The organism is Amycolatopsis circi (genome assembly GCF_003385235.1).
GTDB lineage: Bacteria > Actinomycetota > Actinomycetes > Mycobacteriales > Pseudonocardiaceae > Amycolatopsis > Amycolatopsis circi.
Genome location: NZ_PQIA01000034.1, coordinates 1 through 56805, shown reverse-complemented (window position 1 = coordinate 56805; position 56805 = coordinate 1). Strand labels below are relative to the sequence as shown.

Annotated in this window: 54 protein-coding genes (1 of these 54 only partly in view); 26 read left to right on the top strand and 28 right to left on the bottom strand. The window is 69.5% G+C overall.

Annotated elements, in window-relative coordinates:
• The 5 genes in view from D0D37_RS17450 to D0D37_RS17430 are tightly spaced (each overlapping or abutting the next) and all read right to left on the bottom strand, a layout consistent with a single transcriptional unit that may run on beyond the window.
• Nucleotides 1–106: the 5' end (the start) of a RidA family protein gene (locus D0D37_RS17450; RefSeq protein ID WP_116201604.1), read on the bottom strand. The gene continues 299 nt to the left of window position 1, outside the view; only the first 106 of its 405 coding nucleotides appear in the window; its start codon is at nt 104–106; the stop codon falls past the left edge of the window.
• Nucleotides 103–795, bottom strand: coding sequence for a hypothetical protein (locus tag D0D37_RS17445; protein WP_116201603.1), 693 nt, complete (start codon nt 793–795; stop codon nt 103–105). Before D0D37_RS17445 ends, D0D37_RS17450 begins: the two co-directional genes overlap by 4 nt.
• Nucleotides 792–1781, bottom strand: a complete 990-nt coding sequence (locus D0D37_RS17440) for a membrane dipeptidase (protein WP_116201602.1) — start codon at nt 1779–1781, stop codon at nt 792–794. The genes D0D37_RS17445 and D0D37_RS17440 overlap by 4 nt, the downstream gene beginning before the upstream one ends.
• Nucleotides 1782–3434 carry a hypothetical protein gene (locus D0D37_RS17435; protein WP_116201601.1) on the bottom strand — a complete coding sequence of 551 codons (1653 nt, stop codon included), beginning with the start codon at nt 3432–3434 and terminating at the stop codon, nt 1782–1784. It abuts the gene before it with no gap.
• Nucleotides 3431–4891, bottom strand: a complete 1461-nt coding sequence (locus tag D0D37_RS17430; protein WP_116201600.1) for an aldehyde dehydrogenase family protein — start codon at nt 4889–4891, stop codon at nt 3431–3433. The genes D0D37_RS17435 and D0D37_RS17430 overlap by 4 nt, the downstream gene beginning before the upstream one ends.
• Nucleotides 4892–5003: 112 nt before the next feature.
• Here D0D37_RS17430 and D0D37_RS17425 point away from each other — a divergent pair, with 112 nt between their 5' ends.
• The 7 genes from D0D37_RS17425 to D0D37_RS17400 all read left to right on the top strand — a co-directional run bounded on the left by D0D37_RS17425 (nt 5004) and on the right by D0D37_RS17400 (nt 10982).
• Nucleotides 5004–5882, top strand: a complete 879-nt coding sequence (locus D0D37_RS17425; protein ID WP_116201599.1) for a LysR family transcriptional regulator — start codon at nt 5004–5006, stop codon at nt 5880–5882.
• Nucleotides 5883–5937: 55 nt separating this feature from the next.
• Entirely contained in the window at nt 5938–6792 is an 855-nt protein-coding gene (locus D0D37_RS17420; protein WP_244223552.1) for an RNA polymerase subunit sigma-70, read from the top strand.
• Nucleotides 6793–6860: 68 nt separating this feature from the next.
• Nucleotides 6861–7436, top strand: a complete 576-nt coding sequence (locus D0D37_RS17415; RefSeq protein WP_116201597.1) for a dihydrofolate reductase family protein — start codon at nt 6861–6863, stop codon at nt 7434–7436.
• A 308-nt stretch (nt 7437–7744) separates the two neighbouring features.
• Nucleotides 7745–9013: a cation:proton antiporter gene (locus D0D37_RS17410; protein WP_116201596.1), complete on the top strand. Its 1269-nt coding sequence runs from the start codon at nt 7745–7747 to the stop codon at nt 9011–9013.
• A 181-nt stretch (nt 9014–9194) separates the two neighbouring features.
• Nucleotides 9195–10292, top strand: a complete 1098-nt coding sequence (locus D0D37_RS17405) for a glycosyltransferase family 2 protein (RefSeq protein ID WP_116201595.1) — start codon at nt 9195–9197, stop codon at nt 10290–10292.
• Between the two features lie 24 nt (nt 10293–10316).
• Nucleotides 10317–10478, top strand: a complete 162-nt coding sequence (locus tag D0D37_RS46655; protein WP_162834282.1) for a hypothetical protein — start codon at nt 10317–10319, stop codon at nt 10476–10478.
• A gap of 39 nt (nt 10479–10517) precedes the next feature.
• Nucleotides 10518–10982: a GNAT family N-acetyltransferase gene (locus D0D37_RS17400; RefSeq protein WP_116201594.1), complete on the top strand. Its 465-nt coding sequence runs from the start codon at nt 10518–10520 to the stop codon at nt 10980–10982.
• A gap of 14 nt (nt 10983–10996) precedes the next feature.
• On the opposite strand, the gene D0D37_RS17395 is transcribed toward D0D37_RS17400, so the two are convergent.
• Both D0D37_RS17395 and D0D37_RS17385 read right to left on the bottom strand, forming a co-directional pair.
• Complete coding sequence (locus D0D37_RS17395; RefSeq protein ID WP_208720006.1) at nt 10997–13678, bottom strand: alpha/beta hydrolase; 2682 nt, start codon at nt 13676–13678, stop codon at nt 10997–10999.
• A gap of 200 nt (nt 13679–13878) precedes the next feature.
• The gene (locus tag D0D37_RS17385; protein WP_116201593.1) at nt 13879–14781 is read right to left on the bottom strand and encodes an NmrA/HSCARG family protein; all 903 of its coding nucleotides are present in this window, start codon (nt 14779–14781) and stop codon (nt 13879–13881) included.
• Nucleotides 14782–14876: 95 nt separating this feature from the next.
• Between D0D37_RS17385 and D0D37_RS17380 the strand changes: the two genes are divergently transcribed.
• Complete coding sequence (locus D0D37_RS17380; protein ID WP_116201592.1) at nt 14877–15440, top strand: TetR/AcrR family transcriptional regulator; 564 nt, start codon at nt 14877–14879, stop codon at nt 15438–15440.
• A 15-nt stretch (nt 15441–15455) separates the two neighbouring features.
• Here the strand turns inward: D0D37_RS17380 and D0D37_RS17375 are convergent, their stop codons facing one another.
• Entirely contained in the window at nt 15456–16103 is a 648-nt protein-coding gene (locus D0D37_RS17375; protein ID WP_116201591.1) for a TetR/AcrR family transcriptional regulator C-terminal domain-containing protein, read from the bottom strand.
• A gap of 68 nt (nt 16104–16171) precedes the next feature.
• On the opposite strand from D0D37_RS17375, the gene D0D37_RS17370 reads away from it, so the two are divergent.
• The 3 genes from D0D37_RS17370 to D0D37_RS17360 are packed head-to-tail and all read left to right on the top strand — an operon-like array spanning nt 16172 to nt 18726.
• The gene (locus tag D0D37_RS17370; RefSeq protein WP_116201590.1) at nt 16172–17131 is read left to right on the top strand and encodes a PDR/VanB family oxidoreductase; all 960 of its coding nucleotides are present in this window, start codon (nt 16172–16174) and stop codon (nt 17129–17131) included.
• 11 nt (nt 17132–17142) lie between these two features.
• Entirely contained in the window at nt 17143–17805 is a 663-nt protein-coding gene (locus tag D0D37_RS17365; RefSeq protein WP_116201589.1) for an MSMEG_1061 family FMN-dependent PPOX-type flavoprotein, read from the top strand.
• A gap of 45 nt (nt 17806–17850) precedes the next feature.
• Complete coding sequence (locus D0D37_RS17360; protein ID WP_116201588.1) at nt 17851–18726, top strand: phosphotransferase family protein; 876 nt, start codon at nt 17851–17853, stop codon at nt 18724–18726.
• Here D0D37_RS17360 and D0D37_RS17355 read toward each other — a convergent pair.
• Entirely contained in the window at nt 18715–19665 is a 951-nt protein-coding gene (locus D0D37_RS17355; RefSeq protein ID WP_116201587.1) for an alpha/beta fold hydrolase, read from the bottom strand. The two genes, D0D37_RS17360 and D0D37_RS17355, sit on opposite strands and share 12 nt — an antisense overlap.
• 59 nt (nt 19666–19724) lie before the next feature.
• On the opposite strand from D0D37_RS17355, the gene D0D37_RS17350 reads away from it, so the two are divergent.
• Entirely contained in the window at nt 19725–20309 is a 585-nt protein-coding gene (locus D0D37_RS17350; RefSeq protein WP_162834285.1) for a TetR/AcrR family transcriptional regulator, read from the top strand.
• On the opposite strand, the gene D0D37_RS17345 is transcribed toward D0D37_RS17350, so the two are convergent.
• Complete coding sequence (locus D0D37_RS17345; protein ID WP_208720005.1) at nt 20310–21317, bottom strand: substrate-binding domain-containing protein; 1008 nt, start codon at nt 21315–21317, stop codon at nt 20310–20312.
• A gap of 73 nt (nt 21318–21390) precedes the next feature.
• Here D0D37_RS17345 and D0D37_RS17340 point away from each other — a divergent pair, with 73 nt between their 5' ends.
• Nucleotides 21391–21858, top strand: a complete 468-nt coding sequence (locus D0D37_RS17340) for a MarR family winged helix-turn-helix transcriptional regulator (RefSeq protein ID WP_116201585.1) — start codon at nt 21391–21393, stop codon at nt 21856–21858.
• Between the two features lie 58 nt (nt 21859–21916).
• On the top strand, nt 21917–22777 hold the full coding sequence (locus D0D37_RS17335; RefSeq protein WP_116201584.1) for an alpha/beta fold hydrolase: 861 nt from the start codon (nt 21917–21919) through the stop codon (nt 22775–22777).
• 2 nt (nt 22778–22779) lie between these two features.
• On the opposite strand, the gene D0D37_RS17330 is transcribed toward D0D37_RS17335, so the two are convergent.
• Nucleotides 22780–23220, bottom strand: a complete 441-nt coding sequence (locus tag D0D37_RS17330) for a nuclear transport factor 2 family protein (RefSeq protein WP_116201583.1) — start codon at nt 23218–23220, stop codon at nt 22780–22782.
• 1 nt (nt 23221) lies between these two features.
• Nucleotides 23222–24097 carry a TIGR03619 family F420-dependent LLM class oxidoreductase gene (locus D0D37_RS17325; RefSeq protein ID WP_116201582.1) on the bottom strand — a complete coding sequence of 292 codons (876 nt, stop codon included), beginning with the start codon at nt 24095–24097 and terminating at the stop codon, nt 23222–23224.
• A 142-nt stretch (nt 24098–24239) separates the two neighbouring features.
• Between D0D37_RS17325 and D0D37_RS17320 the strand changes: the two genes are divergently transcribed.
• Nucleotides 24240–25058, top strand: coding sequence for a hypothetical protein (locus D0D37_RS17320; RefSeq protein ID WP_116201581.1), 819 nt, complete (start codon nt 24240–24242; stop codon nt 25056–25058).
• Between the two features lie 210 nt (nt 25059–25268).
• Here D0D37_RS17320 and D0D37_RS17315 read toward each other — a convergent pair whose 3' ends face one another.
• Together D0D37_RS17315 and D0D37_RS17310 are read right to left on the bottom strand one after the other, a co-directional pair.
• A complete protein-coding gene (locus D0D37_RS17315; protein WP_116201580.1) occupies nt 25269–26078 on the bottom strand; it encodes an Fpg/Nei family DNA glycosylase in 810 nt (269 codons plus the stop codon).
• Entirely contained in the window at nt 26078–26551 is a 474-nt protein-coding gene (locus D0D37_RS17310; protein ID WP_116201579.1) for a ribose-5-phosphate isomerase, read from the bottom strand. Before D0D37_RS17310 ends, D0D37_RS17315 begins: the two co-directional genes overlap by 1 nt.
• 44 nt (nt 26552–26595) lie before the next feature.
• On the opposite strand from D0D37_RS17310, the gene D0D37_RS17305 reads away from it, so the two are divergent.
• Entirely contained in the window at nt 26596–27333 is a 738-nt protein-coding gene (locus D0D37_RS17305; protein ID WP_116201578.1) for a 2-phosphosulfolactate phosphatase, read from the top strand.
• Entirely contained in the window at nt 27330–28121 is a 792-nt protein-coding gene (locus D0D37_RS17300; RefSeq protein WP_116201577.1) for an MBL fold metallo-hydrolase, read from the top strand. The genes D0D37_RS17305 and D0D37_RS17300 overlap by 4 nt, the downstream gene beginning before the upstream one ends.
• 149 nt (nt 28122–28270) lie before the next feature.
• Here D0D37_RS17300 and D0D37_RS17295 read toward each other — a convergent pair whose 3' ends face one another.
• Entirely contained in the window at nt 28271–28891 is a 621-nt protein-coding gene (locus D0D37_RS17295; RefSeq protein WP_116201576.1) for a mycothiol-dependent nitroreductase Rv2466c family protein, read from the bottom strand.
• Between the two features lie 177 nt (nt 28892–29068).
• On the opposite strand from D0D37_RS17295, the gene pepN reads away from it, so the two are divergent.
• On the top strand, nt 29069–31636 hold the full coding sequence (gene pepN / locus D0D37_RS17290; protein WP_116201618.1) for an aminopeptidase N: 2568 nt from the start codon (nt 29069–29071) through the stop codon (nt 31634–31636).
• A 595-nt stretch (nt 31637–32231) separates the two neighbouring features.
• On the opposite strand, the gene D0D37_RS17280 is transcribed toward pepN, so the two are convergent.
• From D0D37_RS17280 to D0D37_RS47970, 3 genes are all read right to left on the bottom strand, one after another.
• Nucleotides 32232–32714: a DUF5130 family protein gene (locus D0D37_RS17280; protein WP_116201574.1), complete on the bottom strand. Its 483-nt coding sequence runs from the start codon at nt 32712–32714 to the stop codon at nt 32232–32234.
• Nucleotides 32701–32955: an aa3-type cytochrome oxidase subunit CtaJ gene (ctaJ, locus tag D0D37_RS17275; RefSeq protein WP_037715018.1), complete on the bottom strand. Its 255-nt coding sequence runs from the start codon at nt 32953–32955 to the stop codon at nt 32701–32703. Before ctaJ ends, D0D37_RS17280 begins: the two co-directional genes overlap by 14 nt.
• Before the next feature lie 308 nt (nt 32956–33263).
• Nucleotides 33264–33437 carry a hypothetical protein gene (locus tag D0D37_RS47970; RefSeq protein ID WP_244223550.1) on the bottom strand — a complete coding sequence of 58 codons (174 nt, stop codon included), beginning with the start codon at nt 33435–33437 and terminating at the stop codon, nt 33264–33266.
• 55 nt (nt 33438–33492) lie between these two features.
• Between D0D37_RS47970 and D0D37_RS47965 the strand changes: the two genes are divergently transcribed.
• Nucleotides 33493–33756, top strand: coding sequence for a hypothetical protein (locus tag D0D37_RS47965; RefSeq protein WP_244223549.1), 264 nt, complete (start codon nt 33493–33495; stop codon nt 33754–33756).
• A 119-nt stretch (nt 33757–33875) separates the two neighbouring features.
• Here D0D37_RS47965 and D0D37_RS48640 read toward each other — a convergent pair whose 3' ends face one another.
• On the bottom strand, nt 33876–34328 hold the full coding sequence (locus tag D0D37_RS48640) for an HNH endonuclease (protein ID WP_116201572.1): 453 nt from the start codon (nt 34326–34328) through the stop codon (nt 33876–33878).
• 411 nt (nt 34329–34739) lie between these two features.
• Here D0D37_RS48640 and D0D37_RS17260 point away from each other — a divergent pair, with 411 nt between their 5' ends.
• From D0D37_RS17260 to D0D37_RS17250, 3 genes are read left to right on the top strand one after another with little or no spacing between them, the layout of a single operon-like run.
• On the top strand, nt 34740–35741 hold the full coding sequence (locus D0D37_RS17260) for a mechanosensitive ion channel family protein (protein WP_162834281.1): 1002 nt from the start codon (nt 34740–34742) through the stop codon (nt 35739–35741).
• Nucleotides 35742–35760: 19 nt separating this feature from the next.
• Nucleotides 35761–36156 (top strand): globin, encoded by a 396-nt coding sequence (locus D0D37_RS17255; RefSeq protein ID WP_116201571.1) that lies wholly within the window; start codon nt 35761–35763, stop codon nt 36154–36156.
• On the top strand, nt 36156–37742 hold the full coding sequence (locus tag D0D37_RS17250; protein ID WP_116201570.1) for a glycoside hydrolase family 13 protein: 1587 nt from the start codon (nt 36156–36158) through the stop codon (nt 37740–37742). Before D0D37_RS17255 ends, D0D37_RS17250 begins: the two co-directional genes overlap by 1 nt.
• A gap of 123 nt (nt 37743–37865) precedes the next feature.
• Here the strand turns inward: D0D37_RS17250 and D0D37_RS17245 are convergent, their stop codons facing one another.
• Nucleotides 37866–38054 (bottom strand): hypothetical protein, encoded by a 189-nt coding sequence (locus D0D37_RS17245; RefSeq protein WP_116201569.1) that lies wholly within the window; start codon nt 38052–38054, stop codon nt 37866–37868.
• 388 nt (nt 38055–38442) lie between these two features.
• Between D0D37_RS17245 and D0D37_RS17240 the strand changes: the two genes are divergently transcribed.
• Nucleotides 38443–38646, top strand: coding sequence for a cold-shock protein (locus D0D37_RS17240; RefSeq protein WP_037814060.1), 204 nt, complete (start codon nt 38443–38445; stop codon nt 38644–38646).
• 396 nt (nt 38647–39042) lie between these two features.
• On the top strand, nt 39043–39939 hold the full coding sequence (locus tag D0D37_RS17235; RefSeq protein WP_116201568.1) for an acyl-CoA desaturase: 897 nt from the start codon (nt 39043–39045) through the stop codon (nt 39937–39939).
• Nucleotides 39940–40072: 133 nt separating this feature from the next.
• Here D0D37_RS17235 and D0D37_RS17230 read toward each other — a convergent pair whose 3' ends face one another.
• The 8 genes from D0D37_RS17230 to D0D37_RS17195 all read right to left on the bottom strand — a co-directional run bounded on the left by D0D37_RS17230 (nt 40073) and on the right by D0D37_RS17195 (nt 54505).
• On the bottom strand, nt 40073–40519 hold the full coding sequence (locus tag D0D37_RS17230) for a DUF6292 family protein (protein ID WP_244223547.1): 447 nt from the start codon (nt 40517–40519) through the stop codon (nt 40073–40075).
• Between the two features lie 294 nt (nt 40520–40813).
• Nucleotides 40814–41071 carry a hypothetical protein gene (locus D0D37_RS17225; protein ID WP_116201567.1) on the bottom strand — a complete coding sequence of 86 codons (258 nt, stop codon included), beginning with the start codon at nt 41069–41071 and terminating at the stop codon, nt 40814–40816.
• Between the two features lie 46 nt (nt 41072–41117).
• On the bottom strand, nt 41118–41753 hold the full coding sequence (locus tag D0D37_RS17220; protein WP_116201566.1) for a DUF8010 domain-containing protein: 636 nt from the start codon (nt 41751–41753) through the stop codon (nt 41118–41120).
• Nucleotides 41746–42168, bottom strand: coding sequence for an acyl-CoA thioesterase (locus D0D37_RS17215; RefSeq protein ID WP_116201565.1), 423 nt, complete (start codon nt 42166–42168; stop codon nt 41746–41748). Before D0D37_RS17215 ends, D0D37_RS17220 begins: the two co-directional genes overlap by 8 nt.
• A complete protein-coding gene (locus D0D37_RS17210; RefSeq protein ID WP_116201564.1) occupies nt 42165–47147 on the bottom strand; it encodes an NAD-glutamate dehydrogenase in 4983 nt (1660 codons plus the stop codon). Before D0D37_RS17210 ends, D0D37_RS17215 begins: the two co-directional genes overlap by 4 nt.
• Nucleotides 47148–47997: 850 nt before the next feature.
• Complete coding sequence (locus D0D37_RS17205; RefSeq protein WP_116201563.1) at nt 47998–50688, bottom strand: hypothetical protein; 2691 nt, start codon at nt 50686–50688, stop codon at nt 47998–48000.
• An 18-nt stretch (nt 50689–50706) separates the two neighbouring features.
• Complete coding sequence (ettA, locus tag D0D37_RS17200; protein ID WP_116201562.1) at nt 50707–52383, bottom strand: energy-dependent translational throttle protein EttA; 1677 nt, start codon at nt 52381–52383, stop codon at nt 50707–50709.
• A gap of 103 nt (nt 52384–52486) precedes the next feature.
• A complete protein-coding gene (locus tag D0D37_RS17195) occupies nt 52487–54505 on the bottom strand; it encodes a bifunctional copper resistance protein CopD/cytochrome c oxidase assembly protein (RefSeq protein ID WP_208720004.1) in 2019 nt (672 codons plus the stop codon).
• A gap of 155 nt (nt 54506–54660) precedes the next feature.
• On the opposite strand from D0D37_RS17195, the gene D0D37_RS17190 reads away from it, so the two are divergent.
• Complete coding sequence (locus D0D37_RS17190; RefSeq protein WP_116201615.1) at nt 54661–55701, top strand: LacI family DNA-binding transcriptional regulator; 1041 nt, start codon at nt 54661–54663, stop codon at nt 55699–55701.
• Between the two features lie 189 nt (nt 55702–55890).
• Entirely contained in the window at nt 55891–56322 is a 432-nt protein-coding gene (locus tag D0D37_RS17185) for a peptidase inhibitor family I36 protein (RefSeq protein WP_116201560.1), read from the top strand.
• The last annotated feature ends 483 nt before the right edge of the window (nt 56323–56805 follow it).

Here is a 56805-nt window from a genome sequence, read left to right as displayed (position 1 = left end):
GTGCCGGAACCTGCCCGCACGCCCAGATCACTCCGCCGAACACGGCGGCACCGGCGTAGGGACGCGGTCCGTGTGGATGCGCTACCAGCTCGCGCGACTCTGTCATCGGCCCTCCCGGTGGTCCGGAATCAGGAACCCGCGCGCGATCGAGTACGCGAGTGTCCACAGTGGAGTTTTCACCGATACGCCATGGGCGACCGCCTCGCGATACCGCTTCTTTCGTGCTGCCGCAGTGGAAATCACTTCGCTGGCAGGGATCTCCGACAGCGGACGGATCACCAATCCCGCGACCGGCGGACGTGGCTCGGCTACAGCGGGAAGCCTCAGCAGATCTCCGTCAGGAGTGACAACCGTGCGCTCTCCACCGTCCGAAAGGGACAGTATCCGGCCAGCCCGTTCAGCGATGTCCACAGCGGCCCAATCGAGCACTGGTGCTCCCGCCATGCCAGGGACGGCCAACGTGCCCACCACGGCCGCCGTTTCGCACGCCGGTACGAACGCCTGCAACGGACCGCGTGCGGCCGGATCGTGCGCCACGGCGTAACCGTCGCAATGTTCGAGTCGCAAGCCGACCCGTCCAGCCGGGACGCGGGCCGTCTCGATAGCCAAGGCGTCGAGCCCGACACCCTCGTGGACCTCAGCGGACGCGATGATCTCGGCCAAGTACTCCGACTCGCCGCTGCTCAGCCCCGAAGCCCGCAACGCACGCAGCGCGACCTCGTGGATCTCCCGCACGGAAACCCGGGTACGCACGGTTTCGGCGGCCGAAACACGCTGGGCCCGCGCCGCGGTCATTGCCCGGCTCCGGGGAACACCGTGTCGAACAGCCGGAGCCAGTTGCCGCCCAGCACCTGCGCCACCACGGCCTCCGAAAGGCCCACTTCCAGCAGTCCTTCGGTGAGGACCGGGAAATCGGCCGGTCCACCGAACCAGTTCGGCCACACCGGCCACTGCGGTTCCACCGGCACCGCGGACGCGGGCCGCCACCGGCCGTTGCGCAGCCACGCGACGTAGTCCTGCGACCAGTTGCGCGTGCAGTCGCTGCCGAGCGCGACGTGGTCCGGCCCGATCCGCTCGACCAGTCCCGCGACCATCTCGCAGAACTGCCGCCGCGTCGTCTTCTCGCCGCCGATCACGTTGGGGTACAAGCAACAGCCCAGCACTCCGCCGCGCGCGGCGAGGGCGTCGATGACGTCGTCCGGCTTGTTGCGCGGCGAATCGGCGAACGACAGCGGGTTCGCGTGCGTGATCGCGACCGGCCCGGCCGACGCGTCGATCGCGTCGCGGCTGGTGCGGTTCCCGACGTGCGACAGGTCGACCAGCATTCCGACGCGGTTCATTTCCGCGACGATGAACCGGCCGTACGCGGTGAGCCCGGAATCGTGCTCGTCGTAGCAGGCACCACCGACGAGGTTCTGGATGTTGTAGGTGAGCTGCGCGATGCGGACGCCGAGCCGGTGGAACACCTCGACCATCCGGTAGTCGTCCCCGAACGGCGAGGTGTTCTGGAAGCCGAGCAGCACCGCGAGCCGACCGTCGCGCTTCGCCTTCCGGATGTCGTCGGCGTTCTCGGCGAGGACGACCAGATCGGCGTTGTCCCGCGCGAGTTCGTACCAGTCCGCGACCGCGCGCAGCGTTTCCTGCGGGCCTTCCCAGACCGCACACGTCGCGTTGACGCCGGTGACGCCGCCCGCTTTCAGTTCCTCCAGGACCTTGCGGTCCCAGTTGTTGATCTGCAGTCCGTCGACGACAGTGAGGTCGCCGTGCTCCAGGGGGTCCACTCAGGACTCCTTTCCGGGCTTGCGGGTGAACAGCCAGTCGTCGTCCACACCGGACTCGACGTCGCTCGCCCGGGGCGCGCCCGAGAACAGCGTGACGCGCAACCAGTCGGTCGACTGCGGGCTGTAGTTCTCCATGCCGTAGAGGGCCAGCTGGAACCGCTGCAGGTGCAGCGGAAGGAAATCGTCGGCGAGCAGGTTCGCCCGGACCTCGCCGTAGCGCAGCCCGGCGACGGACTGCACGCGCGCGACAATGCCGCGGTGCCAGGGGAATTCCAGCAGGAACTCCGCCACCGAACGGTCGGCGTCGGCTGCCGCCAGGTCGTGCCGGAGGGGGTGCACGGCGCGGGCGATGTCGATCGGGTGCTCCATCGATTCGCCGGGATCCTGACCGCGTTTGCCGCGCCGCGGTTCTTCGTTGTCCTCCGCGGAGAACCAGAACCGCGCCTGTTCGTTCGGGTCGGTGAAATCGAATTCGCGGGTCCAGGTGTACCGGTCGGCCACGAGGTCGCGGAGTTGTCCGCAGCTCTGGGCGATCTCGACTCGCCGACGTTGGTCGCAGGTCAGCAGGTGCTCGATCTCGGAGTCGAGCGAATCGTCCAGTTCGACCAGGACGGTGTGCAGCACTGCCTGTGCTTCGGCACCGAACTCCGCTGCCCGGTCGTCGAGGTCCCGCCAGAGGAAGCCGCCGGTCGGGAATTCGTTGAGCAGAGAGGCGATTCCGTCGAGCCGTTCGGCCAGCTCAGGGCCGGTCAGGTAGGGCGCGGTCGTCAGGGTGTCGCGTTCGCGGAAGTACCGGCGGGCGCGGTCGAGCAGTTCGCTCGCCCGCCGTACGGAACCAGTATCGGCTTCCGCGTCAAGAGCCCGAGCCAGCGGGAGTTCCCGTGCCGAGCACCAGGCGTCGAGGATGTGCGGATGGTTCACCACGAACGGGACCATGCCGAGTCCGGTCGCGTTGCCCAGGCCGAGGTACCGTCGCCATTCCCCGGAAAGCTTTGCCGCAGAGGGATTTCGCCGCACCGCGCAGTGCTCGACCAGGTCATAGCTGAACTCGCGCAGCAGCCACGCGGCCAGCATCTGCGCGCGGTACGGCACCTGCAGCGGCGGGACTTCGGCAACCCGATCGAAGTCGGCGAGACCGAACTTTCCGTTGCTGTAGAAAGCGGTGCTGCGCAGGATGTAGCACGCGTCGCCCATCGTGGCGCAATCTGGCTGCTCACCAGCAGACAGCTGAGCTGCCACGTAGTCGAAGAACCGCTCGCTCCGGTTGGCGCGGGTCCACACCAGTGTCGCGGCGTCAGCCCGGCCAGCCTCCTGCCGTGGTACTTCACGACGCAGCTCTGCCATCCGCTCGTCCGGAACTGGACCTTCCACCAAAGCAGCCGTGACATCCCACCGCTTCGCGATCACGCGGTCAGTGCGCTCGTTTTCCTGCAGCACAGTGGAAAACACCGTGAAGTGCAGCAGCGTGCCGTCGGCGTCAATCCGGTAGACCGCTTCGCCGTGACCGTTCTCGTCGAACTCCCAGCGAACGGTGGAGACCGTCCAGCGCTCGCGAGCCGCCTGGCGGAGGAACGACCGTGCGAAGCTGTGCCGGGTGTAGCGGGCGGCACCCAGTTCCGCCGGGGCGAGCGCCGTGTCCGCCGGCCGGGTCACGATCGGTCCCGGGGCGCGGACGTCCGCAGGTACGCGGTTTTGGTCCAGGTGAAGAACTCCGCGGCGGATTCGCCGTTCTGCTCGCGGGGCGCGGGGAACGACGAGTCCTTGAGCCCGCCGAACGGAGCGTGCACCTCGGACCCGGTGTTCGGCGCGTTGACCTTCACGATGCCCGCGTCCAGATCGCGCAGGCACTGCCGCACCGCGCGCTCGTCGTCGGTGAACACCGCCGCGGTGAGCCCGAACCGGGTGCCGTTCGCGAGCCGGATCGCCTCGTCCAGGTCGGCGGCGCGCAGCACGGTGGCGACCGGGCCGAAGACCTCCTCCTGGCTGATCGTCAGTTCCGGCGTCCCGGCCAGCAGCGTCGGCGCGACGAACGCACCACCCTGCGGGCAGTCCGCGCGGGCCAGCACAGTCGCGCCCTCGTCCACCGCTTGCTGGATCGCGCCCTCGACCTCTTCCGCCGCACGCGCGGACACCAACGGTCCGATCTCGACTCCCGGTGTCGTCCCCGGCCCGACGACAAGACCCTTGACCCGCGCGGACAGCTCAGCGACCAACCGGTCATAGGCGTCCCCGACCGCGATGATCCGGCGAGCGGCCGTGCACTTCTGCCCGGTGCCGCTCATCGACGCGGTGACCAGCGCCGCTGCCGCCTGAGCCGGGTCGGCGTCCGGCAGGACGATCGCCGCGCTGTGCCCGCCGAGTTCAAGCTGCACCTTCGCCCCGCGCGGCACGACCGCGGCCTGGATCGCCCGGCCGACCGGAACCGACCCGGTGAAGGTCACGCCGGACAGCTCCGGTCGTTCCACCAGCTCCGCGCCGAGCGAACCGGGCGCGAGCAGCAGGTTAAGCACGCCGTCGGGTACCCCGGCCTCGACGAGAATCTCGGCGAACGCCACTGCCAGCGCGACGGTGTCGCTGGCCGGCTTCCACACCACGGCGTTGCCCCACAGCAGCGCGGGCGCCAGCTTCCACGCCGGGATCTGCACCGGGAAGTTCCACGGCGTGATCACGCCGACGACACCGAGCGGACGGCGCACGGTCCGCACGACCTCGTCCGGGTTGCCGGACGGGTAGAGCACGCCGTCGGCACTGCGGGCCCGGCCTGCGTGATAGTGCAGCGTCTCGACCGAAGCGGCCACCTCGCCCCGCGACTCCGCCAGCGTCTTGCCCTGCTCGCGGGTCATCAACGCGGCCACCGATTCGGCGCGCTGGGCGAGCAGTTCCGCGGCCCGCCGCAGCACGAGACCGCGCGCGATGGTGCCCTGGCGGTCCCACTCGGGCTGCGCCGCGACGGCCGCGCGCACCGCCTCGTCGAGCAGCTGCGGACCGGCCGTGCGGTACTCGGCCACGATGCGCGCGGGATCCGCCGGGTCGACACTCTGCGCGACCGGTCCGTCGCCGGGAACCCACCGTCCCGCTACGAAGTGCTGCAACGACAATGCGTGATCCACGGGTGCTCCTCGACGTTCGCGACGGTGCTTGTCTCCCCTGACGCTAAGTCGCGCGGAACACAGAGTGAAGTATCTATTGCCTACTCACTGATAAGGAACCATTATCACCGGCGTGGAACTCCGCCAGCTTCGCTACTTCGTCGCGGTCGCCGAGGAACGCAGCTTCCGCCGCGCGGCCGAACGGCTGCACCTCGCCCAGCCCGCGCTCAGCCAGCAGATCGCGAAGCTGGAGAAAGAGCTGTCCGTGCGGCTGCTCCTGCGGACCACCCGCAGCGTCGAGCTGACCGAACCGGGCCGGGTGCTGCTGGCCGAGGGCCGTCGCGTACTCGCCGACAGCCAGCACGCCCTCACCGCCGTTGCACACGCCGCACGAGGCGAACTCGGACTGTTGCGGATCGGGTTCGTCAGCTCGGCCGCGTTGGAAATCGTGCCCGCCACGGTGCTGGAAATGCGTCGGCAATGGCCGAATGTCCGTTTCGAACTGACTGAGTCCACCACTGACGCGCAAATCGCCGCTCTCGGCGACGGCCAGCTCGACGTCGGCATCGCGCGCGAGGTCGGCAAAGCCGCCGGGCTGACCGTGCACCAGCTGGGCCGGGAACGGCTGATCGTGGCCGTGTCCGAGACACATCCGTTGGCGAACAACGAAACCGTCGAGATGGCGCAGCTGGCCGACGAGCCCTTCCTCGCCTTCCCGCGCACGCGCGTCTCGCGGCTGCATGACCACATCGAGACGCTGTGCCTGCGCGCCGGATTCCGGATGCGGGTGGTCCAGGAGGCCGTCCAGTTCCCCACCATGCTCGGCCTGGTCGCCGCCGACACCGGCATCGCGATCGTGCCGAACGCCTTGCGCGCCTTGCAGTTGCCCGGTCTGCGCTATCTCGCACTCGCCGACGCCGGCGCATTCTCGACCGTCTCGGCGATCTCGCGCACCGATCACGAGAACAATCCGGTGGTCGACCGTTTCCTCAGCGTCGCGCGTGCCGGATGATGACCCGGTGGACTTCGAACCGCACCGCGGCGAACTGACCGCTTACTGCTACCGGATGGTCGGCTCGTTCCACGAGGCCGAGGACCTGGTGCAGGAAACACTGCTGCGCGCGTGGAAGGCCCGCGACCGGTACGACTCGGCGCGCGCTTCGCTCCGGACGTGGCTGTACCGGATCGCGACGAACGTCTGCCTGACCGCGCTGGAAGGCCGGGCCCGACGTCCGCTGCCCTCCGGTCTCGGTGCCGCCAGCGACGATCCGGGCGCGCCGCTGCCACCGGCGACCGACATCCCGTGGCTGCAGCCGTTTCCCGACGCACTCTGCGATGCCGACACCCGCGCCGGACTGCGGCTGGCGTGGGTCGCCGCGACGCAGGTTCTGCCAGCCCGGCAGCGGGCGGTCGTCGTGCTCCGGTCGGTGCTCGAGTTCAGCGCGGCCGAGGTCGCGACGCAGCTGGAGACGACCGTTCCGGCGGTCAACAGCGCGCTGCAACGAGCCCGGGCCGCGCTCGCCGACGCGGGCGAACTGGACGAGATAGCCGAACCTGACGACGCCGAGACCCAGGCCGTGATCGACCGGTACGCGCGAGCCTTCGAGGCCGCCGACGTCGAGGCGCTCGTCCGGCTGCTCACCGACGACGCGATCCTGGAAATGCCGCCGGTCCCGCTCTGGTTCCGCGGCAGCGACGACTACGGCCGGTTCATGCACCGGGTATTCGAGATGCGCGGGGTCGGCTGGAGCGTCCGCGGGCTCACCGCCAACGGGCAGCCCGCGCTCGCCGCCTACACCCCCGACGGACAGCTGCACACCCTGCAGGTCTTCACCGTGACCGGCGGGCGGATCTCGCACAACGTCGTGTTCGCCGATCCGCGGGTTTTCGAGGCGTTCGACCTGCCGTCGAAGATTCTTTAGCCGGGAGCGATGAGTTCAGCCGGGGTCGCCGGTAAGTACTGGCGACACCGATTGAAGGGATCTCCGCCATGAGCGTCATCGTCATCGCCTTCACCACCCTCGACGGCTTCGCCTCCGACCCGGACGGCTCCTCCGGCACTCCCGGCGGCGGCTGGGCTTTCCGGCACGGCCCGGAAGCCGTCGCGGGCGACAAATTCCGGCTCGGGAGCACACTGGACGACGGCGTCCTGCTGCTCGGCCGCACCACCTGGCAGCTGTTCTCGAACATCTGGCCGCACCGCGACGACCCGTTCTCGCAGCGGATGAACGCCGCGGCCAAGCTGGTCGCCACCAGCACTCTGACCGACACCAGCGCGTGGCAGAACTCGTCGGTCCTCGACGGCGACCTGGTCGACACGGTGAAACGGGAAGAGCGCGACGTCGTCGTCATCGGCAGCCTGCGCGTCGTGCACACGCTGATGGCAGCGGACCTGGTCGACGAGTACCGGCTGCTGACCTTCCCCACCATTCTGGGCACCGGCACCCGCCTTTTCCCGGACGGCACCGGGACCGCACATCTGGAGTCCGTATCGGCCGAACGCATCGGCGCGGCGACGCTTTCGCGGTATGTACGCGAAAGTTCAATGGAGGGCTCCGGGCGGTAAGCCGTAACGTCGCTGGCCATGCTGCTCGTTTCGGGCGCGTCCAGCGTCGGCAAAACCACCGCTCGCTCGCACGCGCGGCATCTGCTCGACGACACGTACGAGACCGCCGAACTGAGCACCCGCGGTGCGGCCGGCGATCGCCCTGCGCGGGAGGTCCGTGAGGGGAACCCTGAGGGACTCAGAGTCCCTCAGGGTTCCCCTCACGGACGCAGGCGGGCCGGGAAAGGCGCGCCTCCGCCGGTACACTGTGGAGCGTCAGCGGCCGAAGACGGCTGGGCGTACCCAAAAAGCCGTGGAGCCGACGAACGATGATTCCCGCACTGCTGGTCCTCTCCGCCGCGGTCCTGATGCGCGCGCTCGCGGCCAAACAGCTCGACCGGTGGAACATCGCCGCGCCCGTGCTGATGGTGCTCTGCGGAGTCGCGACCGCGTTGTTCGCAAATCCCGGGAAACTGCTCGACCTCTTCGACACCGAAATCGCGCAGCACGTGGCCGAACTCATTCTCGCGATGCTGCTTTTCGTCGACGCCACCGAGGTCCGCGGCGGACGGCTGTGGGGACACGCGCCCAGCCTCGTCGCGCGGGTCCTGTTCCTGGCGCTGCCGCTGAGCCTCGGGCTGGCCATGCTGGTCGGCTGGGCGTTCTTCCCGGATCTGTCGTGGCCGCTGCTGCTGATCGTCGCGTGCATCGTCATCCCGAGCGATTTCGCCGCTGCCGAACGCGTGGTTCGCGACAAAACTCTGACGCCGCAAGTGCGCAGTGTGCTGAACGTGGAAAGCGGTTACAACGACGGATTGGTCTCGCCGCTGTTCCTGTTCGCGCTCATTCTCGCGCGCAGCGACAATACCGCGAACACCGCCGGAAAAGCGCTCGCGACCGCGTTGCCGTTCGCGCTCAAGGCAGTCGCCGCCGGAGCCGTCATCGGCACGGTGATCGGTTTGCTGCTGTTTCTCGCGGTCCGCTCCGGCTGGACTTCCGGGCAGGGACGGCGCATCGCCATCCTCACGACTCCCCTGCTGACCTACGCCGCCACCGTCGCCATCGACGGCAACGGATTCGTCGCCTGTTTCGTCTGCGGGATCGCCTTCCGCTACGTCTACCGTGCCTTCGCCGCGCGGCACCTCCGCACCTCCGACAGCGCCGCCAGGGAACACTTCGCCCGGCCGTCCGAAGATCTGCAACTGCTCGAAGAGGTCACCGGAATCCTGACGATGACGATGTGGTTCGTCGTCGGCGGGGCCGCGGTCGTCATGGTGTCCTTCGGCGTGCCGTGGCAGCCGGTCGTGTTCTGCCTGCTCGCGCTGACCGTCCTGCGGATCGTCCCGGTGATGCTGTCGCTGACGCGCACCCGGATGCCGTACCGGGACCGGTTCCTCGTCGGCGCCCTCGGCCCGCGCGGCACGACGTCGATCGTGTTCGGCCTGCTGGCGATCAACGGCCTGACCGGCGAGGAAAGCGACCTCGTGCTGACGCTGACCGTGGTGTGCGTCCTCGGCAGCGTGGCACTGCACGGACTGGGGTCGACGCCGCTCATCACTCGGTTGATGACTCCGCAGGCGCACCGACAGCCCGAGTAGTATGCACGCACCGTAACTGGTGCTTGGTTCCGTAATTCCCAGGTATTCCACAGGTTTTGCAGGAAAATCTCCCCCGCGCGGGTGGTCTATGCGCGCTTCCCGTAGCGTTCTGTGACCGCCGACAGAATAAGGGTCAAGCGCGACGCATCACGTCGCCGTTCCGCGCAGAGGACCCCCGCTCATGTCTGCACCCACGCTCGCCGAACCCCGAGCCGGACGGCACCGTTCCGGCAGCGTGCGCGTCGTCGCCGTAATCCCCGCGCACGACGAAGAGGCGCAGATCGCGCACACGGTCGCGGCGCTCCGCGGACAGGACCGGACCGTCGACGAGGTCTTCGTCGTCACCGACAACTGCACCGACCACACCGCCGAAGCCGCTTCGTCCGCCGGAGCCCGAGTCCGACCGTCCACAAACAACACGCGCAAGAAGGCCGGTGCGCTGAACCAGCTGCTCGCCTGGCTCCTGCCGCGACTGGACGAGGACGACGTGATCCTCGTCCAAGACGCGGATTCCACTTTGGACCCGCAGTTCGTGAGCACCGCGCTGCGCCATCTCGACCACGGCTACGGCGGCGTAGGCGGAGTCTTCCGCGGCGGTCCAGGCGGCGGGTTCGTCGGACACCTGCAGCGCAACGAATACGCCCGCTATGCCCGCGACGTGCATCGCCTGCACGGAAAATGCCTGGTACTGACCGGAACCGCCGCGATGTTCCGGGTAAGCACCCTGTTCGAAGTCGCCGCCGCCCGGCTCACCGGAAGCCTGCCCGCAGGCGACGGCAACGGCGGGATCTACGACACGACCGTGCTCACCGAGGACAACGAACTCACTTTCGCCCTGCTGCACCTCGGACACCGGGTGATCTCGCCCAGCGACTGCACGCTGGAAACCGAGGTCATGACGAGCTGGAGTGCACTGTGGACACAACGCTTGCGATGGAAGCGCGGTGCGGTGGAGAACTGCGTCCAATATGGACTCACCCGCGTCACCTGGCGGTATTGGGGCAGGCAACTGCTGACCATCACTGGCGTGCTGGTGAGCGGGATTTACCTGACCGCCCTAGCCGTGGCCCTCGCCCGCGGCGGCCTGCACCTGAACCCGTGGTGGCTGGGCATCTCGTCGATCTTCGTGGTGGAACGAGTGGTGACCGTCCGATACCGCGGCTGGCGGTGGATGTTGCTCGCCGCGTCGATGTACGAGCTGGTGCTTGATTATTTCCTGCAGGCCTGCCACCTCAAGGCGTATGCGGACGCGCTGCTGCGGACCCGCAAGAACTGGTGAACATCGCGACGGAAGAGGAAAATCATGTACCAGAAAATCGGCGCGGCCTCGGCTGCTGGAGTGACCGGCGGGCTCGCGTTCACCGGAGTGAATGCGATGTGGCTGCTGCTGGCGGGGTTTGCTTTGCTGGCAGCGGGAACTGCGTTGATGCGGATCCTGCCGAGGATGCGCAAGAACGAGCTGTGACCGCGCTATCCTGAGCGCTCCCGAACGTCGGAGACGCGCATGGCGAGCGAGATCGATCTGCGCCCCGCGGTGGCCGCGGACAGCGACTTCTGTTTCCAGGTGCACCGGGCCGCGCTAGGCGAGTATGTCGCCGCGATCTGGGGCTGGGACGACGAAATCCAGCGCCGATACCACGACCGCGCCTTCGCTCCCGGCCAGTGGCAAGTGATCACGGTCGACGGAGCGGACGCGGGGTTGCTCGTGATCGAGTACCGGCCGACGGAGATCTGCCTCGGCCGGATCGAACTCGACCCCCGCTACCAGGGCCGAGGAATCGGCGGACGGCTGCTCCGGTGGCTGATCGACGTCGCGGCAGAACGTGGCCAGCCGATAGTGCTCGAAGTCCTCGCGGTCAACACCCGGGCGCACGCGTTCTACCTGCGGCACGGATTCCGGGAAACCGGCCGACATGGCGAAACCGGACGGAAAATCCTCCTGGTCCGAAGCCCGGACCAGGAGGATTGACCGGCTCGTCAACCTCAGCCCGCGTCAGTCACCGTCCCCGTGACGTCCACGTCCGGCCCGGATTCCTTCGGCTCACCGGTCACGTGCACCAGAACGTGCTTGGCCGGTTCGGCCCCGGCGTGCCGCAGGGTCGGGATCGTCAGGTCGCCGCTCGTCTCCCCCGCCGGAATCTGCACCACCACCGTCAACCCGGTCTCCGACAACGGCTGCGTCTTCTCCGGATCGACGCCGTGTTCGATCAGCCACTTCGGGTCGACGTCCGACGTCATCAGTTCCGGCCCGGTCTTCGGCGCCTTCACCTCCCCGAGCACGCTGATCTGCGAATCGGCCACTGTGGACAGTCCGATCGGCCACTTCAGCGCGCCGCCCTCGACCACGGAAACGTCGGACTGGCCGACGCTCAATTTCGGGGCCGGGTCGTCGTTCTCGACGTTCAGCGAGCCCTCCGGTCCTCCGATCACCGTGCCTTGAGTCGCCTTCACCGCGGCCAGCATCCGGTACGGCCAGCTCCACCGGGTGTTCCCGACGACCGTCGCGGGCAGGTCGAGCGTGTGCTGTCCCGGCGCGAGCGTGACCGCTTGATACGTCCACTTCTCCGACATCGGCGAGATCGAATCGGACCGGAAGACCCGGACCGAACCGCCGCCGTCCCCCGTCACCGTGACCGGGATCTGGTACGTCTTCAAGCCGGAATCGCCTTCCTTGACCGTCATCGAGCCGAGGTCGACGCGCGTCAGCGGGGCCGGGTTCGGGTCAGGCAGGCCGGGCCGCCACGCGTATGCGTCCAGCAGCCATGCCTCGCCGCCCGCCTTCTGCGGCGTCAGTTCCAGGCTGGCCATCTCCAGATGCGGCGGTAGCGGGACGCGGACTTCCTGACCCCAGAACGACTTCGTCCGTTCAGTCCCGGCCAGCCCGGCCACGGTCACCGCGCCGAGTTTCGTGCGCGTGCCCCGCGAATCGGTGACCGCGACGTCGAATGATGCGGCTGGGGCGTTCTCCGGCGCGATGATCCGCATGGCCAATGCCCGCGCGCCGCTCGAGGAAACCGGGCGGGGCAACTGGATCGTCGCCGGAGTCCCAGCCGAGCGCACGTGCACGGCGGTCCTCGTCGGGTCGGGCGCGACGTCAAGTCCGACGAAATGCGGCGACTTGGGCGTGCCAGGACCCGCCAGGCACCGCTTGTCCGGGCCGACCTGCTGGCAGACGTCCCCGCTGCCAGCGACCTTCGTCGACGAATCGGGGATCAGCACCGGGGTCCGCGCGCCGCCGAGAGCATGCGTCAACACGTGCGCCGGATCGGCGGACGGCGCGCGCACGCCGGACCCGTCCAGCAGCGGCAGCACCCGCAGATCGTGCTTCTGGAACAGTTGCGCCGCCGCGGCTACATAGGTCGCGCCGACCGCTCGCTGCTGCACGTCCGTCAACCGCGCGGGCACGCCCGGCGAGCAATTCGGGTCCGGGTCCGGAGAATAGAAATCGTCCTGCGCCGGGGCCACCGCGACGCCCGGAGTCCATTCGGCATTGAAGTAGTTGTGATTCGCGCCCGAGACATACAGCGCGCTGTGCAAGGCCGTGTCCCGGCTGACGCCGCGCGCCGCGTCGATGTATTGCTGCCCTTGAAGATCCGAGACGTCGCCGTCACAGGAGGGCAGGAAGGTGACCGACGGGACGTCCGGCGTCGGGTTGAGCCCGAACACGGTCGGCGCGATGAGCACGTCGCCGCGGATCTTCCACCGGACCGGCCCGGAGAACCCGGTGTCGCCCGGCGGCGGATAGAGACTGTCCATCGCGGCGCGGTTGACGCCCTCGCCGCCGCGGGAATGCCCGACCAGCAACACATTCGACAGATCAGCCGTCGGCGAATCCCGGACAATCTGCGGAGCCGTCGGACGAGCGCTGCCCGACCAGTCCGCCCAATGCGCCAGGTGCAGCCGGACCAGCGACGACCGGGCTTGCGCGCCGCCGTCCTCCGCCGCGTGGTCGAGCGCGTTGATCGCGTCGGCCGAGATGGACACCGTCACGAAACCCTGCGACGCCAGCAATTCCTGGGTCTGCAGGTAGCCGCGGTAGCTGGGAATGGGCAGCATCCCGGCCTTGCACGGCCAAGCTGTCGAGTAGTCGTCCGGATCGGCCGGGTTGTAGCAGGGCTGGTGCCTGCCGTGCAGGAACACCACCAGCGGCCGGTTCCCCGGCGCGTGTTTCGGCGCGACGACCACGCCCTGCATCTCGATCGGGCCGTCCAGCCCGGGCAGCCGCACCGGGTCGAGCGAGTACTCGCCCTTGACCGTCGAGAACTGCCCGGGTTTACCGGGATCCACCGCATTGGCGGGCAACTCGGGCAGCGGTGCCGGGGCAGGTTGCTTCGCCGTCACCTTGGGCGCTTCGGTCAGCGAACGGCCTCCGACGCGCACCTCCAGCCCGCGCGGATCGCGGATCCCGCCGGCCGGCAGCGAGAACGTCCGCAGATCCGCCCGCGGCTGAGCGCGGCCGAGCAGCTTGCCGCCGGACCAGAACTCCACCGCACCGTCGCCGAACAACGGCTTCGGCGCGGTCCAGAGCAGCTGGCCGTCGGCGACGCGCCACTCCGGCGACGCTGCCGGACCGGCGGCCGAACTCGCTGCTGCGGGCTGTGCCAACGTGACCGCCAGGACAGCGGCCGCCGCGATGGGGACAAATTTGCGCAGAAGGACCTTCACTGGGTGCTCCCTCCCCGATGATCTTTCCTTTCTACCGGGAGGAGCACCCGTCGTGCCAGGCCGTTCAGACGCGGTTCTCCGGCAACGACCCGGTGCGCGGACCGGCCATGCCGCTCTCACCGAACGCGTCGCCAATCTGCTGAGGAGTCATTGCACGGCGCGGCCGGAAATCCATGAACCGGCCGTGCCGCACCGTGCGTTCAGGCGCGCATCGTCGTCTCCGCCCATTCCTCGAAGGCGGTCAGCGGAATCCCGAGTTCCCGCGCGAACTCGGGCCGCGCAGGCTGTCCGAGCGCGTTCAACATCGTGTGCGAGAACCCCATCGGCGGCATCCCGGCGGCGAGCGCCTCCTCGACAGTCATATCCGGCACCGTCAACGGCACGCCCAGCACGCGGGACAGAATCGGCGCGATCTCCGTCATCGCCCGATAGTCGCTCGCCAGCTCCAGTTCGACCCGGTCGAAGCGCTCCGGCTCGGCGATGGCCGCGGCAGCCGCCCGGCCGATGTCCCGCACCGCCACCAGCGACAGGCGAGTCTCCGGACGCAGGAGCGTCACCAATCCGCCCTCGATCCCGCGCGGAAACACATACTGCATGGACGGCAGGAAGTTCTCCATGAAGAACCCCGGCTTGAGCAACGTCCAACGCGGGAATCCCGCCGCACGGAGCCGATCCTGGATCGCCGCCTTCGTCTCCATCGCCGGGGCCAGGAACGCCCAGCGCTCCTCGGCCAATTCCGGCGACCCCGCTCCGCTCACCGAGGTGTGCACAAACTGCGGAACGCCAGCTTTCTCCGCTGCCTCAATAAGATTGACCCCCTGAGTCACCTCGCCTGCGAAGTCCGGCTCCGCCCCGCTCATGTCCGGCATCTGCACGCTGAACACCGCACGCACGCCCTTCATCGCCGGTGCCAGCCCGTCCCGATCGTGCAAATCCCCGACGGCGAGTTCGGCACCCGACGCCTCGACCGCCTTCGCCCGCTCTGACTCCGGATCCCGGACCAGCGCCCGGACCGGCACCCCCGCCGCCAGCAACTCGCGAGCGGTCGCGCCGCCCTGCCGTCCCGTCGCGCCGACGACCAGTACCGGTGCTTCCTCGGCCATGATTCTCCCTAAGAACGCTAAGTGGCGGGGCCCGCCGTTTCGTGTCCGCTACGATACGGCGGGGCCCGCCACTTAGCAAACCCGGAGGTCACGCCATGCCCGGCCAGCAACGCGCAGACGCACGGCGCAACTACGCGCGGATCCTGGAGGTGGCCGAGGAAGAGGTCGCCGCACGCGGGGCGAACGCGTCGCTGGAACAGATCGCGCGCACCGCCGGAGTCGGCTCCGCGACCGTGCGGCGGCACTTCCCCACCCGGCACGCACTGCTGGAAGCGGTCTCGCAGGAACGGATCGCCATCCTGGCCGCTCGCGCCCAAGAGCTGGCGGGGGAATCCGACAGCCGCCGCGCGCTCCTGGAATGGCTGGACGACGTGGTCAGCTACTGCGTGACCGCCCGCGGCCTCGCGGCTGCTCTGGCGTACGACACGCCTGATCCGGCGCACGGAAACTCCTGCTCGATGACCCTGGAAGAGTCCGCCGAACCGCTCTTGGCACACGCCGCCCGCGACGGCGCAGTGTCGCAGGAGGTGACGGTCGCTGACCTGATCGCGTTGATCGTCGGCATCACGCTGACCACGGAACGCCACCCGGACCCGGCCGCTGAGGCCAGCCGCCTGTTCCGGATCGCAGTGGCGGGAATCAGCCCCGACGCCTCGTGAGTGTTCATCACGGTTCTAACCGTGATGAACACTCACGACACTCCGCACCCCGGCAAGCAGCAGCTCCAGCCCGAACTCGAACCGCTCCTCGAAAGCGAGCATCGACTCCATCGGCCCCGCCTCCAGGTGCGCGTACTTCCGCGCCCCCAGAACCCCCATCAGCACCTCGACCTCGTCCCCGGTGGCGCCCTGCTCCTCGAGCGCTTCCCCGAGCACGTAGCAAAACACCGCGCTCGCCGCCCAGATCGCCTGCTTCCGCGGCAACCCGGAAGCCAGCAAACACCCCAGCAGAGTGTCCACATAGGTCAGATTGCTGCGCTTGGCCGCGTAGTTCCCGCCGACGATCCGCGCCCCGTCCCGATGCGCGAGCAGCGCCGTGCGCAATCCGCCGGCCAGGCGCCGCACCCGGCCCTCCCAGTCGCCGTCCTCGGCGGGCAGGTCCGAGACCGCGCCGGCCAAGATCGCCTCGGCCATTTCGTCGATCAGCGCGTCCTTGCCGTCGAACAGGCGGTAGATCGCGGGCAGGTGCAGCCCCATCCGGTCGGCCAGCTGACGCATGGTGAGCGCCTCCAGCCCGCCCGCGTCGACCAGGTCCAGCGCCTCGGCCACCGCCCGCTCGGCGCGCGTCGCGGCGATTCCCGCCCGTTTCGTGTCGGTTGACATGTTAACGATGTTACCAATACGCTCGGCGGCGCGGCAAGTAACAACGTTAACAAAAGGGAGGGAAGCCGATGACCGCGAAGGCCGGCACCACCGATCAGCTGGACGTCGTCGTCCGGCAGCTGCGCTGGGAAGCCGACGGCGTCGTCTCGCTGGACCTGGCAGCCGCGACCGGGAAACCGCTGCCAAGCTGGGAACCTGGCGCGCACCTCGACCTGGTGCTGCCGAACGGCCTCGAACGCCAGTACTCGCTCTGCGGCCCGCTCGGCGAGCGCTCCTACTACCGGATCGGCGTCCGCCGGGAACGCGCGAGCCGCGGCGGTTCGGAGTACGTGCACGCATTTCTCCGGCCGGGTCAGCGCCTCTCGATCAAAGGACCGCGGAACAATTTCGGCTTCCGCCCCGCCAAGTCGTACCTCTTCGTGGCGGGCGGCATCGGCATCACGCCGATCCTGCCGATGGTCCGCACGGCGGAAGCCCAGGGCTCCGACTGGCAGCTGTACTTCGGCGGCCGCACTAGCGCATCGATGCCGTTCCTCGACGAACTCCGCGGCTACGGCGAACGCGTGCGCTGCCACCCGTCCGACACCGCCGGGCGGATTCCGTTGGCCGAGATGGAAAAGCCCGTCGAGGCGGGCGCGAAGGTCTATGCGTGCGGCCCGGCTTCCTTGCTGTCCGATTTGGACACCGCAGCAGCGAACTGGCCGGACGAAGCACTGCGACTGGAACGCTTCAAAGCCCCACAGGCAGCCCCGGCGGAAAACAAGCCGTTCGAAGTGGAATGCGCGGCCTCGAAGAAAACCGTGTCGGTCGCCGCCGACGAAAGCATTGTCAGCGCACTAGAAAAGGCGGGCATCCGACCGCCGACCTCATGCCGGTCCGGTATCTGCGGATCGTGCGAAACGAAGGTGCTCGACGGCGTCCCCGACCACCGCGACGGCATCCTCTCCTCGATCGAACAGGCAGCAGGCGACCGGATGTTCGTCTGCGTGTCCCGCGCCCGCACCCCACGGCTGGTCCTCGACCTGTGACGGGAGAAATCATGACCACCGCAGCAGACGCCTACCCACCGATCACCATGGCGCGCATCCGGGAGATCATCGGTTTCCCGGACCAGTTCATCGCCGAGAAAAAGGAACCGCAGCTCGGCGAATTCGCCATGCGATTCATCGCGCACAGCCCGTTCTTCTGCGTAGCCACCTTCGGCGCGGACGGCCTGATGGACGTCGCCCCGAAAGGCGACCCGCCCGGTTCGGTGCGGATCCTCGACCCGTGGACGCTCGCCATCCCCGACCGGCCGGGCAACAAACTCGCCGACACCTTTGAGAACCTCACCGCCAACCCGTCGATCGGGCTGGTCTTCTTCGTGCCCGGCCTGCGCGAGGTGATGCGGGTCAACGGCGACGCCTTCGTCACCGATGACCCGGAACTGCTCAGCATGCTCAGCGCGGACAGCAAACCCGCCGTGCTCGCGACGATCGTCCGGGTGCGCGAAGTGTTCGGCCAGTGCGGAAAAGCCGTCATCCGCGCGAAACTGTGGGAGACCGACACCCGCGGGCTGGCCGAAGCGGCAACCCTCGGCGGCGATTTCTACACGCTCTCCATCGCCGAGCAAGCGCAAAAGATGAACAACAGCCTGGGCGACCTTGTGAGCGGTGCCCTGTACGACGTGATCGACGACAAGTACCGGAACGAACTGTTCTAGAAACCGCGTTGCTCCCACCACGAAGCCCTGCCTAGTATCCGATTTGTGCGATCTCGACCGTCTTTCCTCACCGACGCCGCCATCACCCGCGCGCTCGCCGAACATTGGCAACCCGTCTCCGAGATCGCTTACCTCCCTTGGGGTTTCGGCGCGCACCACTGGCGCGCCGACGCCCTGTTCGTCACGTTGGACCAGCTCGAACCCCGGCACACCGCGGCCTCGCTGGAAAGCACTTACGCGAGTGCCGCCGCACTGGCCGCCGCCGGGCTCGAGTTCGTCTGCGCGCCGGTGCCCACGCGATCCGGCCAGTTCACCGTCGACATCGGCGTCGGCGCGCTCAGCGTCACCCCGATGCTGGACGGCCGCAGCCCTGCGGAAGCCGAGGTCGACAAACCGGCAATACTTGCCGCGCTCGACGCCCTGCACCGCACCCCGCCACCCACCGGGTTGCGCTACTGGTCGCCGCAGGTCGGTCCAGGATTCGCCGACGAACTGCGCGCCCGCACCGCCGAACCCTGGACGTCCGGCCCACTCGCCGAAGCAGCCCGCACCGCCCTGGCCGCCCGCAGCGACGCGATCAAACGCTGGAACGACCGCTACCTGAAACTGGCCGCCCTCGCTGCCTCCCGGCGCGACTCCTGGGTGCCCACCCACGGTGAACCGCACAGCGACAACCAAGTCACCACTCCGGACGGCCTGCGCTTGGTCGACTGGGAAACCCTCGCTATCGCCCCGCGCGAACGCGACTACGCCGATCTGCCCGGGGCCGCCGGTGTCGATCCGGAGATGGTCGAACTGTTCGCCCTCGACTGGCAGCTCTCCGAACTGCGCGAATACTCCGACTGGTTTTCCGCGCCACACACCGGAACCGAGGACGACCGCATCGCTTTGGCAGGCCTGCGCGAGGAACTAGCGCCCTAAGGTGCCAGCCGCCGGTTCGCGACCGATGAACGCGGTCAACGCGTCCACCACCGCGCCGGGCTGCTCATCCGGAATGAAGTGTCCGGCATCGGGGATGACGACACCGGTCGCGTTGTCCGCCCAAGGGCTGAGGGAACCGGCCATGTCGGGGATCGAGCCGTGGGAGCTGGAGACTCCCAGCACCGGGACGGTCAACTGCCGCCGTTCAAGCGCGGCATGATTCTTGCGCGCCGATTCCGCGGCGTCGCGGTAGTAAGCGAGAGACGCCCGGAGACCGCCCTCGGCTGCGATGGCGGCGGCGTAATGATCGACCTCGGCACTGTCGAAAGCGTTCGGGGACAGTGCTTTGACCTTCAAGAACCAGTCGACATAGTCGCGCTCGCGACCGGCGAGCAAGGTCTCGGGAAGATCAGGCACGAGGTGGAACGCGAAGTGCCAGGTCTTCCAGGCCCGGTCGGGATCCGTGGGAATGGCGTCCGGGAGGGTGATTCCGGGGATGCCGGCGTCCAGCAGGGCGAGACCGTGCAGGCGCTCCTCGTAGTTCAGGGCTAGCGAGAACGCGACCCATGCCCCGATGTCGTGGGCGACGAGCCAATACTTCGGCACGTCGAGCGCAGTCACCGCAGCCTGGACGCGCGACGCGACGGTGTGCGTGTCGTAGCTGTCGTGCGGGCGGTCGGAGTGGCCTTGTCCGGGCAGGTCGATCGCGAGCACGCGGAATCGCTCGGCGAGGCCCGGCATCGCTTTGCGCCAAGCCCACCAGGTCTGCGGGAATCCGGCGAGCAGGACGACAGCCGGACCGGTCCGCCGGCCGCCTTCCACGGCATGGAGCCGGATGCCGTCCGCGTCGACCCAGCGGTGCGTGAATCCGGCCAGGTCGGGCAGCGGCAATGCGGAGATCGGGTTCTGGTCGCAGGCGGGGCTCGCGGCGGCTGTCATGGTTCAACCCTAGCTCATCTTGAACTGTTCGGTTCAAGATGAGCTAGACTGCCTGCGTGATGGCCGGAAAAAAGCAGTTCGAGATGGACGTCGTGCTCGACGCGGCGATGGTCCGGTTCTGGCGGGCCGGGTACGCGGACACCTCGCTCGACGACCTGTCCAAGGCGACCGGGTTGAACCGCAGTTCCATCTACTCCTCGCTCGGCGACAAGGACGCGCTCTACCTGCGCTGTCTGGATCGCTACGCCACGCGCTACGGGACCAGGTACGACCAGGCCCTGTCCCGCGCGGCCGAAGAACCGCTGCGAGCGATACGGGAGTTCTTCGACGTCACCCTGAACCGCATCGCCGACCCCGACGTGCCGGACGGATGCCTGGTCGCCCAGACCGCGATGGCGATACCGGTGCTGAGCCCAACCATCGCCGCGCGCGCAACCGAAGCGCTGGGGTTTCAGCAGGCGCGGCTGCGGACCGCCTTGCACGCGGCGAAACTGGCCGACGCCGACGACTTCGCCGTGCACCTCGCGGCAGTCAACCAGTCGCTGGCCGTTATGAGCAGAGCCGGGTCGACGCAGAAACAGCTCCGCTCGGTAGTCGACATCAGCCTGAGCGCACTTTCACAGGCGCTGCAGGCCCGGAATTGACTAAGTACCCAGTAATTCCGGCACGAAGATCTCCTCGATCTTCATCAACCGCTTCGACAGTCCCTGCTCGAAGTGCCACCGCAAGAACGTCTCGACCGAAAGCCGGTTCTTCTCGATGCCGTAAGGCCACCAATCATCCCCGAACAGCCGACGGTTCTCGTCGTACAACGCGCTGAACCACGGGATCATCCCCGCGTCGCCCATGTGGTTGAAGATGCGGCCGCGCCGGTAATCCGCCATCGCGACTTCCTTCGCGTCGACAAATCCCCGATACAGCTTCTCCGCCAGCCCCGGCTGCTCCGCCAGCAGATCCCGCCGCACCACCACCGTGTGCATGATCGGCCGAATCCCGGTACGCCGGTAATATTCGCGCTCCACCCGCACGTAGTCCGGAAACAACGGCGCAACGTCCGGTGAATCCTCCCGAATCGCACGTGGCGGGTCCGCGGAAATAAACGCGTCGATCTCGCCGCTCTCCAACATCGGCCCGAGCGCTTTCCCCGCCGGAGCCTGCCGTACGTCGACTTCCGCCGGATGCAGCCGCGGGACGAAATCGAACCATTCCATCGGCCAGTCGAACCCGCCGATCACCCACCGGCTCTGTTCCGGCCGCACGCCGTACTCGTCGGAGAGAATGCCTTTCGCCACCACCCCCGCGTCGTGCCCGTAGGTCGCGAACTCGCCGATCGTCTTGCCCGCCAAGTCCTGCGGCGTCCGGATGCCGCTGCGAGCGTTGACGTAGATCGCCGAATGCCGGAACTGCCGGTTGGGGAACACCGGCAGCGCGACGAACGGCGGGTTCGGCAGGTCCAAGGTGCGCAGGTAGAAGGTGAGTCCCAGCTCGGCGACGGCGAACTCGCGCCCTCGCACCATCCGTTCGAACAGGTCCGAGACGATGTCGGCGGTGTGCAGGGTCGCGTCCACGCCGTCGAAGCGGACCCGGCCGTCGAACAGCGGGCGGGTGTTGTCGTAGCGGTACAGGCCGAGGTCCAGCCGCAGGTCAGCCATCAGGTGCCCCTTTCCGTCCCGTCTTATACTAAACGCGTTTACTATCTGCGGGCAACCGCTACGATGCCTCCCGATGGACAAGGACGCGCTCGCCGAACTCTTCGCCACCGCCTCGCTCGGCGCCCCCGAGAACGCGGTGGGGTTCGTCATGTGGCGCGTCGTGCACCGCTACGTCCGCGAGGTCGACCAGGCGCTCGCCCCGCTCGACCTGACGCACCTGCAGTTCCAGACGCTCGCGCTCGCCGCCTGGCTGAACCGCACCGGCGGCCCGGTGACCCAATCCGGCCTGGCTGCCTCCGGGGACATCCACCCGATGCAGGTGTCGCAGATCCTGAAAACGCTGGAACGCAAGGGATTCATCGCTCGCGCGCGCAGCACCGAGGACGTCCGCGCCAAACGCGTCGAGGTGACCGACGCCGGCGGAGCCGCCCTGCGCGCCGCGCTGCCGCTCCTGATCGAGGTGCAGCACCGGATCTTCGGCGACGAGGGGCTGCCCGGCGGAAGTCTGCTGAACACCTTGCTTCGCCTGGACAACGCCTGAGTGCGTTGCCCGCTGCTACGGTGTAAGTGCACGGTTGCCTGTCTCGGGGAGGGACGACATGCCGGGAACTTTCACCGACTCCAAAGCCCAAGAGCGCTACTTCGCCGCCTACGCGAAAGTCCTGCGAAAGTGGCCGGTCCCCTCGGAGGAGCTGGACATCGCGACGAAGTTCGGCCCCACCCGCGTCCGGCGCAGCGGTCCCGAAGAGGGTGCGCCGATCGTCCTGCTGCACGGCATCATGGGCTCGTCGTTGTCGTGGTACCCGCACCTCGCCGAACTGGCCGCCCGCCACCCGGTCTACGCCATCGATTCGATCGGCGAACCCGGCCGCTCAGTCGAGACGCTCGCCGCGAGCACCGACGACGACCTCGCCGAATGGCTCTCCGAAGTACTCGCCGCCCTCAGCCCGGAAAAGGTCTACCTGGCCGGGGTTTCGCGCGGCGGTTTCCTGGCGCTGAACCTCGCGATTCGTTCCTCCGGTCAGATCGCGGGCGTCATCGGGCTGGAACCGGCCGGGTTCGCGGCGATCAGCATCCCGAAGTTCATCCTTTGGAGTGGCAAGGAGATCTTCCCCTGGCTGCTGCCCGCCGCGCTCCAGCGCCGGATCGTCGCCGGTGACCCGGCCGTGCGGCACACGTTGCGGCCCCTGCTGTTCGCCAGCTTCAAGTACAAGGCCGAACTGCCGCCGCAGCACGTCTTCACCGACGACGAACTCCGTGCGATCGAAGTCCCCGTCCGGCTGGTCCTCGGCGAACGCAGCCATATCCACCGCGCATCCGAGGTCGCCGCACGCGTCGCGAAGCTGAATCCCCGGATCAGCACGGAAATCGTGCCGGGAACCACGCACGCGTTGACGCTTCAGCAGCCCGATCTCGTCACCGCGCGCGTTCTCGAGTTCGTCGAAGCGAACCCGAGCTGACGTCAGACCTGCCGCGCGGTCGCCATCGCCCGCTCGGTCTCCCAGAACGCGCGCATCGAAACGACCAGCCCGTCCTCGTCGACCCCGTAGACGAACACCCCGTCGGTGTCGACGCGGTAGCCGCCGGGCAAGAACGTCGTGATGGTGCCGACGTTCGCGACCTCCGAACCCGCCGCGTGCGAATCGCGGATCACGAACTCGAACTTCTCGACGTTCCCGATCGTCTTGTCCCAGAAGGCGGAAAGACCGTCGCGCCCGTGGTGGCCCTTGCCCTCCTCGTCGAACATCGACGGGCCGACCGGGTCCTCGACGACCGCGTCCGGGGCGAACAGCGCGAGCCAGCCGTCCTTGTCCCCGGCGGTCGCCGCCGTCATCGACTTGAACGCCGCCTCCCGCGCGGGCGGCTGCTCGGCCGCGGGGTCCCAGCAGACCTCGACTCCCATGTCACTCCTCGATTTTCGCGATGATCTCGTCGCCGAACTTGCGGATCGCGTCGACCTTCGGGCCCAGGTCCGCGTCGAAGCCGTGCCCCTCGAACACCCACGGCATGGTGATCGCGTCGGTGACGCCCGCCTCGGCCTGTTCGCGGAACCCGTCGAGCCCGAACCGGTCGACGCACACCGCCTGGAATTCGAACGGGTCGTCGGCTCGCCCGCGCTCGGCGAGCAGGCCCTTGAGCTTGCCGATGGTCTCGCGCAGCTGGTCGAGCGTCATCATCGCGGACGACCAGCCGTCCGCGACGCGCGCGGCCCGGCGCAGCGCGACGTCGGTGTGCCCGCCGATGTAGAACGGCACGCGCGACGGCGGCGCCGGGCTCATCTTGAGCTTGTCGAAGTCGAAGAATTCGCCGTGGAACTCGACCATGTCGCCGCTGAGGATCAGCCGCAGCACCTCGATCGCCTCGTCGAACCGTTTGCCGCGGCGCGCGTACGGGGCGCCGCACCATTCGAATTCCTCGGGCGACCAGCCGATCCCCAGCCCGAGGCCGAACCGGCCGCCGGTCAGCGCGGCGACCGAGTTGACCTGGCGGGCGAGCAGCACCGGATTGCGCGAGCCGAGTTTCAGCACCGAGGTGTAGAACCGGATCCGCTCGGTCGCCGCGCCCATCGAGGCGGTCGCGACCAGCGGGTCGGCCCAGGGCGTGTTCTCGTCCCAGAACCGGCTGCCGTCGGGGGTGTAGGGATAGTCGGCGGACACTTTCTCGGAGTAGAAGAGCGAATCGGGCAGCACGATCGAGGAGAACCCGGCCTCCTCGGCGGCGCGGGCCAGCCCGCCCAGCTGGTCGAGCGGGCTCATCGCGATCGACAGGGAGAACCTCATGCCGCGGACTATAACGTGTTCTAGTTTTGTCGGCCACCGCCCGAACGGAGGCGCCGCCGGGAACTCTCCGCGCACGGTCCGCGTTGTCCGTTTCAGAGACGGCTGCCCGGCCGTCGCGTCAGATCGAGACACGGAGTGACCCATGGGCACCGCGATCCTCCTGATCGTGCTGGTCGTCGTCATCGTCGGAGGCGGGCTGTACCTGTCGAGGAAGCAGGCCGCGACCAGACAGAGCCAGCTCGACGACGCGAAGGCCGACGCGCGCCGCCTCGTCGAGCGCCTCGGCGGCCAGGTCCTCAACATCACCGGCACCGACACCGCCTCCCAGCAGGCGATGGCCGACGCGAGCGAGCGCTACAACGCCGCCGGTTCGCAGCTGGAGCAGGCCAAGACGGTCGAGCAGGCGCGGCTGGTGAAGGAAACCGCCATCGAAGGCCTGTACTACGTGCGTGCCGCGCGCACCGCGATGGGCATGGACCCCGGCCCGGCGCTGCCGGCCGAGGCCGAACGCGAACGGGCGGGCAAGGTCACCGAACACCGCGAGGTGGACGTCGAAGGCCAGCGCTACGCCGCCTCGCCCGACCCCGGCCAGGAAACGCCGTACTACTACCCCGGGGGCCGCGTCGCGGGCCGCCCGGTGCCGCAGGGCTGGTACAGCGAGCCGTGGTGGAAGCCCGCGCTCGTGGCCGGCGCGTGGGGTCTCGGCTCGATGTTCCTGTTCAGCGCCATGTTCTCCGGCATGGGTGGCATCGCCAGCGCCTCGGCCTGGGAATCCGGCTACGACGCGGGCCAAGCGGACGCCCTGGACGCCGGCGGCATGGACGGCGGCGGGATGGACGGCGGCTTCGACGGCGGGGGCTTTGACGGCGGCGGATTCGACGGAAGCCAGGACTTCGGCGGAGGTTTCGACGGAGGCGGCTTCGATGGCGGCGGATTCGACGGCGGAGGCTTCGACTTCTGACCGATGACTCGCGAAGGCCCCGCGGCAGATTTGCCGCGGGGCCTTCGTCGTATTCACGGCCGTCTCCGCGCGCCTCCGCTTCCGCAGATGTCCGTGAGGGGAACCCTGAGGGACTCTGATTCCGTCAGGGTTCCCCTCACGGACACATGGCATCGCGTGCGGAGCTCATCGGCCAGAGGAACAGCCTTGCCTAAACAGCACTGGTTCAGCTCAAGCAGGCTGGCAAGCAGGGCACCAATAAAGATTCCGCGCAGCCAATTCCTTCTGCGCCACCGGAGTCCCGCAAATCAAACACGGCATTCCAGCCCGCCGGTAAACGTAAACCTCGCCCCCGTGCCGGTCCTCCCGCGGCGCCCGGCCCATCGCGGCAGGCAAATGCTCCGGCGCGACCGTGTCGATTCGCCCGACCCGAACCCCGGCGCGCATCAGCGTCACCAGGTCCGCCCAGATGTCGTCCCACAGCGCGCGGTCCAGCGACCGTCCCGGGACCATCGGCGAAATCCCGTGCCGGAACAGCACTTCCGCGCGATAAACGTTCCCGACCCCGGCCAGCACCGCCTGATCCATCAGCAACGCGGCGATCGTCGTACGAGAACGCGAAATCCTTTCCCACGCACGATCCGGCTTCGCGTCACGGCGCAGCGGGTCCGGACCCAGCCGGGCTTTGATCGCGTCGACCTGTGCCGGGTCCAGCAGTTCGCACCGCGTCGGGCCGCGCAGGTCGGTCCAGTGGGTCCGGCCGACGAGCCGCATCCGCACCTGGCCGACCGGCTCGGCTTCGGGAAGCTCGGCCTCGCCGAACGTGCCGTACAGACCTAAGTGGACATGGACTGTCCCCAAAGGACCGTAGTGGTGGAACAGATGTTTCCCGTACGCCTCAGCGGAAACGAGCACCTGCCCGTCGAGTTTCTCCGCCTCCGCGGCGAACCGGCCCTGCGGACTGCTCACCGCGACCGGTTCGCCGGCGTACCGGCGTTTGTGGAGACGGGCCAGCCGATGGAGCGTGTGCCCCTCGGGCATCAGGCCTCCGGCAACGCGGGCGGGGTGCCGGTGCGCTCGTAGTCGAGCAGCTGCTGCACGCGCCGCACGTGGCGTTCGGCCGGGTCCACCGGCGTGGCCAGGAACGCCTCGACGATCTCGGTGGCCTGCTCCTCGGTGTGCATCCGGGCGCCGACGCCCAGCACCTGGGCGTGGTTGTGCTCGCGGGTCAGCTGCGCGGTTTCGACGCTCCAGCCGAGTCCGGCGCGGATTCCCGGCACCTTGTTCGCGGCGATCTGCTCGCCGTTGCCGGACCCGCCGATGACGATCCCGAGGCTGCCCTCGTCGGCGGCCACGCGGCGCGCGGTTTCGACGCAGAACGCCGGGTAGTCGTCGGCCGCGTCGTAGACGAACGGACCGATGTCGGTCACCTCGTGCCCCTGTTCGCCGAGGTGGCGGACAAGGTGGTTCTTCAGCTCGAAACCGGCATGGTCGGATCCCAAGTAGACACGCACAGCGGGAGTGTGCCATCTCGCCGCCGACCCGGCATGCTCCGGGGGTGGACATCGCAGCGCAGCACGGCGCGGACGTCCGGCTCGAATGGGGTGGCGAAGGCGTCGGGATCCTCGGCCGGGAGTGCGCGGTGCTGATCATCGTGGACGTGCTTTCCTTCAGCACCACAACGGATCTCGTCATCGGCCGCGGCGGCCGGGTGCTGCCGGTGCGGTGGCGCGACGAACGCGGAATCGCCGAGGCGCGCGGGGCTGGAGCGGTGGTCGCGGGAGAAGAGGAATGGACGCTCCGGCCGTCTTCTGTGACGGAGATCCCGTCCGGCACACTCCTCGCGCTCCCCTCCCCCAACGGCGCGTCGCTCTGCGCCGCCGCGGCGAAAACCGGCGCGCACGTATTGGCGGGTTGCCTGCGGAATGCGTCAGCGGCCGCGGCGAAAGCCGAGGAAATCGCCGACGGACGGCCGATCGGCGTGATTCCGGCCGGGGAGCGTTGGGGCGTCGATATGTTCGGAGAAGGCGCTGAGTTCGGGCCGCTGCGACCGTGCGTCGAAGACCAGTTGGGCGCGGGCGCGATCGTCAGCGCGTTGACCGGCTCACGGTCCGCCGAAGCCGCGCTCGCGGCGGCTGCCTACGCGGCCACCGACGTCCCGGCCGCGCTGCGCACCTGCACCTCCGGCCGCGAACTCGCCGCGACCGGCCATGGGAACGACGTATTTCTCGCTGCGCAACAGGATGTCAGCGATAGCGTGGCAAGGCTGTCACACGGAATTCTGGAGGGGCGATGAGCTGGACCGAGGTGGCCGACGGGGTTTTCGCCCGCCGGTACGACGAACTGGACCTCACCACCGGCTTGGTGCTCGGCCAGGAGCAGTGCCTGGTGATCGACACCCGCGGCGACGTCGACCAGGGCGCCGAATTCGCCGCCGCGGTCCGCGAACTGACCGAGCTGCCGTGGTCGGTCGTCTACACGCACGCGCATTTCGACCACGCCTTCGGCACCACGCCGTTCCTGCCGTGCGACATCTGGGCCCACCCCGGCTGCCTGCAGGCGATGCTGAAGAACGGCGAAGCCGACAAACAAACCTGGGCGGCCCACTACCGCAAAGAGGGCAAGCCGGAAATCGCCGACGCCATCGAGCGCACCGGGCTCATGCCGCCCGACCGCCTCGTGAGCGACCGCGCCGAACTCGACCTCGGCGGCCGCACCGTGACCCTGGTGCACCCCGGCCTCGCGCACACCGACCACGACCTGCTGGTGCACGTGCCGGACGCCGACGTCGTCTTCGCCGGAGACGTCGTAGAGCACGGGCCGCACGGCTTCACCGCGTACTCGTTCGGTCCGGACGACGAACTTGATGCGTGGGCCGCGGCGATGGACGCGCTGCTCGCGCTGGAGCCGCGGATCGTCGTGCCGGGGCACGGCGATCCGGTGGACGAAGCGTTCGTGCGCACGCATCGCGACGGGCTGCTGCGGCTGCATGAGCTGAAGACGCGCGGGGCGTCGCGGGAAGAGGCGTTGCGGGGGTCGCCGTACCCGGAGGACGTCACCAGGGCGGCGCTTGGGTTCTCGTGAGTGTTCGTGCCGGTTAGAACCGGCATCGCCGCTCACGAGGCCCCGGCGCGCTGCCGGACGTGACGGCCTTGGCGGTGCGGGCAAAACGTGCGGGACTCGTGAGTGTTTACGCCGGTTAGAACCGGCATAAACACTCACGAGGGAGTCGGTCAGTCGAAGTTCAGGCCCCCGGTCCGGGTGCGCTTCAGCTCGAAGAAGTCCGGGTAGCTGGCCAGCGCGACCGCGCCGTCGAACACCTTCAACGCGTCCTCGCCCCGCGGGATCGACGACAGCACCGGGCCGAAGAACGCGGCCCCGTTGACGTGGATGGTCGGCGTGCCGACGTCCATGCCCACCGGGTCCATGCCCTCGTGGTGGCTCTTGCGCAGCGCCTCGTCGTATTCGGTCGATTCGCCCGCCTCGGCGAGTTCGGCCGGGGCGCCGATCGCGGCCAGCGCTTCCTTGATGACCAGCGTGCGGTCCTCGTTGTGCTGGTTGTGGTAGCGGGTGCCGAACTCGGTGTAGAAGTCGCGCACGGCTTCCTGGCCCTGGGTCTGCGCGAGCGCGGTGGCGACGCGAACCGGAGCCCAGCCCTCGCTCAGCAGCGCCTTGTACCGCTCGGGCAGGTCCTCGCGGCCTTCGTTCAGCACCGACAGGCTCATCACCCGGAAGTTCAGGTCCAGTTCCCGGTGCTTCTCGACCTCGAGGATCCACCGCGACGAGATCCAGGCGAACGGGCAGATCGGGTCGAAGAAGAAGTCCACCTTCGCGGGCTGGGACGAGTCAGTCATTTTTCACGGGCTCCTCGGCGAGGCTGCTCCCCGGCATTCGCCGGAGGACGGGGCAAACCCCCGCACTGCGAGGCAACGCGGGAAGGCCTCCGCATTGTTCCCTGGTCGCCGGTTCCGGGCCCGTCATGATTGGATGCTGAACGTCGTGCCAACCGGAACCGAAGACCAGAGGTGCCCGTGCCCGCCCCCAACCTGACGCGTGACGAAGCCAAGCAGCGCTCCGGCCTGCTGGACGTGTCGTCCTACGACATCGAGCTGGACCTGACCGACGGCCACGGCCGTCCAGGGGAGAAAATCTTCCGCTCCACCACCACGGTGCGGTTCTCCAGCAGCCGTCCCGGCGAAGCCTCGTGGATCGACCTCGTCGCCGAAGGCGTGCGCTCCGCCGTGCTGAACGGCGCCGAGCTCGATGTCAGCGGCTACGCCGAGGAAAAGGGCATCGCGCTGCCCGGCCTTGCCGCGGACAACGAACTCGTCGTCACCGCCGACTGCCGCTACATGAACACCGGCGAGGGCCTGCACCGGTTCGTCGACCCGGTCGACGACGGCGCCTACCTCTACACCCAGTTCGAGACCGCCGACGCGAAGCGCATGTTCGCCTGCTTCGACCAGCCGGACCTCAAGTCCGTCTACCGGCTCGCCGTGCACGCCCCGCGCGACTGGAAGGTCGTGTCCAACGCGCTGGTCGAAAGCGCCGAGGACACCGAGGACGGCGCGCGCCGCACGCAGTTCGCCGAATCCGAGCGCATCTCCACCTACCTGGTGGCGCTCGTCGCCGGCCCGTACGCGGAATGGACCGACGAGTTCCGCGACGAGCACCGCACCATCCCGCTCGGCATCTACTGCCGCGCGTCGCTCGCCGAGCACATGGACGCCGAGCGGCTGTTCGTCGAAACCAAACAGGGTTTCGCCTTCTACCACGAGAAATTCGGCACCCCGTACCCGTTCTCCAAGTACGACCAGCTGTTCGTGCCGGAGTTCAACGCGGGCGCGATGGAGAACGCCGGCGCGGTCACCTTCCTCGAGGACTACGTCTTCCGCAGCCGCGTCACCCGCTACGCCTACGAGCGGCGCGCCGAGACGCTGCTGCACGAGATGGCGCACATGTGGTTCGGCGACCTGGTCACCATGCGCTGGTGGGACGACCTGTGGCTGAACGAGTCGTTCGCGACCTTCGCGAGCGTGTTCGCCCAGGCCGAGGCGACCGAGTACAAGAACGCCTGGACCAGCTTCGCGAACATCGAGAAGTCCTGGGCCTACCGCCAGGACCAGCTGCCCTCGACGCACCCGATCGCGGCCGACATCGTCGACCTGCACGCGGTCGAGGTCAACTTCGACGGCATCACCTACGCCAAGGGCGCGAGCGTCCTCAAGCAGCTGGTGTCCTACGTCGGCATCGAGCACTTCCTCGACGGCCTCAAGGTCTACTTCGGCAAGCACGCGTGGGGCAACGCCACCCTCGCCGACCTGCTGGCGGCGCTGGAAGAAGCGTCCGGCCGCGACCTGTCGTGGTGGAGCGCGGAGTGGCTGGAGACCACCGGCCTCAACTCGCTCAGCCCGCGCTACGAGATCGCCGCGGACGGCACTTTCGCGTCGTTCGCCGTCGTGCAGACCGGCGCGAAGCCGGGTGCCGGCGAGCTGCGCACGCACCGCGTCGCGGTCGGTGTGTACGACGAGGACGGCGACGGAAAGATCGTCCGCACCCGCCGCGTCGAGCTGGACGTCACCGGCGAACGCACCGAGGTGCCGGACCTGGTCGGCCAGGCCGCGGGCAAGCTCGTGCTGGTCAACGACGACGACCTGACCTACTGCCGGATGCGGCTCGACCCGGCGTCGCTGACCACGCTGATCGACCGGATCGGCGACATCACCGAATCGCTGCCGCGCACGCTGTGCTGGTCGGCCGCGTGGGAGATGACACGCGAGGCCGAGCTGAAGGCCCGCGACTTCGTCACGCTGGTGGCGCGCGGGATGCACGCCGAGAGCGAGGTCGGCGTGGTGCAGCGACTGCTGTTGCAGGCGCAGACCGCACTCAACTCCTATGCCGATCAGAAGTGGGCTGCTTCGGAGGGCTGGCCCGCGTTGAGCGGGCGGTTGCTGGAGCTGGCTCGTACCGCGGAGGCTGGGTCGGATCATCAGCTGGCGTTTGTGAATTCGCTGGCTGGCGGGGTGTTGAGCGACGAGATTTCGGCTGAGATCGCTGGGTGGCTGGACGGGTCCGCGCCGTTGCCGGGGCTCACTGTGGACACGGATCTGCGGTGGCGGTTGCTGCAGGCGTTGGTCGCGCACGGCAAGGCTGGTGCGGACGAGATCAATGCCGAGCAGGAGCGGGATGACACCGCAGCTGGGCGGCGGCATGCTGAGCGGTCCCGGGCGTTGCAGCCTACGGCGGAGGCTAAGGCTGATACTTGGCAGCGTGCCATTTACGACGACGAGATTCCCAATGCGGTTAGCGATGCGTTGATTTCCGGGTTCTCGCATCCGGGGCAGAAGCATTTGCTCGGGGAGTACATCGAGCGGTACTTCGAGGTTATCGACGACGTTTGGGCTCGGCGGTCTAGTGAGCGGGCGCAGCCTACGGCTATTGGGTTGTATCCGTCTTGGGCTGTTGAGGCGGCTACGGTGAATGCTTCGGACGAGTGGCTTGCCGGGGAGCATCCCGCTGCGTTGCGGCGGCTTGTTTCCGAGGGGCGGGCAGGGATTGTTCGGGCGTTGGCTGCTCGGGATTTCGATAGCCAGGGTTGAGTTTTTCTTGGGGATTTGACGCAAGCGCGTTGCGTTGGGCACCCCGAAGCTGATGGTGACTACGGGCTGAGGGTGCTTGTCAAGGCGGGAAAGATGCCTTGACAAGCACCCTCAGCCCGTGTTTTTGGCTTCGTATCGGGGTGCAGGGCCGGGTCTGGCTGCATGGATCTGTTGAGTGCGTTGGCGGCGGTTGGGTAGGGCGGCTGGCGTCCCGATGTGGTGGGTGCATGCGACGCATCCAATGTGGCGTTCGGTGCGTCTGACGCACCCAATGCCACGTTGGGGCGCATCCCGGCGGGGGCCGCTGGGCGGGTGGTCCGTGAAGGGCCCCTTGAGGGAATCTAAGTCCGTGAAGGGGCCCCTCACGGACGGTGGAGAGTCGTGAAGGTTCCCCTCACGGACTCGGCCGCCGTGAAGGTGGCCCTCACGGACTGCGGCGGGTCGTGAGGGGAACCCTGAGGGACTCTGAGTCCGTGAAGGTTCCCCTCACGGACTTGGCCGCCGTGAGGGTGGCCTTCACGGACTTGTCTTGGCCAGAACGTAGAAAGGGCCGCCCCGCGCGGTGCGGGACGGCTCTTGGACGTTCGGGGCTCGGTTAGTGCTTCGAGGCGGGGCCCGCTTGGTCGCTCAGCATGCGCAGGGCGTTGACCAGGCCGCCTGTGAGGTCGCCTTCCTTGAAGGAGGCCACCATGCTCGCCACGGCCAGGTTCGCGCCGCGGTCGGGCAGGCGCGAGTGGGCGCGTTCGCCGGTGACGATCTCGATCGCGCGCTGCGCGGGCGAAACGCCCAGCAGGACCGCGTTCGTGGGGTCGTCGGTGGCGGCGTGCAGCTTTTCCGCGCCGGCGCGGGTGTCTTCGCCCAGGTCGCCCAGGTAGATGCTGAAGCCGAGGCCGGTTTCGCGGGTCGCGAAGGTCAGGGCCTCGTCCAGGCGCGCGAGCTGCTGCACCGTGAACGGGCTCGTCGGGGCCGCGGGCTCGTACATCTTCGCCGCGGACAGGCGGCCGCTGTTGGTGATGACCTCGCCGAAGGCCAGGTCCTTCTCCGCGACCGCGGTCTGGGTCACTTCACCACTTGCCACGAGCGCCTCCTGCGGCCGTCGAAGCGCCCGCGGGCGCCGCATTCACGTCAACCGCCGGCGCGTGGCCGGCTCCTACGCCGTCCGGGTTGGCGGTCCACCACATCGCGGGGTACTCCCACGGCTGCCCCGGCCGGTACCGCGGCGTCCCCGAGAACTTCTTCCGCAAGGTCGCGGCGCCGACCACGAAGTAAATGGCCCCGGGAATCACCGCGTAGACCAGGATCGTCTCGACAACGTTCACGCCGGTGAGCGTATCGGATGCCTTTCGGAGCCACCGCGCGACACCGCGAGCAGGCGTGACCGTTCGTCGTCGCTGAGGCGCCGTCCGCCGCTTGGCCCGCCGCCGCTGGAACGTTGGGGCGAAGGGCTGCGGGCCGAAAGATGGCAACTCGCCGTACAGGCGGCCGTACCGGGCGATACCGGCTTGTCCGAACCTTGAAATCCTCGTAGCTTTTTCACCTGTACGGGCCTTGCGCCCGCCTCCCCCGCCCCAGCCCGTTACGCACCGGTTCCAGGAGGACCCCTCATGCAGAGCGTCCAGCCCCCCGCTCAGGCGATCGCCGAGACCATTTCGTCACCCAGCGAGACCGGATTCGTGCCCGGAACGCGGGTCACGTCCGGCACCAGGGTTACGCGCAGCACTCGGGTCAGCCGCGGAACCCGGGTCACCGCGGGCACTCGCCTGGCAATGGGTACCCGGGTCACCATGGGAACTCGAGTCACCAGGGGAACCCGCGTTACCTGCGGGACCCACGTCACGGCCGGAACACGCGTCACGATGGGCACCCGCGTCACGCGCGGGACCCGGGTCACCCGGGGCACTCGCGTCACGGCGGGGACCCGCGTCACCTGCGGCACACGGGTCACGATGGGCACGCGCGTCACGATGGGCACCCGCGTCACGCGCGGAACCCGGGTCACCGCCGGAACCCGCGTCACCATGGGCACCCGGGTCACCCGCGGCACTCGTGTCACGCGCGGCACCCGGGTCACGATGGGCACCCGCGTCGCCTGCCAGGCCGACTACAGCCTCGCCGCCTGAGCACAACCGGCGCAGCAAGCACCGCCCAGCACCGGACAAGACGCGTCGAGCGAGATCCATCGGCTCGCCCCGGCCGCCGCACAGGCAGCCGGGGCGCCGACGTGTCCGGGTCCGGGAGGCTAGGCCGCCGACCCGAGATACGGCCGCCACAGCGGATCGGCCTCTTTGGAATGCGCCAGCAGCCGCCAGTGCGGGCCGTGCGGAGCGCGCGGCACCACGCGCAGCCGCCAGCCGATCTCCGACAGGAGCCGGTCGGCCTTGCGGTGATTGCACTTCGCGCAGCAGGCCACGCAGTTGGTCCAGCTGTGCGGACCGCCCTTGCTGCGCGGGACGACGTGGTCGATCGTCTCGGCCCGGCCGCCGCAGTAGGCGCAGCGGTGCCGGTCCCGGTGCATCAGCCCGGCGCGGGTGAGCGGCACCTGCGCCCGGTAGGGCACCCGCACGTAGTTGCTGAGCCGGATCACCGACGGGACGGGCAGCGACACCGTCGCGGCGTGCAGTTCGACGCCGCCCGGATCGCCGTGCACGACCTCCGCCTTGCCGCACATGACGAGCACCACCGCACGCCGCATCGGCACCGCGGTCAGCGGCTCGAAAGTGGCGTTGAGCAGGAGGACCCGGCGCCGCCCCCATGCCGGGGCGACCGGATCGCGGGCTCTACGCTGTCCGGGCGGACGGGAAGCTCCCCCTGGACGGGTCCCCGGCCCGGACGGGACGGAGCCGCCGGATGCGGACCCTCCCGGGCAGGCACGCAGGATCGCCTCCGGCGGCAGCTCGGCCATGGCTTGGCCGGCGCCGCCGAGGGGGACGGGTTGTCGGTCTGGCACTCGACCACCTCCACCGGTGCAGGCATAGTCGACCACACATCAGGGCCCCGGCGCACGCGTGTTCTGTGACGTGTCACATACCCGCGACCCGGCGGCCACCCCGCGGCCGCCTGCGCGCCGCCGGGGCGAAGAAACGAGAAAGGACAATCTCAGCCAGTGAATGCCGTGCTCAGCGCTCCACCCGCCTGCATCTCCGAGACCGGGACGTGGTGCGCCCAGGTCTATTCGGTCACGCACAACGAGTGGCTCGCCGCGTCGGCGGGCTGGCTCCTCACGAAGCCGCTGAAGATCGTCCTGATCCTGGTCGTCGCCTTCGTGGTGCGATTTCTCACCAAACGGCTGATCGAGCGGGTCACCACGCTTCCGGCCTCGGGCAGCGGCGGCAAAATCCCGACGCTGTTGAGACCGCTGCGCGAACGCGCGCCGGACATGCTCGGCACGGCGGTGACGGAACGCCGCAGGCAGCGGGCCAAGACCATCGGCTCAGTGCTGAAGTCCGGCTCCACGTTCCTGATCTACGGCCTCGCGTTCATCCTCGTGCTCGGCGAACTGGGCATCGACCTGGCCCCGATCATCGCGTCCGCCGGCATCGTCGGCGTAGCGCTCGGATTCGGCGCGCAGAACCTGGTCAAGGACTTCCTTTCCGGGATGTTCATGATGATCGAGGACCAGTACGGCGTCGGCGACGTCGTGGACATCGGCGAAGCGACCGGCACCGTCGAGGCGGTCGGCCTGCGCATCACCACGCTGCGCGACCTCAAGGGCACCGTCTGGTACGTCCGCAACGGCGAGGTGCTGCGCGTCGGCAACTCCAGCCAGGGCTTCGCCTACGCCGTGGTGGACGTCCCGCTGAGCTACTCCGCAGACGTCGACCGGGCGACCGAGGTGCTCAGCAGCGCGGCCACGAAGGCGGTCGAAACGGACGCGCTGTCGGCGAACGTGCTGGAGCCGCCGGAGTTGCTCGGCGTCGAACAGGTCACGCCGGAGGGGATCGTGTTGCGGCTGACGGTCAAGGTGCGACCGGGCAAGCAGTGGGCGGTGCAGCGGAAGCTGCGCGGGCAGCTGCTCGGCGCGCTCGAGGAGGCCGGTTTCGAACCGCCGCTCGGCCGGCTGCTGTCGTCCATGCAGGACAAGCAGTCGGGCGCGCAGCGCAGCTGAGGCAGGGCAAGATGGAGGTGTGTCTGTGAGCGAGCCGGAACCGGCGAACCTGTACGAGGCGGTGGGCGGCGAACCGACCTTCCGCCGGATCATCAAGCGGTTCTACGAGGAAGTGGCCCGCGACGAGGTGCTGCGCCCGCTCTACCCGGAGGAGGACCTCGGCCCGGCGGAGGAGCGGTTCCGGCTGTTCCTCATCCAGTACTGGGGCGGTCCGCACACCTACTCCGACCAGCGCGGCCACCCCCGGCTGCGGATGCGGCACGCGCCGTTCAAGATCGGCCCGATCGAACGCGACGCGTGGCTGCGCTGCATCCGGATCGCGATCGACGAGGAGAACCTTCCCGAGCCGTACCTCAGCCAGCTGTGGGCGTACCTGGAAATGGCCGCGCACAGCATGATGAACAGCTTCGTCTGATGAGACGGAAGGTCGCGGGACGGCGGCCGGACCGCCCGCGGCCGTCGTGGTGGTCGGACGCGGTGTTCTACGAGATCTACGTGCGGTCGTTCGCCGATTCGGGCGAGGACGGCATCGGCGACCTCGAAGGCATCCGCAGCAAGCTCGGCTACCTGGAGCTGCTGGGCGTCGACGCGCTGTGGCTGACGCCGTTCTACCCGTCGCCGATGGCCGACCACGGCTACGACGTGGCGGACCCGCGCGGCGTCGACCGGATGTTCGGCACCCTCGGCGACTTCGACGTGCTGCTCACCGAGGCGCACCGGCGCGGCATCCGGGTCACCGTGGACGTGGTGCCCAACCACACGAGCAACCAGCACGCGTGGTTCAAGTCCGCGCTGGCCGCCGGGCCGGGCAGCCCGGAGCGGGAGCGCTACCACTTCCGCGCCGGACGCGGTCCCGGCGGAGCCGAACCGCCCAACAACTGGGTCAGCGTGTTCGGCGGCCCGGCGTGGACGCGGGTGCCGGACGGGCAGTGGTACCTGCACCTGTTCGCGCCGCAGCAGCCCGACCTGAACTGGGCCAACCCGGACGTCCGCGCCGATCTCGAGCGCACCCTGCGGTTCTGGCTGGACCGGGGCGTCGACGGGTTCCGGATCGACGTCGCGCACGGCATGGCCAAGCCCGCCGGGCTGCCCGACATGGACCCGGACACGCCCGCGCACGGCGGCGGCGCGTTCGGCGATCCGCGGTTCGACGACGACGGCGTGCACGAGGTGCACCAGCTGATCCGCAAGGTGCTCGACGAGTACCCGGACGCGATGGCCGTCGGCGAGATCTGGGTGCAGGACGAGGAGCGGCTGGCGCGCTACCTGCGGCCGGACGAACTTCATCTGGCGTTCAACTTCCGCCTGGTGCTCACGCATTTCGACGCGGACGCGATGCGCACGTCGATCGAGCGTTCGCTGGCGGTGCCGCGCGCGGCGGGCGCTCCGGCGACCTGGACGCTGTCCAATCACGACGTCTGGCGCGCGGCGAGCCGTTACGGCGGCGGCGCGGCCGGGGTCCGCCGGGCGCGCGCGATGGCGCTGGTGGAACTCGCCCTGCCCGGTGCGGTGTATCTCTACCAGGGCGAAGAGCTGGGCCTGCCGAACGCCGACCTGCCGCTCGAGGCGATGACCGACCCGCGCGCCCGCACGCAGGGCCCGGAGTTCAGCCGGGACGGCGAGCGGGTGCCGCTGCCCTGGGAGGGCACGCTCCCGCCGTACGGGTTTTCGCGCACCGCGCAGACCTGGCTGCCGATGCCCGCGGACTGGGCTTCGCTCACCGTGGAACGGCAGCTCGAAGACCCGGAATCGACGCTTTCGCTGTACCGGCGCGCGGTGGAGCTGCGGAAACACCATCCGGCGTTCCGAGGCGGCGACGAGTTGGAATGGTACGGCGCGCCCGCTGGCTGCTTCGCATTCCGCCGCGGCCGGGGCGGGCTGATCTGCGCGCTGAACACCTCGGCCAGTTCGATCGCCCTGCCGCCGGGAGAAGTGCTGCTCACCAGCAGTCCGCTGGTCGACGGCAGGCTGGCGCCGGACTCGGCGGCCTGGCTCGGGTAACTTCCCCGCCTGCTGGTGGGCGGCGCGGCTGTCCTGCGGTCCGTGAGGGGAACCTTCACGGACTCTGAGTCCCGCAGGGTTCCCCTCACGACCTACGCGCCCTGAGGGGACCGCTGGGGCAGGTCAGACGCGGGCGCCCGCCTCCAGGCCGAGCATGTCGAGCAATCCCCGCAGGTCGTCGACGTCGTGCGCGTGACCGGCGACGGTGCGGGCGGCGTGTTCCTGCTGGACGCGCAGGTCTAGTTCGGCGGAGACCCGGGCACGGGCGAATTCACTGGTTTCGGCGGACAGCGGACGTCGTTCCGAGCGCATGTCGCTCCTCGTCGAGGTGGAAGGGGCCACCGGCGGCTCCGTTCGGGGCGGATCCGCCGGGGACGACGCCGGCTCGAACGCCGGCGCACGGTGAGACTTCTCGACGGTGCTGACGCTACTCCCCGCCCCCGACCTGCCCGCACTCCCGTCCCCGGCCGCGCGCCGCCAGGTCCACAATGGACCTTTCGGGCGGCAGCCCTGGTGGGACCGGCCCGGGCGTGCTTTACTGGTTGCGGTCGTGTTTTGTGTTCGTGCGGTGGGTACGTCCCGCAGCCACGCTCGCAAGATGTAGCGGGCGTGGTGTTTCTCTTTTCGGAAGGCACACCGTCGGTCGCCGGCCCGGATGCCGAGGTGGCATCTGCTGTTTAGTCCGATGGAGACAGTTTTTATGACGCAAGGCACCGTGAAGTGGTTCAACGCCGAAAAGGGCTTCGGGTTCATCAGCCCGGACGACGGCAGCGCCGACGTGTTCGTGCACTACTCGGAGATCCAGGGCAACGGGTTCCGCAGCCTTGAGGAAAACGCGCGCGTGGAGTTCGAGGTCGGCCAGGGCCAGAAGGGCCCGCAGGCCACCGGCGTCCGCGCCATCTGAGTTCCGCTGGTGTTTCCCCTGGTGCGGAAGGTTTTCCGCACCAGGGGACCCGCGCCGAAGCGGACTTTTCCGCCCTCGGCAGCCGAAATCGCTCGGCATTTTCTGGCGCGCCGGTGAATTTCCCCGGCCGCGCAAGGTCTTCCGTGTCCCGGGAACCCGGACGGAAGATCACCCGTTGACCAGAGCAGGTCGCGACTGGCCCTGAGGCCCTCCCCTGCCTGGTCGTCAGTTCGCACGCACGGCGCATCCCTCCGCGGCGGCTCCCCTTCCGCCCTGGACACCCGCCGCGGCACCGGCCTCGGCCCCGCAGAGCGCGGCGGCCGGACCAGCTCGACAGGAGCGTTACCCATCGACACCCAGAGCACCGTCCAGCGTCCCCCGAAATCGCCCCAGCCCATGCTCGCCGGACAGAAAAGCGGCACCGAGGCATTCCTGGTGAAGCTCTTCGCCGTCGTCCCCCTCGTCGCGGTCGCCGCCGCGGTGCCGCTGGCCTGGGGCTGGGGCCTCAGCTGGCTGGACATCGGCCTCGCCGCCGCGTTCTACTGCGTCAGCGGCCTCGGCATCACCGTCGGCTTCCACCGGTACTTCACGCACGGTTCGTTCCGCGCCCGCCGCGGGCTGCGGATCGCGCTCGCCGTCGCGGGAAGCATGGCCATGCAGGGACCGGTGATCGACTGGGTCGCCGACCACCGCCGCCACCACGCGTACTCCGACCGCGACGGCGACCCGCATTCGCCGTGGCGCTTCGGCACGTCGCCCGCCGCGCTCGCGAAGGGCTTCTGGCACGCGCACATGGGCTGGCTGTTCGGCCGCGACCGGACCAACCCGCGCCGCTTCGCCCCGGACCTGCTCGACGACACCGACCTGCGGACCGTCGACCGCCTGTTCCCGGTGCTGACCCTCGCGACGCTGCTGCTGCCCGCGCTGCTGGGCGGCCTGATCACGATGAGCTGGTGGGGCGCGCTGACCGCGTTCTTCTGGGCCGGGCTGGTCCGGGTCGCGGTGCTGCACCACGTGACCTGGTCGGTCAACTCGCTGTGCCACCTGATCGGCGAGCGCCCGTTCGAGGCGCGCGACCGTTCGGCGAACTTCTGGCCGCTGGCGATCGCGTCCTTCGGCGAGTCCTGGCACAACTCCCACCACGCCGACCCGACCGGCGCGCGCCACGGCGTCGGCCGCGGCCAGCTGGACATCTCCGCGCGGCTGATCTGGATGTTCGAGAAATTCCGCTGGGCCTCGCACGTGCGATGGCCTCGCGCGGAGCGGCTCGCCCGCAAGCTCAAAACCGCCTGAGCAGACCCTGCGGACCCGCTCCCCGAGTCGGGTCCGCAGGTCGCCGCGGCTTGACACCGCCAGCACCTGCTTCCAGGTTCACGACCGTCCGACGAACCTGCGGCCGCTCGCGAGCAAACTCAAAACCGCCTGATCAGGCCCTGCGGACCCGCTCCTCAAGCCGGGTCCGCAGGTCGCCGCGGCTCGACACCGCCAGCACCGGCCCCGGGGTTCCGGTCTTGTCGGCCGAGGTCAGGATGTCCGCGACGAACCGCCGCACCCGTTCCGGCGCGGGCGTCACGTCGCCGCCCAGCTGGGCCACCGGCTGCGGGGATTCGGCGGGCGTCGTCTCCACCGCCACCGACCAGCCTTGCCGCATGGTCCACAGCAGCATCAGATCCCGGCCGGGGAAACGCGGGGACCGGCCGCTCAGCGCGACGTACGCGGTGATCGTGTCGGTGACCTCGCACGACGAGCACTCCACCGACACCCCGACCGCGGCAGCGACCTCGCGCACATACGCGGCCAATGCCTGCCGCAGCACCTGCGGATCGTCGGCGGTGGGCAGGGACATCGGGCGTTCCGGACCGGACAGGAGCATGGGTCTCCTCTTCCGCCGCCGCTTCCGCTTCGCGCGGGAGGCGCACCGGGGTCGGCGAATCGCGCGAAGGCCGGCGGACGCGATGATCGGGGCCGCACCGGATCGGGCATCCGGCAGCTGGACCGGACTCCGACTCTACCCGGTGGGACAAGCCCGCAGCCGAGATCAACCCGTCTGGCCGCCGCCGAAGTCGCTCGATCGGCTGCGGAATCCGCTGTCGACGTGGCGATCCACGCGGCGAACAGTCCTGCTTGGACACCCGGCGCGGCCTGATCCGATTCCCAGCGGCCAAGATCAGCCGCCGAGATCGCCCGCCTGGCCGCCGTCGGCCGATTCCGCGATCGAGGTGGCCACCCACGCGGCGAACAACCCCGCCTGCACATACGGCGCGGCCTCGCCCACCGCACGCACCACCGACCGGGCACGGCCGGGCGCGGGCTCTGCTTCCGGCGCGAGATCAGCGTCCGCGGGCCGGTCGGTGCGCCACGGCGTCTCCTCGGCCCGGACCTCGGCGAGGAAGTCCGCGGTCGGGTCGCCGTCGGGTTCGGTCATTCGTTCACGATGACATCGCCGGACGGCGCCCGCCAGCAGAATCGCCTCAGAACAGCAGCGGCAGCAAAGCTTGGCGCCGCTTGAGCACCGCGCCGTAACGCGCGTCGAGGCGCAGCCACGAATCGGTGGCGGTCACCCGGACCACGTCGCCGTCGATCGACGAATCGAACAATCCCATCCCGGACAACGCGAACAGGCAGCGCATCTGGACCTTGACCTCGAGGTCTCCCCCGGTGACGGTGAGCACCGCCTGGTCCATCAGCGAAGCGGGCGGCGTGCCGTGCGGCCCGGCGTTGTCGCGGGCGAGCGCGACGCCGCGGTCAGCCAGCTCCGACACCACGCCGACCGGCAGTTCGTCGACCTTCTGCCACCGGTCGGACACCGGAAGCTCCGCGTGCCACAGCAAATCGCGCGCCGGCCCCGGGTCCATCACCTCGCCGCCCGCGACGGCGAGCGCCGCGAGCAGTTCGTTGCCGGACACCGTGACGTCGGACGGAGTCACCGTCCCCGCCACCGCGCGGGTCGCGAGGACCTCGAACGGCGTGGCCGTCCACGCCTCCACGACGTCGTCGCCCCGGCGGCGCAGCCGGACGGCGGTCGTGCCGTCCAGCCGCACCGCGCGGGCGACGAACGCGCTGAGTGTCTCCCGGTCGCCCGGGTCGGGAATCCGCAGCTCAGGCATCGGCCAGCACCCGATTGAGGAATTCCGCTTCCTCGTCGCTGAACCGGCGCGGCCGGAGCTTGACCGTGTCGTACGGAGCCAGCACGGTTTCCGCGGTCACCGCGACCGGATCGGCCGCGTCCGGGCCGGTCCGCACGACGTATCCGAGCGTCACCGTCGAGGCTTTCAGCTCGGCGAGCGTGATCTCCACGCGCACCGAGCGGCCGGGCGCCGCGACGATCGGCGCGCGGTAGTGCACGCCGAGCTTCACGACCACGACGCCCTTCGGCAGCTCGGTGAGCCCCGCGCGCTCGGCTTCGCCGAACAGCACGGGCACCCGGGCCTCTTCGAGCAGCGTCACCACGTTGGCGTGGTTGACGTGCCCGTACACGTCCATGTCCGACCATCGCGGCTGGACGTGGGAAACGAATGTCACCGAACAGTGCTCCGGATCTGTCGCGCGGCCACGGACAGCGTCGCGAGGTCGAGCCGCCCGGAACGGGTGATCTCGTCCAGCGCCACGCGCGCCCGCGAAAGCCGCGACGCGTTGGCCTTCTCCCATTGCTCGATCTGCTCGTCGACGGACAGGTCCTGGTCGCTGTGCCGCAGTGCGTCGAGCGCGATCGCGCGCAGGGAACCGTACACGTCGTCGCGCAGCGAGAGCCGGGCGAGGGCGTGCCAGCGGTTGCCGCGTTCCAGAGCGCTGATCTCGGTGAGCATCTTGTCGATGTCCAGGTGGTCCGACAGCGCGTAGTACAGCTCGGCGGTGTCGGCCGGGGTGTGCGTCGCGTCGAGCCCGACCTGCTGCTCGGCCAGCTCAGCCACCTCGACCACGTCCAGCAGGCCGTAGCTGTGCAGCAGCAGCGCCACCTGCCGGGCGAGGCCGGCGGGCACGCCTTCCTCGACCATCCCGGCCGCGTCCTGCTCCACCGACTCCAGCTCGCGTCCGCGCAGCAGCTCGCCCAGCTTCGGGCCGAGTTCCGCGAGCACCGGGCCGAACCGGTTGATCTCGGCCAGCGGCGCGAGCGGCTGCGGGCGGTTGGTGAGGAACCAGCGAGCGGCCCGGTCGAGCAGCCGCCGCGTCTCCAGCACCATCCGGTCCGCGACCGCGGTCGGCACCACGTTGTCCAGCGCGTCGATCTCGGCCCACAGCTTCGGCAGGTCGTAGACGTGCGTGACCACCGCGTACGCGCGCACCGCGTCGGTGGCGGTCGCGTTCATCTCCTCCATCAGGCGGTAGACGAACGAGATGCCGCCGCCGTCGACCAGCTCGTTGGTGATCAGCGTGGTGATGATCTGGCGGCGCAGCGGGTGCTGTGCGATCGCCGCGGCGAAGGGTTCGCGCAGCGGGGCCGGGAAGTACTCCGGCAGCCTGCGCGTGAACACCTCCGATTCGGGCAGGTCGGAGGCCAGCAGCTCGTCCTTGAGGTCGAGCTTCACGTGCGCGAGCAGCGTCGCCAGCTCCGGCGACGTCAGGCCCTCGCCCGCCTTCTCCAGCGCGCGGAACTGCGACGGGGTCGGCAGCGCCTCCAGCTTGCGGTCGAACGCGCCCTTCGCGACCAGCGCGGACACCTGCCGCGCGTGCACCGACACCATCGGCCCGGCGTGCGCCCGGCTGACGCCGAGCACCGCGTTCTGCCGGTAGTTGTCCGCGAGCACGAGCGAACCGACCTCGTCGGTCATCTCGCCGAGCAGCTCGTTGCGCCGCGCGTGCTGCAGTTCGCCGCCCGCCACCAGATGATCCAGCAGGATCTTGATGTTGACCTCGTGGTCGGAGCAGTCGACACCGGCCGAGTTGTCGAGCGCGTCGGTGTTGATCTTGCCGCCATTGCGGGCGAATTCGATCCGGCCGAGCTGGGTCAGGCCCAGGTTTCCGCCCTCTCCGACGACCTGCACGCGCAACTGGTTGCCGTTGACGCGAATCGCGTCGTTGGCCTTGTCGCCCGCCGCGGCCTGGCTTTCGCTCTCCGCCTTGACGTAGGTGCCGATGCCGCCGTTCCACAGCAGTTCGACCGGGGCCAGCAGGATCGCCTGGATCAGGTCCATCGGCGCGAGCTTCGTGACGCCCTCGTCGAGGCCGAGCGCCTCGCGGACCTGCGGGGTGATCGGGATGGTCTTGGCCGAACGCGGGTAGATCCCGCCGCCCTCGCTGATCAGCGAGCGGTCGTAGTCGTCCCACGAGCTGCGCGGCAGGTCGAACAGCCGCTTGCGCTCCTCGTAGGTCGAGGCCGCGTCCGGGTTCGGGTCGAGGAAGACGTGCATGTGGTTGAACGCCGCGACCAGCCGGATGTGCTTGGACAGCAGCATTCCGTTGCCGAAGACGTCGCCCATCATGTCGCCGATGCCGACGACGGTGAAGTCTTCGGTCTGGGTGTCCTTGCCCAGCTCGCGGAAGTGCCGCTTCACGCTCTCCCACGCGCCCTTGGCGGTGATGCCCATGGCCTTGTGGTCGTAGCCGACCGAACCGCCGGACGCGAACGCGTCGCCGAGCCAGAAGCCGTACTGCGCCGAGACTTCGTTGGCGATGTCGGAGAACTTCGCGGTGCCCTTGTCCGCCGCGACGACCAGGTAGCTGTCGTCGGCGTCGTGGCGCACCACGTTCGGCGCGGGCACGGTTTCACCCTCGACCCGGTTGTCAGTGAGGTCCAGCAGGCCGGAGATGAACATCCGGTAGCAGGAAATGCCCTCGGTGAGCTGGGCGTCGCGGTCGACCCCGGCGTCGCCGGTGGGCCGCGGCGGACGCTTCACCACGAAGCCGCCCTTCGCGCCGACCGGCACGATCACCGCGTTCTTCACCGCCTGCGCCTTGACCAGGCCCAGGATCTCGGTGCGGAAGTCCTCCTGGCGGTCCGACCAGCGCAGGCCGCCGCGGGCGACCTCGCCGAAGCGCAGGTGCACGCCCTCGACGCGCGGCGAGTACACGAAGATCTCGTACTTCGGGTGCGGCTCGGGCAGTTCCGGCACGCCGCTCGGGTCGAGCTTGAGCGCCAGGTACGGCCGCGGGTTCCCGTCGGCGTCGCGCACGTGGTAGTTCGTGCGCAGCGTCGCGTTGACGACCGCGAGCAGCCGGCGCAGGATCCGGTCCTCGTCGAGGCTGGTGACCTCGTCGACCATCGAGGAGATCTCGGCGGTCAGCGATTCCGCGTGGGTCTTGCGGTCCACATCGGACTGTTGCGGATCGCAGCGGGTTTCGAAGAGCCGCACCAGTTTCGTCGCGACCTCGGTGTGCTTGACGACCGTGTTCTGGATGTAGGACTGGGAGAACGGGCTGCGCGCCTGCTGCAGGTACCGCGAGTAGGCCCGCAGCACCGCGGCCTGGCGCCAGGTGAGCCCGCCGCGCAGCACGAGCGCGTTGAGGCCGTCGACCTCCGCCTCGCCTTGCCACGCCGCGTGGAACGCGTCCTGGAACCGCTCGCGCACCGCGTCCCCGGCCGCTTCGTCGGCTTCTTCGAGGCCCTTCTTGTCGACGTGCAGGCCGAAGTCGTAGATCCAGCTGGCCCCGCCGTCCTCGCGGAACAGCTCGTACGGCCGCTCGTCCACCACCTCGACGCCCATCGCCTGCAGCACCGGCAGCACCTTGGACAGGGTGACGCCCGCGCCGCGCAGGTAGAGCTTGAAGCGCCGCTCGCCGGGTTCGGCGTCCGCGGGCAGGTAGAACGACAGCGCGAGGTCGCCCTCGTCCGCGAGAGTGTCGAGCTTGGCCAGGTCGGCCAGCGCGTCCTCGGCGGTGAAATCTTCCTTGTACGCCTCCGGGAACACCGCGCCGAAGCGCTGCCCGCGGTCGACCGCGGACTCCTCGCCCGTCATGCCGGTCGGGCTGCCGTCGCCGACGCGCTCGCGGCGCTCGGCGATGATCGCCTCGACCAGCCGGTCGTCCCAGCTGCGCACGACGGTGTTGAGCCGCTCCTGGATCCGCAGCGTATCCGGTTCGACCGCGTTCGACGGGTCGGTGTGCACCATGAAGTGCACCTGCGCCAGCAGCGTCTCGCCGACGCGCGCGCTGTACTCCAGCTGCGTGCCTTCGAGTTCTTCCAGCAGCACTTCCTGCATCGCCAGCCGCGAGCGCGTGGTGTAGCGATCGCGCGGCAGGTAGACGAGGCAGGAGTAGAAGCGGCCGTACGGGTCGCGGCGCAGGAACAGCCGCAGGCGGCGACGGTCGGACAGCGTGATCGCGCCGGTGGTGGTGTAGAAGAGCGAATCGGTGTCCGCGGAGAACAGGTCCGCGCGCGGCCAATTCTGCAGGACTTCCAGCATCCGCTGGCCGGAGAACGATTCCATCGGGAACCCGGCGCGGTGGATGACCTCGCGCACGCGCTGGCCGACCACCGGAATGTCGAGCACGTTTTCGTGCAGCGCGGTGGTGGTGAACATGCCGAGGAACCGGTGCTCGCCGGTGACCTTGCCGTGCTCGTCGAACGTCTTCACGCCGACGTAATACGGATAAACCGGACGGTGCACCGTGCTCGGCGCGCTGGCCTGGGTGAGCACGAGCAGCGACGGCGCGAGCGCGTCGACCGAGCTGTCCGGGCCCGCGGTGAGACTGCGCGCGGCCAGGCTGTCCTGGCGCAGCACGCCCAGGCCGGACGCGAGCACCGCGCGCAGGGCGGGCTCGTCGCTGTCCGGCTGCGGGCTGTCGACCAGCTCGTACTTGCGGTAGCCGAGGAAGGTGAAGTGACCGTCGGCGAGCCAGCGCAGCAGGCGCGCGCCCTCGACGACCTCGTCGCCGTTGCCGGGCAGCTTCGGCGGGTTCTGCTCCAGCGTTTCCGCGAGCGAGCAGGCAGTCTGCGCCATCTTCTCGGCGTCCTCGACGACCTCGCGCACGTCGCCGAGCACCGACGACAGCCGGTTGTCCAGCTCGCGCGCCCGCTGCGGGTCGGTGACGAGGTCGATTTCCACCAGCATCCACGATTCCGCGGACGCGCCGGCCGGCGGATCGGCCGGATCGGCGTCGAGGTGCAGGCCCTCCAGCTCGCCGGTCAGGCCGCGGCTCACCACGACGATCGGGTGCACGATGCGCTGCACCTGCACGCCGTCGCGGGCGAACTCCGCGGTGACGCTGTCCACGAGGTAGGGCATGTCGTCGGTGACGACCTGCACGACGGTCGCGTCGCGCGTCCAGCCGTCCTCGGCGGTGGTCGGGTTCAGCAGGCGGACCGCCGGACGTCCGGGCATGCGCTGCTTCGCCAGCTGCAGGTGCGAACGCACCGCGCCGACGAGCGCGACCGGATCGTCGCCGACGATCTCGTCGGCCGGAATGTGCCGGTAGTACAAGCGGATCAGATCCGCGATCTCCGGCGCCTGCGCCGCGGCGGTGTCGATCAGCTCGTCCCGGATCTGTTCCGGGCTGGCCGTGCGGCGGGCGGCGCCGGCTTCGGTGCCGACATCGGGCGGGGACGAGACTCCCGTCGAGCTCATTGAGCAACTCTCCAGTGTGCGAGACCGAGATGCGTCCGTCACCACAACGTGCCGGACTTCCTTCACCCTAATCCGCCCTGAAGCGCCCCCGTGCGCGGCGGGGAAAGACTTAAGGTTCGTTTCCGGGGTCCCCGGCGGCGGCGTCGCGCGGGATCGGTTCAGCTACCGGCGAGTTCTGGTCGCGGGTCTGTGTGCAAAAGGCTTGGCACGAGGCCGGAGGGCGTGTTCCGGGGGTGCGGCGACTGCTTCGGGATCGGTTCAGCTCTCGTATCGCCCGCGGCGGGAACGGAAAAGGTTGCCTCCCTCTCCTGCGAGAATTCCCACCCGTACGGGCTAATTCTTCCGTTGCGGCGGAGGAAGCGGGGCGGGCTGGGAGGAACCGCCGGGTTTCAGGATGGGGCAAGTCCGGGGTGCGCGCAGACCGGCGGGGCCGGGCGGCTGGTGCCGCACAATCTCGGCGCGTCCAGCCGTTGACTGGGAAAACCGCTTGGCGCAGCGCGAAAATCGGCGGGCGACCGAAGCCGGGGCGGGCCGCATGGTCGCACTTCCGCGAAAGGTCCGTGAGGGGAACCCTGCGGGAATCAGATTCCCGCAGGGTTCCCCTCACGGACCTTTCGGCGCCGAAGCCGCGGGATTCTCCGCGTCGATGAGGTTTCCGCCAGCAGCGCGGGCCGCGTGGCTGCCCTCCCGCCGTGGTCCGTGAAGGGCTCCTTGAGGGAATCTGATTCCCTCAAGGAGCCCTTCACGGACCGCTCGAGGCCAGACCCGTGTACGCGTCGGTGCGCGATCCGCTGCCCTGCCGCGGAATCTGCCCGGCCGAGTCAGCGCATCCCCTGCGGGGCAAGAACTTTCAGTCGCCGTTGTTGTGGTGGCGGCGGTCCGCGATCGCCCGGCCGTTGATCGGCTTCGGTTCGTCGTTCGGGCCGAGGCGTTTCACCAGCGCGGCCGCGCTCGCGGTGCCTGCCTGGTGCTCGGCGAGGGCGCGGGCGAGCAGTTCCGCGAGACCGGCGTCCGGCGGCGGTTCGTCCTCCGCGATGGCCCGCGCGTAGCCCTCCGGGAACGGCTGCTCCGACGGCGTCCACGCATCGATGTCGGACAGCGGGTCCAGCGCCGGCGGCATCCGCAGCCGGGGCAGCCACGGCTCCTCGACCGGCTCCGGTTCCTCCGGACGCGGCGCGGGGGCCAGCTCCGGCTTGTCCTGCGTCGCGGTTTCCGTTTCCGGCGCGGCGGATTCGGGACGTCCGGGCTCGTCGGCCCGGCGGCGTCCCCCGCCTCCGCCGGTCGCGGTGATGCCCAGCCGGTCCAGGACTGACTTCGCCGCGACGGATCCGTGTTCGGCGTCGTGCCGGGTCTTGCGTCCGCGCGAATCGCGGCGGGCCGCTTCCTCCTTCGCCCACTCGGCGCTTTCCCACAGCGGCGCGGCAGCCTCTTCCGCCGGCGCCGGGGCGAGCGGAAGCTCCGGCAGGATGTCCGACAGATCCGGCATCCGCAGCGAGAACCTCGGCTCTTCCTTCGGAGTCTCCTCGGCTTGCGCTGCTTCCGCCGCACGACGCGGAGCTTGCTCCCTCGCCCACGGCGTTTTCGTGTCGTCAGCCGCCCGCAACGGCCGGACGGACGCCTTCTCGGCTGGTGCCGTCTCTTCCCGACGCGCCGCCGGCGGCTTCTCCGGCCAGCGAGCCGACGTGTCCTCGACAGGCTTCTCCGCCGCCCGGGACGGATCCGCGCGGCGAACCGGCGCAGCGTTCTCGGTGGCTCGGGACGGCCGCTGCGATGGCTCAGCCTGCCGACCTCGCACGTCCTCCGCAGCCCGCGACCCGGCCGCGTTCTCCGCTCGCTGCGGCGCATCCGTCCGGCGAACCGACACGTCCTCCGCCGCTCGCGCTCCAGCCGCTTCTGCGCGGCGACCGGACGCATCCCCAGCCTTCGAAGTCTCCCGGCCGACCGGCGCCTCAGCGGCAACCGCCCGCACCGGAGCGTCCTCGGCAGCCCGTTTCCGCGGCGCAGGCGCTTCCGCGCCCTTCCGCCCGAACGGCCGCGCCCATCCCGGCAGCACCGGCGACTTGCGGTCTTCAGCGCGCCGTCGTCCGCCAGTACGCGGAGTCTCCTCCGCCGGTTCCCGGATCGCGGGCATCACCGACGTCTGCTCGACCTCAGTCTCCGCGGCGGCGCGACGGAACGACCACGCCGGTTTCTTCTCCGCCGCCTCGACCCAGGCCGAAGCCGAAACCGGCTCCGCGGGCACCTCGACCTGCGCCGGAGCGACCGGCAGCGGGGCCGCGACCGGATCCGGCCGCTGGGCGGGGACGTCGCGGATCGCCGGCATCACCGAGGTCTCCTCGGCCGCGACCCGCGGCTCGACCTCCATCGACACCGGGCGTCCGTCGCGCGGGGCGGACGCGGCGAGGACGTCGTCGAGGTCCATCGACGCGACCGATTCCGCACCCAGCTCGCCCGCGATCAGCCCGCACGCCTGGCGCCGGGCCCGCGCGTGCACGTGTTCCGCGGCCCGCGCCCGGTGCAGGCACCCGATGGCCTCTTCCGCGCTGCCGAACCGCTCCTCGATCTGCGCCAGCTCCAGCCACAACCGCGCGGTGACCGCCGCGAGCCCGTGCCGGTCGGTGGCCGCGACGGCCTCCCCCACCAGCTCAGCGGCGGCGTCACCAGCACCGGAGGGCAGGTGAATACGAGTCGCGACCGCCAGCCGCAGCCACGCCGCGGGCGCGACTCCAGCGGCGCGGACCGGTTCGCGCAGCATGGGTTCGGCGATGTCGTAAGCCATGTCGGCGTCGCCGCGGTCGAGCAGCGTGCTGACCAGCTGCAGGACGAGCCGGATCCGGACGAGGCCGCCGTCGTCGCCGGGACGGTCCATCTTCTCCAGGAACCCGAGCCCGGTCCGCGCGGCGTCCGCGGCGGCGGTGAGATCGCCGTGCCGACGTCGGTGTGCCGCGGTTCCGTTGCGCAGCAAGGCACGCATGAGCAACCGGTCGTCAGCGTCGAGCGAATCGTCGGCCACCAGCAGCCGGTCCGCCTCGACGAGCACCCGGTCCAGCTCCGCCTTCCGGCCGAACTGGGCGAGGCACCCGACGAGGTGGCACAACGCTTCTGCGCGCAGCGACGGCGGCACGTCCTCGGACAGCACCGGCCGCAGCGCGGCCAGCCCCATCAGCGGGACACCGAGACTGCGCGCGCACACCGCGAGGTCGACGCGCAGCCGCGCCGCCGTCGTAGCGTATCCGGCGTGTTCGGCCGCGCGCAAGGCCGCGACCGCGCGGCCGACCGTGGACGTCCGCTTGCCGATCCGCACGCGAGCGGACACCACGAGCGCTTCCGCCCGGATCCAGTGCCCGTCCGCGCTCGCCGTCTCCGCGAGCGCGGCCGAGCGTTCGCCGAGGACCAGCGAAAGCTCGGGCGCCCGGAACCGCAGCGATTCCGCCCGGTCGATGAGCCGGCCGAGGTCGGCGAGGGTCCCGCCACTGGCAACGGCGGGCCGCCCGTCCGCGGTCGCGGACGGGCTGGGCCGGTTGTGCCTGCTGGTTTCCACTCGGGACCCCCGCGCCGGTCAGTCGCGCTTCAACTTGCGGTGGGTGACCCGGTGCGGACGAGCCGCTTCGGCGCCGAGGCGCTCGACCTTGTTCTTCTCGTAGCCCTCGAAGTTGCCCTCGAACCAGAACCACTTCGCGGGGTCTTCGTCGGTGCCTTCCCAGGCGAGGATGTGCGTCGCGACCCGGTCCAGGAACCACCGGTCGTGGGAGATCACGACGGCGCAGCCGGGGAACTGCTCGAGCGCGTTCTCCAGCGAGCCCAGCGTTTCGACGTCCAGGTCGTTCGTCGGCTCGTCCAGCAGGATCAGGTTCCCGCCCTCTTTGAGCGTCAGCGCGAGGTTGAGCCGGTTGCGCTCGCCGCCGGACAGCACGCCGGCCGGCTTCTGCTGGTCCGGGCCCTTGAAGCCGAACGCGCTCACGTAAGCGCGCGAGGGCATTTCGGTCTGCCCGACGTGGATGTAGTCGAGCTTGTCGGACACGACCTCCCACACGGTCTTCTTCGGGTCGATCCCGCCGCGGCTCTGGTCCACATAGGACAGTTTGACCGTCTCGCCGATCTTGACCGAGCCGCCGTCCGGCTCCTCGAGCCCGACGATGGTCTTGAACAGCGTCGTCTTGCCGACGCCGTTCGGGCCGATCACGCCGACGATGCCGTTGCGCGGCAGGTCGAACGAGAGCCCGTCGATGAGCACCCGGTCGTCGAAGCCCTTGCGCAGCTTCTCGACCTCGACCACCACGCTGCCCAGCCGCGGGCCCGGCGGGATCTGGATCTCCTCGAAGTCGAGCTTGCGGTGCTTGTCCGCCTCCGCGGCCATCTCCTCGTAGCGGTCGAGCCGCGAACGGGACTTGGTCTGGCGGGCCTTGGCGTTGGACCGCACCCAGTCCAGCTCGCTCTTGAGCCGCTTGGCCAGCTTGGCGTCCTTCTTGCCCTGGACCTCGAGCCGCTCGCGCTTCTTCTCCAGGTAGGTGGAGTAGTTGCCCTCGTAGCCGACGACGCGGCCGCGGTCGAGCTCCATGATCCACTCGGCGACGTTGTCCAGGAAGTACCGGTCGTGGGTGACGGCCAGGACGGCGCCCTTGTAGTTGGAGAGGAACTGCTCCAGCCACAGCACGCTTTCGGCGTCCAGGTGGTTGGTGGGCTCGTCGAGCAGCAGCAGGTCGGGCGCGGACAGCAGCAGCTTGCACAGCGCGACGCGGCGGCGCTCGCCGCCGGAGAGATGGGTGACCGGCTCGTCCGGCGGCGGGCAGCGCAGCGCGTCCATGGCCTGCTCGACGGTCGAGTCGAGTTCCCAGGCGTCGGCGTGGTCCAGCTCCTCCTGGAGCTGGCCCATCTCCTCCATCAGCGCGTCGCTGTAGTCGGTCGCCATCAGCTCGGCGATCTCGTTGTAGCGATCGAGCTTCCGCTTGGTCTCGCCGAGCCCCTCCTCGACGTTCTGCCGGACGGTCTTCTCCTCGTTCAGCTCCGGCTCCTGCATGAGGATGCCGACAGACGCGCCCGGCTGCAGGAAAGCCTCGCCGTTGCTGGCCTGCTCGATCCCCGCCATGATCTTGAGAACGGTCGACTTGCCGGCGCCGTTCGGGCCCACGACGCCGATCTTGGCTCCGGGGTAGAACGCGGTGCTCACGTCGTCGAGGATCACCTTGTCCCCGACGGTCTTGCGCACCTTCTTCATGGTGTAGATGAACTCGGCCATGCCATCGATCGTAGAGTGGCTCCTCCGGCGGCCTGACGGCGGTCACCACCGTGCTACCGAGGGTCAAGTCGAGGTCACGCGGACAGCATGATTTTCCGCCGCGTCATTCCGCCCGTTTGCCGTCGGCGAGGTTCTTCAGCATCGCGTTGTAGGCAGCGAGTTCCTCGCCGCCGGTGGTCTCCTCGCGCCGGTCGCGCCGCTTCGCCTCGCGCTCGTCCTGGCGCGCCCACTGCACCAGCAGCGCGATCAGCACGAGCAGCACCGGCACCTCGCCGGACGCCCACGCGATGCCGCCGCCGAGCCGCTGGTCGGTCAGCAGGTCGCCGACCCACGGCAGCTTCAGCGACGTGTAGAACTCGCGGCCGATCACGGTCTGCATGTTCATCAGGATCACGCCGAAGAACGCGTGGAACGGCATCGCGCCGAACATCATCCCGAGCTTGCCGACCGGCGGCAGCCGCCGCGGCGCGGGGTCGACGCCGATCACCGGCCAGTAGAAGACGTAGCCGACGAGGAGGAAGTGCGCGTTCATCGCCAGGTGCGCCCAGTGGTAGTTGAGCGCGTTGTCGAAGAGGCCGGAGAAGTACAGTCCGTAGAAGGAGCCAACGAACAGCAGCAGCGCGACGATCGGGTTCGTAAGGAACCGCGACACCGGCGAGTGCACCGCGGCCAGCAGCCACTCGCGCGGTCCGGGCGGGGCGTCGCGGCCGGCGGGCGCGATCGCGCGCAGGGCGAGCGTGACGGGGCCGCCGAGCACCAGCAGGACCGGCGCGACCATCGACATCAGCATGTGGGTGCCCATGTGCACGCTGAACATCGCGGGCGCGTACCGGCCGATGCCCGACGACGTGGCCAGCAGGATCACCGCGCAGGCGGCGAGCCACGCGACGGTCCGGCCGACCGGCCAGGCGTCGCCGCGCTTGCGCAGCCGCCGGACGCCGGCGAGGTACAGGCCGGCGAGGACGATCGCGAGGGTGCCGTAGACGAGGTCGAACCGCCAGTCGGTGAGCAGCCGCCAGAACGTCGGCGGGCCCTGGAGGTCGTAGCCGATGAGGAGTTCGACAGTGCCCGGCTGGGTGACCGCGTCCGGCGGCGGTGGCGTGCGGGCGAGGCCGGACGCGATGCCGATGGTGACGAACATGATCAGCACTTCGACAGCCGCGAGCCGCAGCAGCTGGCTGCCGCCCTTTCCGTCGACGAGGTTCGCGACACCGCGGCTGCGCTGTTGCTGGCCGAAGACGCCGAGCAGCAGCAGCGCGACGATCTTGGCGACGACGAGCAGGCCGTAGTCGGTGGTGAAGAGGTCGCCGAGGTTGATCCGGACCAGCGCGTTGACGATGCCGGACACCGCCATCACGACCCAGCAGACCAGGGCGAGCTTGGAGAACCGCTGCGCGGCGAGGCTGAGGTTGTTGCCGCGGCGCCAGCCGAGCGCGAGCACGGCGAGCAGCCCGCCGACCCACAGCGCGGCCGCGACGAGGTGGTAGAGCAGGCTGTTCGTGGCCAGGTCGTGCGAGCCGCCGCTGGCCGAGTGCCCGGTGACCGCGACCGGGACGAGCCCCGCGACGGCCAGGAAGAACAGCACCGCCGTCCAGCCCCAGCTGAGCACCAATCGGCAGCCGAGGGCGAGCAGGATCGCGATCAGCGCCGTCCACAGCCACGCCTTGGGCTGTTCGATCGCGCTGATGAGGCTCAGCAGGGTGTCCGGGGAAAGGACGTCGCCGAACGGCTTGCCCGCGCTGTCCGCCGCAGTGAAGGCGACCGACAGGATCGAGGCCGCGAACCACACCCACGCGGCGATCCCGGCGGTGCGGACCGCGGCGTACCCCTCGGGCGCGAGGGTGCCGGATTTCTGTGGCGGCACGAGGAAAGCGGCCAGCAGCAAAGCGCCGACGCACACGACCGACGACGCCTCGGCGAGCACGCGGACCACCGTGACGCCGTACCGGGTGACGAGCCCGGGGTCCGGCAGCCCGGCGATGACGTAGCCCGCGCCGCCGGTGAGCGCGACGAGCCCGACCGCGACGACCGCGCCGAGCACGACTCCGACCGAAAGCAGCGGGAGCACGCTCGTCTTGCGTCCGCGGTTCGGGGCGGGTTTCGTCACAGGTTCCGAGCTCACGCTACGAGACTAGGCCGGTCGCGCGCGGGACGGTGCGGGGGTGGGGCGCTCGCCGGGTTCCGCGCCGGATCGCTCGCTCGCGGTGTTTGCGCTGGTCGGGCCGGGTCGCCGGACGGAATCCGGTGTACGGCAAGGCTTTCCTCTATGCTCCGCCGATGACCAGCAGCCGTCGCCGCCGCCCGACGCTGGACGACGTCGCGGAGGCGGTCGGGGTGTCGCGCGCCACTGTGTCCAACGCCTACAACCGGCCTGACCAGCTGTCGGCGCAGCTGCGGGAGCAGATTCTGCGCGTGGCGGGTGAACTCGGTTACCCCGGCCCGAACCCGACCGCCCGCAGCCTCGCCACGAGCCGCACCGGCGCGATCGCATTCCTGCTCGATTCGTCGCTGTCGGCGGCCTTCTCCGACCCCGCGCTGTCGATCACCCTGGACGCACTTGCGAAAACCGTAGAACCGACCGGCAACGCACTGCTGCTGTTGCCCGGCCACGAAGCCCAAGAAGGCCCGCCCGCGTCGCGAGTCCTGGCCGCACAAGCGGATATCGCCGTGGCGTACTCCCTCGCCGACGGCACTCCGGCCCTGGAAGCCGTGCGGGCACGGGGTCTGCCGCTGGTGGTCATCGACCAGCCCCCGCTCCCGGACACGGCCCGAGTCGGCTGCGACGACCGCGGCGGCGCGTCGTTGGCCGCGCGCCATTTAGTGGAACTAGGGCATCGGCGCTTCGGAATCCTGGCGGCACCACGGCTTTCCGCTGTCACCAGCCCCTTCCACGGCACCCGGGAACGCCTAGCCGGATACCTGGACACGCTGGCCGCCGCCGGAATCACCGACATCTCCGTCACCGAAGCCCCCTGGCTGTCCGCCTCGACCGCCCGCGCCGCCGCCACCGACCTGCTCACCGCCGCGGTGCGTCCGACCGCCCTGCTCTGCATGTCCGACCAGCTGGCCTTCGCCGCGATCGCCGCCGCCCACCGGCTGGGCCTGCGCGTTCCCGCTGACGTCTCGATCGTGGGCTTCGACGACACCCCGCAGGCCGCCTGGTCTGAACCACCGCTCACGACCGTCCGGCAAGACCTGGCGGGCAAGGGCCGGGTCGCCGGCGAACTGGTGATGGACCTCCTCGCCGCCTCCCCCGTCCCGCCGCCGGTCGAACTCCCGGTGTCGCTGGCCGTGCGCGAAAGCACCGCGGCGATTTAGCAAGACCGCTCGGCGATCTGTGGACAACTAGGTCTCGTCCGAGTGAAGGGAAACTACTTGTCCACAGACGTAGGAATGCGGGCAGACAAACCGCACGGAACCCGCCAAGGTGGAGATCACGCCCGGTTTCCCGGGATACCGCCGGCTTCTTCACCCGGCACCGCTTTCGATTGAGGGGGAGTTCCCACGATGTTCCGCCGTCTGCTGCCGTCCCTGCCGTTCCCGGGCCGCCGCTCCTGGCCCGCCGCCGCCCCGTCCCGCCTGCCCGGCGTATTGCTGCTGGTCACCGCCGGTCTCCTGACCAGCTCCGGCCTGGCCCAAGCGTCCCCGGCCGTTCCCCCCGCTCCCGCCTGCACCGCGGGAGAGTTCTGCCTGTGGGACAGCGAAACCTATTCCGGCGGGGCACAGAGTTATGACCTGCGCACGGCAAATCCGGGTGATTGCCTTCCCCTGCCCGAGGGATTCCAGGGACATTCCTTCGTCAACCGGATGACCCGCGACGTCACGATCTACCAAGGAGCCGACTGTTCCACGGAAGGCGATTTCATCACCTATCCGGGCGGCGGCACGTACGTTCCGCAGTCCCCGTTCGCGGTGCGTGCCCTGAAAGTGTGGCAATAGCCCTTCCCCTGAGACCGGGCCAGGCGAACGAGGCAGCTCCGGCCGAGTCGACTCGCAGCCCCAGTTCGCCGGCCCGGGGGCCGCACCCCCGAGCGGCCCCCAGGCCCGTGGGCGCGCAGCCCGGAACAACCGCGCCCACGGGCCCCTGACCCTCGCTTCCCGCTCCCGGCCCCGACCTGGGAGCGGGAGGCGAGGCCTTGGGGACTTGCCCTTGCTCAGCACCCTGACTTGCTCAGGGCGGGAGGCTAGACCTGGGTCCTGCCTTGCTCGCCGCCTCTTGCTGCACAGCGGTCGGCCGGGCGAGGTCAGACCCGGTCGCAGGTCGGTCACCGGTCTGCGACGCCACCTAGCGGACCACGCCCACAAGTGGTCCGGCGTCCCTGCCGAGCTGGCACGTCGGACCGTGACCGCAACCGCCGAACTGCCCAACTGTCGCTGCCCCAGGGCGGCGTCCCTACATCACAAGATCGCCACATTCTGCCC

Coding starts and splice junctions, on each gene's coding strand:
- D0D37_RS48640 (WP_116201572.1), bottom strand. CDS start 34,328: ATGCGGCGTGCGGTGGTGCTCGTCATGTGCGGCAAGGCGGAGGTCGTG.
- D0D37_RS47965 (WP_244223549.1), top strand. CDS start 33,493: ATGGGCACCCGCGTCACGCGCGGGACCCGGGTCACCCGGGGCACTCGC.
- D0D37_RS17300 (WP_116201577.1), top strand. CDS start 27,330: ATGAGCTGGACCGAGGTGGCCGACGGGGTTTTCGCCCGCCGGTACGAC.
- D0D37_RS17240 (WP_037814060.1), top strand. CDS start 38,443: ATGACGCAAGGCACCGTGAAGTGGTTCAACGCCGAAAAGGGCTTCGGG.
- D0D37_RS17185 (WP_116201560.1), top strand. CDS start 55,891: ATGTTCCGCCGTCTGCTGCCGTCCCTGCCGTTCCCGGGCCGCCGCTCC.
- D0D37_RS17325 (WP_116201582.1), bottom strand. CDS start 24,097: ATGAGGTTCTCCCTGTCGATCGCGATGAGCCCGCTCGACCAGCTGGGC.
- D0D37_RS17335 (WP_116201584.1), top strand. CDS start 21,917: ATGCCGGGAACTTTCACCGACTCCAAAGCCCAAGAGCGCTACTTCGCC.
- D0D37_RS17340 (WP_116201585.1), top strand. CDS start 21,391: ATGGACAAGGACGCGCTCGCCGAACTCTTCGCCACCGCCTCGCTCGGC.
- D0D37_RS46655 (WP_162834282.1), top strand. CDS start 10,317: ATGTACCAGAAAATCGGCGCGGCCTCGGCTGCTGGAGTGACCGGCGGG.
- D0D37_RS17220 (WP_116201566.1), bottom strand. CDS start 41,753: ATGCCTGAGCTGCGGATTCCCGACCCGGGCGACCGGGAGACACTCAGC.
- D0D37_RS17380 (WP_116201592.1), top strand. CDS start 14,877: ATGCCCGGCCAGCAACGCGCAGACGCACGGCGCAACTACGCGCGGATC.
- D0D37_RS17410 (WP_116201596.1), top strand. CDS start 7,745: ATGATTCCCGCACTGCTGGTCCTCTCCGCCGCGGTCCTGATGCGCGCG.
- D0D37_RS17365 (WP_116201589.1), top strand. CDS start 17,143: ATGACCACCGCAGCAGACGCCTACCCACCGATCACCATGGCGCGCATC.
- D0D37_RS17295 (WP_116201576.1), bottom strand. CDS start 28,891: ATGACTGACTCGTCCCAGCCCGCGAAGGTGGACTTCTTCTTCGACCCG.
- D0D37_RS17235 (WP_116201568.1), top strand. CDS start 39,043: ATGCTCGCCGGACAGAAAAGCGGCACCGAGGCATTCCTGGTGAAGCTC.
- D0D37_RS17370 (WP_116201590.1), top strand. CDS start 16,172: ATGACCGCGAAGGCCGGCACCACCGATCAGCTGGACGTCGTCGTCCGG.
- D0D37_RS17350 (WP_162834285.1), top strand. CDS start 19,725: ATGGCCGGAAAAAAGCAGTTCGAGATGGACGTCGTGCTCGACGCGGCG.
- D0D37_RS17405 (WP_116201595.1), top strand. CDS start 9,195: ATGTCTGCACCCACGCTCGCCGAACCCCGAGCCGGACGGCACCGTTCC.
- D0D37_RS17330 (WP_116201583.1), bottom strand. CDS start 23,220: ATGGGAGTCGAGGTCTGCTGGGACCCCGCGGCCGAGCAGCCGCCCGCG.
- D0D37_RS17385 (WP_116201593.1), bottom strand. CDS start 14,781: ATGGCCGAGGAAGCACCGGTACTGGTCGTCGGCGCGACGGGACGGCAG.
- D0D37_RS17250 (WP_116201570.1), top strand. CDS start 36,156: ATGAGACGGAAGGTCGCGGGACGGCGGCCGGACCGCCCGCGGCCGTCG.
- D0D37_RS17230 (WP_244223547.1), bottom strand. CDS start 40,519: ATGCTCCTGTCCGGTCCGGAACGCCCGATGTCCCTGCCCACCGCCGAC.
- D0D37_RS17190 (WP_116201615.1), top strand. CDS start 54,661: ATGACCAGCAGCCGTCGCCGCCGCCCGACGCTGGACGACGTCGCGGAG.
- D0D37_RS17225 (WP_116201567.1), bottom strand. CDS start 41,071: ATGACCGAACCCGACGGCGACCCGACCGCGGACTTCCTCGCCGAGGTC.
- ettA (WP_116201562.1), bottom strand. CDS start 52,383: ATGGCCGAGTTCATCTACACCATGAAGAAGGTGCGCAAGACCGTCGGG.
- D0D37_RS17245 (WP_116201569.1), bottom strand. CDS start 38,054: ATGCGCTCGGAACGACGTCCGCTGTCCGCCGAAACCAGTGAATTCGCC.
- D0D37_RS17315 (WP_116201580.1), bottom strand. CDS start 26,078: ATGCCCGAGGGGCACACGCTCCATCGGCTGGCCCGTCTCCACAAACGC.
- D0D37_RS17420 (WP_244223552.1), top strand. CDS start 5,938: ATGGTCGGCTCGTTCCACGAGGCCGAGGACCTGGTGCAGGAAACACTG.
- D0D37_RS17345 (WP_208720005.1), bottom strand. CDS start 21,317: ATGGCTGACCTGCGGCTGGACCTCGGCCTGTACCGCTACGACAACACC.
- D0D37_RS17445 (WP_116201603.1), bottom strand. CDS start 795: ATGACCGCGGCGCGGGCCCAGCGTGTTTCGGCCGCCGAAACCGTGCGT.
- D0D37_RS17400 (WP_116201594.1), top strand. CDS start 10,518: ATGGCGAGCGAGATCGATCTGCGCCCCGCGGTGGCCGCGGACAGCGAC.
- D0D37_RS17320 (WP_116201581.1), top strand. CDS start 24,240: ATGGGCACCGCGATCCTCCTGATCGTGCTGGTCGTCGTCATCGTCGGA.
- D0D37_RS17415 (WP_116201597.1), top strand. CDS start 6,861: ATGAGCGTCATCGTCATCGCCTTCACCACCCTCGACGGCTTCGCCTCC.
- D0D37_RS17210 (WP_116201564.1), bottom strand. CDS start 47,147: ATGAGCTCGACGGGAGTCTCGTCCCCGCCCGATGTCGGCACCGAAGCC.
- D0D37_RS17355 (WP_116201587.1), bottom strand. CDS start 19,665: ATGACAGCCGCCGCGAGCCCCGCCTGCGACCAGAACCCGATCTCCGCA.
- D0D37_RS17375 (WP_116201591.1), bottom strand. CDS start 16,103: ATGTCAACCGACACGAAACGGGCGGGAATCGCCGCGACGCGCGCCGAG.